We start from the raw sequence: 55,987 nt of genomic DNA, 5'->3' as shown, positions 1-55,987 counted from the left end.
TCTCCAGCACATCATTATCTTTACGATCAATCACATAGTCAGCACCCAATTCAGGCAGTCGTTTTAAGCGCTCGGCTCCGCTTGCCACGGCGATCACCGTCGCGCCTGCCTGAGCAGCAAGCTGAACCGCGGCAAGTCCCACACCGCCCGCTGCCGCCTGGATAAGCACGGTTTCTCCGGGCTGAAGCCTGCCGCGTGCGAACAGGCAGTGGTGCGCAGTGCCAAAAGCGATCGGTAACACCGCTGCTGCCTCCGCCTCCATGCCTGTGGGTACCCGCCATGTTCTGCTCGCCGGCACCGCCCAATACTCCGCATGCGATCCCCGCATGTCGAATGCAGCCACTCTGTCGCCAACCCTGCGGTGATGAACGTTTGAGCCGACCGCCACAATCGTGCCCGCGGCGGCATAACCAACGATCCAGCAGGGACGAGGCGGCGGGGTGGAGCGACGGTTAATCAGATCGCCCCCTTCAAGCGAAATCGCCTCGACAGAAATCAGCACCTCATCAGGTCCCGTGGCCGGAACGGGTAGATCGACATACTTCAGGACGCCGGGCGCGCCTTCAACGTCATAAACCGCAGCTTTCATTTTCTCTCCCGCATTGCTCAGACATGAGCATCTGTATTATCGCTTTCTGGTTCAGGTGTCATTGTTGGCCGTATGAGTCAGGTGCAAAGCAGCGCAGACAGACAGCCTGGGCGCTTTCTCCAGACAGTTATTCTCTCTCGTCTTCGGTTAACGATGCCCGCACGCGAGGCAGGCCCTGAGGATAGTTTTGCTGAATAAACTCGATCATCTTTTCCCGCACGTAGCAGCGTAAATCCCACGCGGTAGGGGAGTTCTGTGCGGTCATCAGCAACCTGATGGTCATGGTTTTTTCAGTGGTATCGGTAACCTGCAGCACCTGAGTTTCCCGATCCCAGAGTCGGGTTTCGCTGAGCACTTTTTCAAAGTGCTGACGCAGCGGCTCCAGGGGCATTGAATAATCGAGGTAGAGAAACACAGAGCCTAAAATCTGAGCGTTGTTGCGCGTCCAGTTCTGGAAGGGATTCTCAGTGAAATAGGTAATAGGTAATACCAGCCGGCGCAGATCCCAGAGGCGTACCACTACATAGGTCAGGTTTATCTCCTCAATCCAGCCCCACTCTTTTTCCACTACGACTGCATCATCAATTTTAATTGGTTGCGTAAAGGCTATCTGGATACCGGCAAATAAGTTAACGAGCGACTTTTGCAGCGCAAAGCCAATGATAATCCCGGCGACCCCGGCACCTGCCAGAATGGTGGTACCAAATCTGCGAACGCCAGGAAAACTGATAAGGATCAGCGACAGGCAGAGCGTTACCAGCACCACAATCGCCACTTTTCGGACATACATTATCTGCGTGCGTATTTTACGCGCGCGAAGATTATTGGAAATATTAATATCGTAGCGAATAAAGAGCATATCCTGTGCCACGTTGATTAATCTGATCAGAACGGAGCAAAAGGACAAGATAATAAATATATTGCATGTGGTGGTAATAAACCCAAGCGAGTGCGGTTCAATATTGACATAGTTAATCCCCAGATTGATGAGCAGTAAGGGGATAAAAAGAAACATCGATCCACGCAGATGCTTTTCAAGCGATTTAAACAGTTTTCTGTCCCGACCCTGCCAGTAGCGGATAAATTGCAGCAGGATAAAACGCGTCAGGAAACCCAGTGCGAGGGAGAGCGTGACGAGCAATACAGCAGGCACCCATGCTGGAGCGCCAGATAACTCACCAAATATCAACGGCATCATTTTCCCTTCTGTGTAGCGGACAACATCGTTGTCAGACAAGTCAGTTATCACTTTTCTCAGGCTATGACTTATCACCTGACCAAAACCAATGAGTATATGAAACCACAGAGAAAACGACCGATTCTGCGCATAAGAAATATCTGTTATTCAGGCACGACAGCGGGTGCACAGGCTGGCCGGATGAGGTTTGCAGCTTGCGGATTCTGGGCCTGTGAAAAAGAGAGGCGCGTGACAGTGAGTCGCTCGCCGCCTCCGGCTGAATTTTATTACCTTGTAAAGCAATGCCCAATCAGTAACTTAACCAGGCCGTGTGCGTCATGACCGCCATTTTCCGCGGATACGCCTCAAGCCCCCTCCATCCGTGCCGATAAATCAGACAGTTTCATCAGGTACGAAGCGGCTATGTTATCAATTAACACCAATCACTCCGCCGCACTGGCTAAGCAAGCGATGAATAACAGCGCATCAGTGCTGGGCGAGGTTATCGAACGTCTTTCGTCGGGTTCGCGGATTAACAGCGCAAAGGAGGATGCCGCAGGGCAAGCCATCTCCAATCGCATGACGGCGAACATCAATGCTGACAGCGTGGTCTCACGGGGGTTGAGCGACGCCATCAGCTATGCGCAGACCGCAGAAGGAAGCCTGGCTACCGTCAGCGATTTATTGATCCAGGCAAAAACGCTGTCGGTTCAGGCCGCTAACGGTACCCTGTCGGATGCTGACCGTGCCAGCGTTAACCAGGCGTATCAGCAGATCCTGGCGGGTATCCGCGATATTTCTGAACAAACAGAAATTTTCGGCCAGTATCCGCTGGCAACCGACGATCCTGATTTGCCGCCAGCGCGGTTAGGCAACGTGCAACCGATCAAAAACCGATTTCCGGTGGCAGGGCAATATTACACCTTTACCTCGGGTATTGTGCCGTTGGCCTATATTCCTGCGGGCGCAACCAATATCACTATTACCATCGACTCGTTGAGCCAGGATGATGACGTGCAGCTATTTACGCGCGATGGCAAACATCTGGCGGGAACACCGGTTGACGGCAGCGATCCCGATTATACCTGGGCCAGCAAGGGCATTACCGACGACGCCAGTGCGACGGCGCGCCTGCTGACCAGCGGCAACGGTTTTTCCACCGGTGCCACCTATGATGATTCTCAACTGCTTCAGGGCGGGGCAAGCTGGGCGCTGAGCGGCAGTGCGACAGAAACCTACAACGGTATGACCCTGGCCTACAGCGGCGACGGTGACCGATATGAAGACACCTCCACCGGGGACAACAACAACGGCACTATCCGGAATAATCCTCTTGAGCAGATTCATCTTGATAAGGTCACGGAGGATCTGATTGTGGTGGTGGTCGGTAACGGTTCCTTTACCAGCAAGCTGACCTGGGGCACGCTGCCTGAGCCAGAGGCCGCGCCAGCGGTGCCGCCGAAGCAGAGCCGGCCGTTTGACGTGGTGACCAGCGCCGACTTCGGGCAGCAGATGCAAACCGATACGCTGGCACCCACGCCCACCGATCTTAAAACGCTGGGCCTTAAAAATACGACGCTGTTAAACGATGGCGATGTCTCCGTCACCATGAAAGCCCTGGATGCGGCGCTTAACAAGGTCAGTGGCTATCGATCTCATTACGGATCAAAGATCAACCGTTATGAGTCGAATAAAGCGGTGCTGGCGCAGCAGAGCGTCGATACGCAGAGTGCACGGAGCCGCATTCAGGATGCGGATTACGCCCAGGAGGCAAGTCGCCTGGCCAGAACGCAGATCCTGCAACAGGGTCAGGGCGCCGTAATGAAAATTGCCAGTCAGTCACCAGAGGCGGTGCTGGCTCTGCTGCGCGGCTAACCTCGCTTTACTGCGTTTCAGCTGACCAGGGAGGGTTGCTCGCGGTCTGCTGCACCCTCCTTTTTTATTCTGCCGATCGCACCAGAGATCAGAGGGGAGAGGCCGACTCAACGCGGTGATGAAACACGTAAGGATCGGAAAGCAGCGCAAACTGTTCATCATCTTTATAGGTCACGGCAACCTGGTACGTCTCACCGGCAAAGGCTTTTATCGCCTCGAGATCGTCCCAGTAGGTCGCCAGAAAAAAGTGTTCCCATTCGTTTTGTGTCTCCCTGCGAACATATGCGCCCCGGTTTCCCGACGTTGACCTGGCATGATTAACACCCGTTTTCTGCAAGTGTTCAGAAAACCCTTCCGCATGTTTCACCGGTACGCAGCCATGCCATGTTCTGACTATCATTGTGCTTATCCTGCTAATAATTAATCGCTTTTACCCTAACATAAGCGCAATAAGAGCGGGTAGAGTAAAGGCAACATAATACTGCAAGGAGAGAATGATGTGGTTTGCCATCCGCTTTACTGATAATCCAGCCGCGTTTAGCGTAAGAGAAACGTATTTCGCGGCTCATCTTGAATGGCTGGCGCAACACCGGGCAAGGATTAAGGCGGCAGGCTCGCTACGTCAAAAGCCAGACGAGCGTCCTGCGGGTGCCCTGTGGATCGTGGAAGCGGAAAATGAAGAGCAGGCGCTCGCGCTGTTCGCGGAGGATCCTTTCTGGGTAGAGGGACTGAGAGCATCCGTAGAGATACACGCCTGGAGTCTGGCCTTTGACGATATGCTGACAGGGTGACGCGCGCCTGCTGTTCTGGCGTGAATACGCAGAATAAGCAACCATACCCGCGTTCGCGTTCACCGCAGGAAGTCAGCACCCGTCACAATGCAGCTGGCTTGTTGCGTGCTGCGCCTTTTTTCTGTCGCATCGGGTCCAGAGGGTGACTCACCCTCAACGCTCTGCGGTTGCGCCGGAAGCTCACTCAGCCAGGGATGATTTATCGCGCCCGGCTTTCCAGGGGTTAAAGGGCGCTTCCTGACGCGCAGCGACGCCTGGCGCAGCCAGCGAGTCGAGGTAAAGGGCTTCTACTTCTGCGCGAGCCCAGGGCGTGCGGCGCAAAAACTTCAGGCTCGATTTCACGCCTGGATTGTTTTTGAAACAGTTAATGTTGATCCGCTTACTCAGTTCGGCCCAGCCAAAACGCGTAACCAGCGCGTTAACCTGCATCTCAAGCGTAACGCCGTGCAGCGGGTCTTTTGCGTGGTGATGGGTCATAAGATGTCCTCGTTAAATGAACGGAGCAGGTTACAAGAAAGCCCTGAATGCAGCAATCAATGACGTTTAAGCGTACACTCACTGATGCAAACTTACTCAGAGTGACAAATAATGAGCGATAAAAAAATGATTTCCATCGATCAGTTTTCTGCCGAAGAACGTCTGGCGATCGAGGTGGCAATAAAAGGTCTGATCGAAAAATATCGCCAGCGTACGGGAAAAGCGCCCGACAGCAAAAAAGAGAAAGAATTTACCGCTGAGGCCAGACAGCAAGTGATGAGCATCAAACTGGCCAGGGAAAAATCGCTGGCCGATAAAGCAAAAAAAGCCCCCGCGCGCAGAAAGAAACCTGAATCGTTAAAAGCGAGCGAAGTCAGTGATTTCAGCTGGAAAGCATCAATAGTAAAAGGGCGTCGCCAGTGAGACGCTTAATGTAATGGGCATCTCAACGGCGTCCGCCCTCCATTCTGGATGACAGGTGATAACCGCTATTAAAAACATCAGGTGCAGCGCTTAACAATCCTGCTGCGGTCGGCCAGGACTTCTGGACCCATATTAAATGTTTTATAAAAACGTACCGCTGTACCTGAGCCTTGTTTATAAACATCAGCAAACATTGAATCCTCCCAGGTAAAAACAGTCAGGCGATTTTCTTCGTGCTCAATATGGGTTGTACTGTCTCTTTCAACGACTTGTGTTGTGGACCATCCCTGATAAATACATCGGGAGACCTGATCGACGCTTCTGCTGCTATGCTCACTCACCACGGCATTTTTCATGCGGGCTTCCTGCGGGGTCGCAGCCTGACAGCCGCACAAAAGAGAAAAAGTAACTAGCATCAGTGCACTGGATTTACGCATGGGATAGCTCCCCGTCAGGCCGGAATAATTTCCAGGCCGGGATTAAATAGCCAGCGGGTCGTTTTAATTTACTGCATGAAAAGAGTATATGAGATAGCCAGCTATTTACCACCTGTCAGCGCTATTCTTCGGGCCGTGATTATTTTAAATTCAACCTGTCATTATGCGCGAATAAATAAAAGCATATGTGTGGCTCTCCACATTTTTACGCTGTGACGGCAAGGCACTTTTCTGGCGGCTGGTAGCCTGAGTAGATTATTCTTCAGCCTGCTTCGCGAGCCCGGCGAAACGCTTTCGCTTCTACCCGGTGGAGTCGTTCAGGAGGCCTGCGCGGAGGAGAGGAACACTGCCCGCTATCACGGCTCCGTGCTGGCGCAGAACAAAGCGTATTCCGCTCAGGATCGCCCGGTCGGCGAAAACGGATAAACTGACTTTCTGGTGTGGCGACGTTTGGCTTTCTGAGCCTAAAATCGCCCCTGTTCGGAACAAGGATACCGATTTCATGCGCTCTCTCACCCTGGTTCCACTAATCAAAAAAACGGTGACAGTCGTGATTCTGCTGGCGCTTTGCTTCTTTATCGGCCGTATCTATCAGGCTGAGCAGGGCGCGCCGCTGCACCGCTGGCACAGCTGGCACGCCGATGAAATGTCGCCCGATGAGATTGACCATGCCAGCTTTGCAGATTACCTGTTGCGGGAAGAGGCCATTTTCCGCGACATGAAAATCAGTCTGAATGACAGGCTGGACGCAGCGGAAAAAACGGCAATGAACCGCTATAGTGCGCAAAGTCGGGTCTATCCGGCGCGTTTTACGCCGGACTGGAACCGCTCATTTATCCTGCGGCCTGACAAAAAACCGGTGGGCGTAGCGATATTGCTGCATGGACTGACAGACTCGCCCTACAGCCTGCGCGACTTTGCAGAAAATTACCGGCAGCAAGGCTTTATCGCTGTCGTGCCGCGCCTGCCCGGTCACGGCACCGCGCCTGGCTCACTGACTGCCATTAGCTGGCAAAGCTGGATGGCCACCACCCGGCTGGCGGTGCGCGAGGCAACGCAGCTGGCGGGGCGAACCCTGCCGCTGCATATGGTCGGCTACTCCAATGGGGGGGCGCTGGCGATAAAGTACGCGATGGACAGCCTGGAGGACAGCACGCTGACCCGGCCGCAGCAGATCGTTCTGCTCTCACCGATGATTGGCGTTAACGGCTATGCCCGTTTTGCCGGGTTAGCCGGCTGGCCAGCCTGGCTGCCTGCCTTTGCCCGAACAGCGTGGCTGACCGTGCTGCCAGAATATAATCCTTTCAAATATAACTCTTTTCCTGTTAATGCTGCGCGGCAGTCCTGGCAACTGACTCAGGCAGTACAGTCGCAAATCGATCAGCTGTCGCGCAGGAAAAAACTCGCCGCGCTGCCGCCCGTACTGACGTTTCAGTCAATTACGGATGCAACGGTCAGCACATCTGCGGTAGTGAATGCGCTCTATCACTATTTGCCGGTTAACGGCAGCAAACTGGTGCTTTTTGATATTAACCACGCAGTGACCATAAGCGCGCTGTTTCGCAACGCTCTGCCAGGTGCCGTTGACCGGTTACTGCCGCCCGCTCCCCGCCATTATGATACCGTCATCCTGTCCAACGAAACGCCAGGAACGCTACGCGTCGCAGCACGTGTGACCGCCGCAGGCGAGGTGAGCGAGAAAGTCCAGCCCCTGGCCCTGTCGTGGCCACAGAATATGTTCTCTCTGTCGCATATCGCTGTGCCTTTTCCCCTTAACGATTCCCTCTATGGGCTTTACCCCGCCGAAGCAGAGCGTTTTGGTATCTCACTGGGCGCGATGGGACTGCGCGGAGAGAGTGGCAGCCTTGACGCTGGCACAGAGGCTTTTATGCGTGCCACCTCAAATCCCTTTTTTGACGACATGATGGCGCGCGTTAACCAGCAAATCGCCTGTCGCGATCGGGCTGATTATGTGGCCTGCGTGAGAGCGCTACCCTGAACACAAAAAAAGCCCGCATGAAGCGGGCAACAGAGAGTGTCTTTAGATTTTAATCTCGTAGGCAACACGTTGCTGTGTGTTACCTGAATAGAGTAGCTCAGCCATGGGCATATACATTGTGAAGGGGACGATGTTTTGCGTTGAAGGACAGCGCGTTCGCCCGTCGTCAGGCATCCAGCTCATACTGTACTGAAAGCTGGCCTTTTTTTTCTTTCATTTTGATAAGACGGATGTCACCAATCTCGGCCGTATTGAGTACATGCGTGCCCCCGCAGGCATACGGCTTCAGCGTTCCCCATGTGACCAGCCGCTTGCCTTCAGCCTCGGTGATGATGCGCGATTCACTTCGCTGAACCAGCGCTCCGATCTCAGTCGCCAGCGCCTCTATCGTCATCGGTTCAGGCGTTGCTAAAGCGTCAAACACAATACGGCCATCACCAGGTTTGTGGTTGCCTTTTACCCCCAGCCAGCCAAATTTTTCACCGGCCAGGCCAATAATATGGCCCGCTGAGTGGTAGCGGGTGTGTAGATTGCGCACTTCTGCGTCCACCAGGAGATGGGCTTTACCCGGCTGCACGGGACCTTCCATAATATGAACCAGCGTATGGCCATCCTGTATCGCCTGAAGCAGAGGAACGCCATTGATAGTGCCTCTGTCAGAAGGCTGCCCGCCGCCCTGAGGATGAAACAGCGTGGCAGATAACACGACATGAAAACGGCCATCCTCCTGACGCGTGCAGCTCACAACGTCGGTTTCCATCTCCAGCGCGTCGCTGGTGTAATAAACGCGTTCAGTCACCTGTGGCTCCTTGAAGAATAAAGACTGCGCAGCAGCATAGCCGATTTTAGCGGGGGGATAACAGAGCAGGGCAGGCCCAGAACGAGCGATCCTTGCCCGTAATGACGTGAAAACAGATCAGATTGCGTCGCGGAGTTCAGGCCAGGCCACTGCCGCGCCCGTGCGGGTGAAGAGGCGGCCCTGGAAATTAATAACCCCTGCCGCTTCCAGCCACATCCACTCTTCGGGACGCTCAATGCCTGCAGCAATCACCGTAATCTCGAGGGCAGAACAGCATTTGATAATGGCCTGAACGACAGCCTGCCTGGGGCCGCTGCGATGTACGTCGCGAATAATACCGGCATCAATACGGATACGATCGGGCTGGATGCGGGTCAGCATCGAAAGCCCGGCCGAGCCGTCACCGAAGTTATCGATCGACAGGCTGATGCCCGCTTCTTTAAGCTGCCTGACCGCCGTGGAAAACGCCTCAAGCTGTGAAATGACCTCGGTTTCACTGACGCCGATAATCACCTGTTCAGGCACCAGATCGGCACGGTGGATCTCCTCAACAATAATGTTGACCGCATCCGGAATCACCACCAGCGTCATGGGCAGAATGCTGACATAAAGCGGCATGCCGTCCGGGCAGGCTCTTCCTGCCTGTGTAAATGCCTGGCAGACAGCTGCCAGACTCGCCTGGTATTTCTCCGTGCCTTCTGCGAGGGCGGCCAAATCAACGGTGGCGATTGCTTCGATTGCCGTTACCTGCCGACCAAGCGGATCGATCACAGGATGGAACGTGACATCAGGATGATTCTGCAAGGTTTCGGGTGTGCTGGTCTGATCGGCAATAAAGTCCCAGTACTCAACAGGGGGAACTTCAAAGTAGTTTTCTTTTTCGCGTGACTCGACAAAGGTGCGCAAAAATTGCAGTCCACGATCGTCATAGGTCAGCTGAAAACGTGACGTGCCCTTATCCAGCACGGCCTGCAGCACACTTGAACGGTCGTGATGACGCAGGTCAAACAGCTCCATACCCGCATTGCCAAACCGACGCGAGGGGGAATAGTCACGCATCAGTTCCACGACATTGTGATGGCGTTTATCAGCGCAAATATTGTTATAGATTTCAAGTACACCCGCTTCCGGTCCTTCCAGAATCTGGAAAAAGTGGGTGCCGTTGAACAGCAGTATGCCTGTTACCTGATGTGAAGCATTCAGCTTGCTGGCCTTATCCACCATGGCGGGAAGCGTTTTGATAGGCACGTCATCAGAAATATGACTGCGATATATTATTGTGGTAAGCATAAATGCTCCGTTTTTTCGTGATTGTCGCTACCAGTTTACCAGCTATAGCAGGGAATAAGCCAATTGAGGCACCCTGTTTATGCTTATTTAGGGTTAATCTAAAGCTATTGTTTTTCATGCGTGAAAGAACCGATGAAATCTATCTTTGCGCTGGTGAATTTTTACTGAAGATTTCTTCTCAAGTCTATGTTATTTAAACAATTTTATTGTCGCCTTCGATGCTGTCCTTCGCTGAGTAAACCGCTATATCACTTTGTAAATTTTGCCTGATATTTACGGCATCCTCTTTTTGCCATCCCTACTCTTTACAAAAATAAAATCTGAACCAGGTATCAACCACTAATATGAGAAGTGAGGTTATCGTTAATTCGAAAATGGAGGAGGTTACGTGTTATTTCACAACGATGAGAAAGGCCATGCCGTTATCGGTGAAGCAGTTGTCAGCCTGGCTCTCGGTGAGAAGGAAGTAAGCGTTGAAACGCTCATTGCTGAGCTGAACCTGATGGCGGAAACTGAAACGCGTGCCGATAAGCTGGCTGAAATTTCCGAGGCCAGACGCTGGCTTCAGAGATACCAACACTACGACACGCGAACGCAGTCCCAACTACACTGGCTGACAGTGGCGGGCCAGGACGATGATGGAAGACACAGCGAGGACGTAGTCCGGCTCCGGCCGGAAAACGACGATGAAAGGTAACCTCATTATCGGGCGCGTGATAAACGCGTTCCGGCCGGAGATCAGCGTCAGGGATGACTCTCTCTCTTCTCTTTAACGTCAGCCCTTCCTGCACATTTTTCTACAAAGTTGTACAACTTTACCTTTCCCCTCCTGGACTGTGAAAGCCCGGCTGAAAGGCCTCTTCGAAGGATATAGCACTTTTTGCACAAAAAAAATTGTTGTACAGCCACAGAATACCTGTACAAATTTACGCGGATTGTATAACTTTATCTCAGCCAGTACTGATCACAATTCCATCACTTGTAAACGATAAGGATTGACTATGCGCCAGAACACCGTTATTGCGGATACCGGACGCTTTACCAGCAATACCGCTCAGCCATCACAGCAGGAAACGCTTGGTCAGGTTGTTACGGAAATTCTGCGTGCAGGCCATAACCTGAATCGTAAAGCCATTTGCTCCCGGCTCATTCGTCGACTGGAACTGGCGACGGGTCCGGAAGAGGAGCAGCAGCTCCATCTGCTTATTGGCATGTTATTCAGCCGGTAATCCTTAGCACAGGGCGTACATTTTATTGAGGTTGTCAGGATCTTATCGGCTTCACCTGGCAATAATTTTTTTCCATCAGTGCTGCGCGTATGACTCGCGAGCCCACATACAAGAACAGATTATGCCAACTAATTCAAACGCGCAGCGCATCACTTCTACCGAAGCCGATATTATTCACCATTTTCGCGGAGCAGGTGACCGTCTGGAGGCGGAAACACGCGTACTGGATGCGGCTATTCGCGACATTGTTATTCGCGGCAACAGAGTGACCAGCAAGGCAATTATTATTTATCTTATCGCAGAGCTGGAAAGCACCACGGATATTGTACAGCTTGACGTGCTGCGCCACTGCCTGGAGATCGTTGTAGGCCGCACGCCGGACGATACAGGGATTTAATCAGTGATTTGCCGCTTCGCTGGTATGCGCTGGCGCGGCAAGCTCAAACTGGCCCTGTGATGCCATAACGGAGCAGCTCAGAGCGGCCACAAGTGATAGGGCAATCCAGATTTTCATGATTCTCTCCTGTTCAAATTCCACATGAAAACCAATCCTGGCACATCCGCGCACCAGTGAAAGCCTTCAGGAACAGAAGAAGAATATTCTGAGAGAGGGGCATCCGTGCAGAGTAACGCCATCAGTGCAGTAGCCTTTCAGCAGGAGGATAGCTCAGTAGCTGTTCGGGTATACGGTGAGCACGGAGTTCATTTCGCATTTTAATAATGGCGCGCTGCATCGCCTCTGCGCGTTCGCTGTCCTGTTCCGTTTCCAGCTGATGCTGTATCCTGCGCGTTACGGCGCTCCATGAGATGTCAGCGCCCATACTGACTAACTGCATAACGGCCTCGCCTATAACAATATCGGTAATCCTTTCGTCTGACATGTTCTCTGTTTCCCCTCGTCTCACCGGTAACGTGAAAAAGCTTAGCACAGGAAAGACAGCCTGAAGATTATTCCTGCGGTCATCGCCCCTTAACGTCTGAGACGGTAAAGGTCAGCGAAATAGAGATACCCTTTCTTCACATACAGATTCTTCAGACGCACTTTCTCTTCTTCGCTTAGCACACTGCCTGACAGCAGAGAGGTGATAAAGGCTTCACGCACGTGAATCTCTCTGTACCAGTCGCCGGTATAGCAGTTTTTCAGCGCACCTTTATCAATATCTTTAACTCTGTAGGAGGGGTTGATATGAAAAAAGAAAAAGAAATTACAGACAGCAAATATCGCGCAGCAGACGATATATTCAATGGTGCCAAACAGTGAAGAACCGAGCAGCACGCCCATCGTAATGACAAACAGGAAACACATCAGACCGTAAAGACCAGGATATTGCTTAATAAAGGAGACATCAAAATAAGGGCGGTCGTTGCGGTTTTCGGCAAGGTTTATCTGATCCAGCTCTTGCTGTAACAGGTTTTCAAATGGATCCGGCATCTCTCTCTTTCCTGATAACAATATCGGCAAAAGTATAGATGAACAGGCTTGCGATAAACATCGCTTTTTAAGCGAACGGGCAGGCGCCGTGCACCGCAAATAAAAGCGAAACGCCAGTCAGCTTTTTTATCTGACCGGCGATAATGTGTGAGCATGAATGGGATGAAAATTATCAGGGTTGAGTGTGCGCATTGCCTCTCACGCACTATGGCTACCGCCAGACAAAGCCGGAACGCAAAAGAAGGGACTTTGTCAGCGTGCAGGCAGGCTGCGATAACACCCGCCAGAAGGGTAGCTGACACAGGTTCAACACCTGCTGGCAAGCCAGAGTAGCGTAACCTCAGGCACGAGACGAGAAGATGAAATGGGTAGCCGTCTCACTGATAAGAAACAGATTTTTTGCTTCGCCGCTAGGCGAGACAAAAACCAGCGCCTGACCAATGCTCAGCGGTTTGAACACCTCGACTGGCTGATTCTCCTTCTGAATCTCAAGCAGCATGCGCGACTCAAACGCGCGATCGGCGACGCTGTCCAGATGGTAGTCGCAGGTGAAGGAGAACTCTGGTTTGTCAAGGATATAGAACTGTGCGGAAGGCATAGGCTTGACCTCACTGATTAGGTGCAACAGCAAAAAATCGCTGTTGATTGACTTAGTGTAGCTACTATTGCAGTAATCACAGAGGGGGAAAAGGAGGGGGAGAGCAGGGAACTGCGCCTCAGTTAGCAGGCTAATAATACCATTAGCAGGAAAAGGTAAAGGCGAAAGGCTGTTTTATGAGACTATTCTTAAGCCCCTTCAAGAGCTAAGCCACTGCGAGTGCCGGAGATAAGCGCCGGGTGGGGCACGCCTGTTTTGTCGGGTCGCCTCAGGGCGGCCTTTTTTATTTCGTCCCGGTTGCAAAAGTGCCGGTCCATGGCGAACCACCTCCTGAGGCAGCCTTATTCAGAATTACCTGGTGGACGTCGACTGATTTTGCCGCCTTTCCGTCCCGCTTCCCTGGCTCTTTCAGGATCCTTCCTGAAGTTGCCTGCGCTGGCTTTGCCTCCTGCACTGCCCGCTTCTTTAGCGCGCTGCGGATCGTTAGCAAAATTACCGGCACCACCTCTGTATTTCTGTTGTGTCATAGTTAGTACTCCTGTCTGCAATCCATGAGATAAAAGGACTAGCTAGCCACGTTCTAAGCGTAGTCCGCCATGCCCCGCATGCAAAGGGCTGGCGGCACGGAAATGTAAGGCTTATCTGCGGGTTATATCGTGACAGAGCGATATGCCGCTGCGTGCAGCGGCATAAAGAGAGCGGTAAAATGCCACAGGTTTCAGGCAACAGGTGCGTTGTTTTCACGTGATGTCTGGGCGCGATCGCGCGATAAACGCCAGAAATCAGCGCCAGACGGATGCTGATAAATACGCAGAGAAAAGTAGTCAGCCACTGCATAAATATATTCAAAAATTGATGACTGCGAGTTTTCATAATCTGCCCACAGCGTTGATGAGGTGAAGCAGTAAACCTCAATCGGCAGACCATCGGGTGAGGATTTTAAAGCGCGCACCACGATGTACATATCCTTGCGAATATCGTCACGCTGCGACAGCCAGGCCGTCAGATAGTGACGAAACACGGTCAGATTCGTCATGCCGTTTTCGACAAACCAGCGATCGCCCACCGCACTGAGATCGCGACCGTCGAGCAGCGCCGTAAGCGGTTCACTGACCCCACGCAGCTGGGTCATGGATTGCAACATTTCCTGATTCACAAAGGTGACGGAATCCAGATCGAGATAAAAGCTGCGCATAATACGTCGCGCGCCGGAGGAGAACATCGCCTGCCAGTTGGTATAGGTTTCAGTTAAGAAATTTTTGGTCGGGATGCGAGAAATCGTATTGTCCCAGTTGCGAATCGTGATGGTGTGCAGCGCAATATCGGTAACTTCCCCGCTGAGATTTTTGTCCGGCATCTCAATCCAGTCACCCAGTTGCAGCACGTCGTTGGATGAAACCTGAATATTCGCCACCAGCGACAGCAGGGTATGTTGAAATACCAGCATCAACACCGCCGCCGCTGCACCCAGGCTGGAAATAATAATCACCGGTGATTTATTCGACATGATCGCCAGGATCATAATCGCTGAAATAATGTGCACCAGTATTTTACCGATCTGAATATAGCCCTTAATCGAGTGATTTTTGCGCTTTGACTTTTTCGAATAGGAGTTATTGATAATCTCCAGCACTTCATTGAAGAACAGCGACAAATAGACAAAGAAGAGAATGCCACACAGGGTTTTGATAGCGATCTGCAAATGCTCGGGCAGTTCCGGCATAAACTGCAACAGATAATAAACGGTGATGACCGGAATAAAGTTCGAGAGCTTCTCCGAAATCCTGACATCTTTGTCCAGCGGGACATCTTTTTTGTGGGCGCTGAAAAATACCTTCCTGACCACCTTGACGACAAAAAACTTGCAGATCAAATGAGCAATCATGCCCGCGAAGATCAGCACAATCACATTGAAGGTGGCAGAAAGCGCGACGTTGCCCTCAATAAAGCCCATTAATTCATTAAAATAGTGCATTTTTATCACATACAGGAAAATGTAGAGCAGAAGTTAAGCACAAAACGGAAGAGGATGATAAGCGACGAATGCGCCCGTCAGACCACGCGCAAACGGCTAACGCCCAGACAGTGCCGGGCGAAAGTAACGTCAGACAGGCGAGTCAAGAGCAGTCAGCCATTCTACGCGTCTGTCTCCGGTGAGCAGCTCAGAGCAGGGAGTCGGGGTTGGCTTTCGCTGCTTTTTTCTCATCTTCAACGGCCTGCACAGGATCGGCAGCGCTCAGCCAGCGGTCAAATTTCTGATACGTTTCAATGAATGACTTGAAATAGACGGTAATGCCAGTGACGTTCTCTTTTCGCTCCATGTAGGCGACTGCCAGTTTAAATGCATCCTGATTTTCAAATTTCACGGGCTTAACTCTCCTGAATGATAGGTTTATTCAGCGTAGCCTGGCGTTGAAACCGGTGCCTGTGCTTCAGTCTGCTTTTTTCTTCGCCAGAACACAGTCGCGGCTCACCACGCAGGGTTCCCCTGCGCTCGCATCATAACGCTACGTGCTGTGCTTTTCATCTGGATAAATGGCGATTTTCAGGCGCGCCGATAAAGGCCTGCCTGCGCGTTGCTCAACAGGCGCAGAGGGCCAGTAAGGCCCCGCCAGCGTGAGCGACAGAAAGTAAACAGGCGCGCCGTAGCAGGCAGGGAGCAGAGGGAGAGTTAACGGCTAACTGGCAGGATGGTCATCTCTTTTTTGTTCATCACTACCGAGTTATCAGGCACATCCTTGTTGATAAACGTCATCGCGCCAATCAACACATTATTACCGATAGTGATGTCGTCGCCGATAATGCAGCTATTGGCGCCCACCTCAACTTTATTACCAATGTGGATATGACCAGACTGGTTAATATGCCGAACGCCAATAGTAACATTCTGTTTGATGTGGAAATTTTCACCGATAATACAGCGGTGGGAAATGACAATGCCCACGAAATGAGAGATACGCAGACCCACCCCAATTTGTGTACCGGGATGAATATCACAGGCATATTTATTGCGCAGCTTGCGGGCCATGCGAATCGCGATTTTGCGGTTTCGCTTACTCAGATAGAGGTAATTGGCAATACGCCACCAGAAATAGTAGCGTCTGCCCGGGCATTTAAACGCTTTATGGATGGTTTTGACCCACGAGAACGTCCCCGAAGAAACCATCACTTCTTTTTTCAGGCAGCGTTTTAAATGTTCTAAATGAGGGTCGATATTTGCCATTGAATTAATCAGTTACATTACAATAGCGGCGCATTATACCTGGACGGATATGCCAGGAAAAGTCTTACGTCAATCTCGTGCGAGATGACTAAAACGCCTGAACAGCGCTGATAAAAAGATTTTTAGTGACGGTCAGTCACTACAAAGAATTTTCACCCGGGGCAAAAGGGTCGCGCACGCTGACCACGCGCGACCAGAATGGGATCAGAAATCGTACGTCAGACCCGCATAATAGGCCCGGCCCGGTTCATTGTAGGTAGAGGCCCCCTCATTTGCGCGATAGAGGCGTTTATCCAGCACATTATTAACCCCTGCATTCGCGTGTAAATTTTTAGTCAGCGCATAATTGAAATTAAGGCCCAGCACGGAGTACGCCCCTGTCTCGCGCGTGGACATCCCACGCGCCTCCAGTCGCGTCTCTGAAAACTCACGCGGTTTTTGTCGACCATACATCGTCCAGTTAATATTGCCAGACAGATTGCGCGTCATTTGCCACTCAAGCTGCGAGTTAATGGTGTATTTCGGAATAACAGAGAGCGGATTGCCCGTTTCTTTATCTTCCGACTTCAGCATATAGGTCGCATTGCTGCGCCATTCCAGCGTATCGGCAATGAGGGGGAGGGTCAGGTTGCCTTCCAGTCCTTCCACCACCGCTTTGCCCGCATTCTCCCAGCGCAGGATATCGTTTCCATTCGACGCGATGCCCGCTACCGCGCGGCCAGAGACGATCTTATTTCTGTAGTCGTTACGGAACCAGGTGATGCCCGCGACGTAGCCCTCATGCGTGTATTCCAGGCCCAGCTCTTTATTAATGCTCACTTCGGGATCGAGATCGCTGTTGCCCGTCAGATAGCAGCTGCTGGAGAGATTTTTGGGACAGCCGTTGCCGCGTGATGAAAGCAGATAACCTTCTGTCGACTGATAAAGGTTAGGTGCTTTGAACGCACGTGCGATACCGGCCTTCAGCGTGACGTCATCGCCCAGCATTTGCGAGAGATTCAGGCTCGGGCTCCAGTTCGCGCCAAAGCGATTGTGATAGTCAAAACGGATGCCGGGGATCACCTCGGTGGTGTCGGTTGCGGCGATATTGTCTTCGAGGTAGAGCGAACTCAACGTCGCGCTGTTGGTGCTGCTGCGATCCGCCGCATTGCCGCTGATATCGCCAATGGTGACGCCGCTCTGGTTTGAGGCCTGCATGGAGGCAGGGTCGTTAAGCTTGTCGTGATTCCACTCCGCACCCAGCGTCACCGTCTGTTCACGCAGCCAGTCGAGCGGGAAATTTATCTCCGCGTTGCTGCGATAGCTTTGCAGGCGGCTGGTGGCATAGTCCTCGCTGTTAATCATCCCTTCAACACTGCCCGCCGAGCCCTCTTTCAGGCGCGTATTGTTGGTTTTTTCATAGTTAAACGTGAGCTTTGACAGGCCCCAGTCCCAGATGCCGTTGTGTGCGAGACCATAAGACTGACGATAGAGACGGTTGGTTTCGCTGCCCACCAGCGACTCGACCAGCCCGTTAGCACTGTTGTTGCCGTTGCTGTTTTGCGTATCGCCCGCGTAAATATTGCCCTGGCGGCTATAGCCATAGGAAAAATCGAGGATCTGTTCGGGATTGATCTTCCATGAGAGCACGCCATTTACATCTCTATTGCGCACGCCTTCACGCCCGGCGGCATAGGAACCGTTTTGCGCGGTATTAATATCCCAGGCATCGGCATCGGTTTTGTTGATATTGCCGTAGAGCCGCATGGTCAGCGCTTCACCTGCCAGTGGCCCGCTCAGGCTGAAGTTAGCGCGCCGGGTGGCCCCCTCTTTATCATCTTCTGGCTGGTTGGTGAACAGTGACAGTGAGCCGTGCCAGTCGTTGGTGGGACGTTTGGTAATAATATTGATCACGCCGCCGGCTGCGCCAGAACCATAGCGCGCCGCCGCCGGGCCGCGAATAACTTCAATACGTTCCACCATTTCAGGCGGTACCCAGTTGGTATCGCCGCGTGAATCGCGCTCGCCGCGCCAGCTGTAGCGCACCGCGTTGCGTGAGGAGGCGGGAACGCCATCGATTAAAATCAGCGTGTTCTCAGGGCCCATGCCGCGAATATCGATCTGGCGATTGTTGCCGCGGCTGCCGCTGGCCCCGTTGCCGGTCAGGTTCACGCCGGGCATTTTACGGATAATATCGGCGAGGTCATTTACCGGCGGGCTTTTTTCAATATCTTTTGCCGTAATGGTAGAGACACCCGGCTGCTGCTTCAGGATCTGCTCGGCAGTTACCAGCATGGTTTCATCATCTGCCAGCTTCTCGATCTCTTCTGCGGCACTGACGCCTGAGGCCCCCAGCAGTCCAGCCATCAGCAGCGCGCATGGGTGTTTTCTGAAATAAGGCGTTACATTCACTTAAACCTTCTCCCTGTGGTGTTAATGTTTGTAAGTAAATGCGTATGATAGTGATAATGATTATCATTGTATAGTTACGGTCGGCAGATTTACATTTCTGTCTTCTGAGGTGAAAAGGCCACAGTGCCGGGCACTAAAAAGAGAAGCAGAAAGAAACCTGCCTCGGGCTGAACAGGGAGCCAGGCGGGGATCGAGGCCCCTGCGGAGGCTCAGCTGCGCGAGCCGGGTGCTGAAAATGTCGTCTGTTTTAAGACGGAAGCAGAATAAGTTATATCCTCACTTTGTCAGCTTCTGGCAAATCGACTGCCGCCTTTTTTGCCAGTACCTGCCCCGTCATGCACATTCAGCCTGCACGGTCGTGCCTAATGCCAGATTTCAACAATGGATAGTGTTTTTTCGCATTTGTTAAGGCTGCATATCCTCACTGAGAATGAAGCCGTCCAGCCGTATGGAGGGTAATTCCGCGCTGAAAATAACCCGTTAGGTCTGCGAAGCGCTATTCGGGCTGCACATTTACCCGCAAGGGGTTTATCAAATCAGGAGAAAGGTTCCAGTGAAACTCACGCATGGCATTACCCTTATCGCTCTCGCTCTGGCTGCCCAGAGCACTTTCGCCGCTGAAAATTCGGTGCCTACCGACAGCTCATTACACGTCGCAGCCGATCCTGCACTCAAGAACCTGCTGCCGGCTGATATTCTCCAGCGTGGATATATTGTTGCTGGCACTAACCCGAATACCCCACCGACGACCTTCTATAAAGAAGACAATAAAACTCTGGCGGGCCGCGAGATTGACGTAATGAATGCCGTGGGAGAACGGCTCGGTGTGGCGGTGCAGTGGCGAGACACCGGCGGTTTCGACAACATCATTCCAGGCCTGAAAACAGGCCGTTATGACGTGGCGCTGTCAAACATCAACGCCACGCCAGCACGCCTGAAGCAGGTGGATTTTGTCGGCTACTACAACGCCAGTCGGCTGGGCATTATCTCGCTGAAATCGGCCAACATTGCGCCGTTTACCACCTTCGACGCCGTCTGCGGCAAAGAGGTTGGCGCCGGGGCTGGCACCACGCAGATTACCCGTCTGGAAGAGGCGAGCAAAGCCTGTACAGGTGCGGGTAAACCGCCGATCAAAATTGCCGTTTTCCCGGATCGCCCGGCCGGCGTGCAGGCGGTCGTCAGCGGTCGCGTGCCGATGTTCTTTGGGCCTTATGAAGGTCTGACCTGGCAGGCGAAGCTGATTAAGCCGCTCACCCTGAGCGGTGAAATCAGCGTGAACGACGCACCGGTTTCCGTTGCTTTTCCAAAAGAATCGCCACTGGCGCCCGCGGTGCAGGCCGCGCTGAACTCGCTGATCAAAGATGGCAGCTACCAGAAGATCCTCGATCGCTGGAGTATCGGATTTGGCGCGGTGAAAGAGGCAAAACGTAATCAGGATATCTTTCAATGAATTATACCCCAGACCCGCGTGACGAACTGCGTATCGTTGGCAAACGCTACTATGGCCGCTGGCTGAGCGCACTGCTGGTGCTGCTGTGCGTGGTCGCCATGGCGCATTCAATGATCAACAATCCGCGCTTTGAATGGGGGGTGATTGCCGAAAATTTTACAGAGGCCTCTATCCTGCAGGGGGTGTTAATGACGCTCCAGCTGACGGCCATCTCCGTGGTGCTGGGGTTCGCGTTTGGCACAGTGCTGGCGCTGATGCGCCTCTCCTCTAACCCGGTGCTGGTGGCGGTGAGCTGGGCCTATACCTGGTTCTTTCGCGGCGTGCCGATGCTGGTCCAGCTGTTTCTCTGGTACAACATCGCTGCGCTCTATCCCACGCTCTCCCTCTCTTTACCGGGCACAGGCGAACTCTGGAGCGCCCAGTCCAACGCGCTGATCAGTCCGTTCAGCGCCGCCGTGATTGCACTGGTGATGCACCAGTCTGCCTACGCCGCTGAAATCGTACGAGCCGGGATCCAGAGCGTAGGCAATGGCCAGCTTGAGGCGGCGCGCGCGCTTGGCTACCGTCCGGCCCAGATCTTTCGCTTTACCATTCTGCCGCAGGCGATGCGCGCGATCCTGCCTCCGGCAGGGAATGAGGTGATCGGCCAGCTAAAAACCACGGCGGTCGTCTCGGTTATCTCGCTGCAGGATGTGCTTTTTTCCGCGCAGATTATCTACCAGCGCACCTATGAAGTGATCCCGCTGCTGCTGGTGGCAACGCTCTGGTATCTGTTAATGACCTCAGTGCTCTCGGTTGGGCAGTTCTATATCGAACGTTATTTCTCACGCGGCGTCGCGCGCGGCCCTGAGCGCACGCTACTGCGCACGCTGCTAAACAGCGTTACGCCGACGCGTAGCGAAAGGAGGATCACCCATGGCTGAGGCCATTGCTCTGCGCAACGTGACGAAACGTTTCTCCGGCGTGACGATTCTGGATGAGGTAAACCTTGATTTACCGGCCGGCTCGGTCACGGTGATCCTCGGCCCGTCCGGCTCCGGCAAATCGACGCTGCTGCGCTGTATCAATCACCTGGAGAAGCTGGACGGCGGCACTATTCGCATCGGCGGCGAGTTGGTCGGCTACCGGCAAAAAGGGCAGGCGCTGCACGAGCTAAGCAGCCGCGAGGTGGCGCGCCAGCGTCGCGATGTCGGCATGGTGTTTCAACAGTTTAACCTCTTCCCTCATCGCACCGTGTTACAGAACATCGCTGACGCGCCGATTCGCGTGAAGAAAGCGCCGCGGCAGCAGGCGATGGAAAAAGCGCGCGCGCTGTTGCAGCAGGTCGGTCTGGCGGGCCGTGAAGAGGAGTGGCCGCAAAACCTCTCTGGCGGCCAGCAGCAGCGCGTGGCGATTGCCCGCGCGCTGGCGATGGATCCCGGCGTGCTGCTGTTCGATGAACCGACCTCAGCGCTTGATCCGGAGCTGGTGGGCGAGGTGTTACAGGTGATCAAACAGCTGGCGCATTCCGGCATCACGATGGTGATCGTGACCCATGAAATTGGCTTTGCGCGTGAAGTAGCCGACAACATCGTATTTATGGAGAGCGGCAAAATTGTCGCGGCCGGACCCACACAACAGGTGCTCGACGATCCCAGTAACGGTCGCGTGCGTAACTTTATCGCAACGGTGCTCTGAGCATCGGCTGCTATTCTGCAGGTAACCCATGACCGATGTGATGCACAGCTCACACTGGGGCGCATTTCGCGCGCGCCGTGACGGAGAGTCATTAGAGATTGCACCTTTCAGCGCCGATCCCGATCCCAGCCCGCTGCTGGGAAACTTGCCCAACGCGCTGAACCATCCGGCGCGCGTGGCACGTCCGATGGTGCGGCGCGGCTGGCTGGAAAACGGGCCGGGCGCAGACGCTCGTCGCGGGCTGGACAGCTATGTCGCGGTCAGCTGGGAAGAGGCCTGCACCCTGGTCGCAAAGGAGCTGCGCCGCGTGGGAGAGGCGTATGGCCCGGCGGGAATTTTCGGTGGATCTTACGGCTGGTCGAGCGCTGGCCGTTTTCACCATGCGCAAAGTCAGGTGCACCGCTTTCTTAATACCGTTATGGGCGGCTATGTGCGCTCGGTTAACAGCTACAGCTCTGGCGCGGCCTCGGTGCTGTTGCCGCATATCGTTGGTGATATGAATGAAATTGCGCGGCGCGGCGTCAGCTGGGAGTCGATTGCGCAGCACAGCGACGTGGTGCTGGCGTTTGGTGGGCTGGCGTTGAAAAACGCACAGGTGGCCAGCGGCGGGCTGAGCGAACACACTGAGCGCGGCTTTATGCTGCGCGCTGCCCGACGCGGCACACGCTTTATCTCAGTGAGTCCACTGGAGAGCGATCTCCCCAGTGAGGCGGGGGGTGAATGGCTGCCGATTACGCCGGGTACCGATGCCGCGCTGATCCTTGGGCTGTTGCATGAGCTGACGGTGCAAAAGCTGACCGACGACGCTTTCCTGGCGCGCTACACTCACGGCTGGCCGCAGATGAAAGACTATCTGCTGGGCGAAGAAGATGGTGTCGTGCGTGATGCTGGCTGGGCCGCGGCGATCTGCGGCGTGCCGGTAGAACAGATCCGCACGCTGGCTCAGGCGCTGCACGGCAGGCGAGTGCTGATCACTGTGGCGCACGCCTTGCAGCGCGCTGAGCACGGCGAACAGCCGGTATGGCTCGGTCTGGTGCTGGCGGCCGCGCTCGGCCAGCCGGGATTGCCCGGCGGCGGGTTTACCTATGCGCTTGGTGCGTTGGGGCACTACGGTAAGCATCATAATCTGGTGAGCTTTCCGGCGCTGCCGCAGGGCAAGAATGGTATCGATCGCTTTATTCCGGTCGCGCGCATTGTGGATATGCTACTCAATCCCGGTGAACGCTTTCACTATAATGGTCGCCATCTCACCTATCCCGATATCAGGCTGGCCTACTGGGCAGGCGGAAACCCGTTCCATCATCATCAGGATCTGGCGCGGCTGCGTCAGGCCTTTTGCCGTCTTGATACGCTGATTGTCCATGAAAACGCCTGGACCGCCACGGCGCGGCATGCGGATATTGTTCTGCCCGCCACCATGACGCTGGAGCGCGAGGATATCGGTGGTGCACCCACCGATCGCCATCTGATCGCGATGCAGCCGGTGGCCGCACCCTATGGTGAGGCACGAGACGATTATCAGATCTTCAGCGAGCTGGCGCGACGTCTGGGACGCGAAGCCGCCTTCACTGAGGGGCGGGACGCGCGCGGCTGGCTCGTGCACCTCTATGGTCAGCTTCAGGAAAAACTGGCGGCACATCGGGTAACGCTGCCCGACTTCAGCACCTTCTGGCAGCAGGGAGTGATCGAACTGCCGCAGCTGCATGACGGTGGTCGCATGATGAAGGCGTTCCGCGCCGATCCTGACGCGCATCCGTTGCCGACCCCAGCGGGCAAAATTCAGATCTACTCTGAGGCCATTGCCCGTTTTGGCTATGTAGACTGTCCCGGTCATCCGGTATGGCGCGCCCCGCGCGAGCAGCCTTCAACGCGCTATCCCTTCTGGCTGATCGCTAACCAGCCGGAAACACGGCTGCACAGCCAGCTCGATTTCGGCGATTACAGCCGCAGCGGCAAACGCAACGGGCGTGAAATATGCAGCCTTAACCCGCAGGATGCGCAGCGGCTCGGCATTGCCGATGAGGATGTGATTGAGCTGTACAATGCGCGAGGGCACGTGCTGGCGAGTGCCCGGCTGACGGTAACCGTCAAACCTGGCGTAGTGCGTTTGCCAACGGGGGCCTGGTACGATCCTGTCGATCCGGCTGCGGCGCGTCCGCTCTGCCGTCACGGAAACCCTAACGTGCTGACGCAGGACATTGGTACTTCATCGCTGGCGCAGGGCTGCACCGGGCAGATAACCGTGGTCAACGTCAGGCTTTTTGCTGGCGAGGTGCCGCCGGTCGCCGCTTTTGTCCCACCGGCCAGTGCATAACGCCGCGCTATAGCGCGGCAGTCAGTTTTTCAACCATGCCACGCAGGTCGTGCTCCCCGGCGAGCTGGCTGTGACGATGCAGTTTACTGTCATCAGCCAGCGCTGCCTGTAGCTTACCTGCGACATCCACCGGCGTCGCCAGCGACTGCCGTCGCGTACGGCGCTCACGCAGGGTTTCGCCGCTTTTGAGAAACAGCGTGACCTCATGAAAGCGCAGTGAAGGATCATGTGCGTCAGGGGGCGCATTCTCGTCAGGCTGGCGACTGACTTTTGCTGCCAGCGCCATAATCTGCGGATTCACCTCACCTTCCGCAACGTCCGCCATTCGTACATCGCCGTAAATCAGCATGGCGGCGATAACATATTCAAGGCTGAAACGCGCTTCAATGCCGTTATGCGGCTGCCGCACCGACGCGGCAATATCACCACCGGGTGGAAAAGCCACCGTAATGCGATCGATGGCGCACAGTAACGCATCAGGCGAATCGGGCCAGCGCTCGCGGATCGCGCGCGCGGCCTCAGCGGCGCTGTGGGTCCCGGCGCAGGTGGCGAAAGGCTTAAATTCCAGACCTGGCTCAACGATGCGCCACGGTGCTCCCCAGCTTTCGCTGAGTTTTTCCGGCTGCGCCTCATCTGCACTACCGATCGCGAGAAAGCTCTCCAGCACGCCGTCGGCCTGTCCGCGAAATCCTGCCAGCGCCAGCTGGGTGGCTCGCACCGCGCGCTCGGCGGCAAAGCCCGCATGCAGCGGCTTGACCGCAGAGCCAAACTGGGCGCGCAACCCGCTGGCCTCAGTGGCAGCGATACCCAGCAGCACCGATGTCTGATGTGCGTCAGCCTGGGTAAAGCGCGCCAGGGCCGCGGCGGCGGCCAGCGTCCCGAGTGAGGCGGTATTGTGATAGCCCAGGGTGTAATGGCGCTGCGTCATTGCCAGCCCCAGCCGTCCCGCCATCTCGACCCCAACCGCGTAAGCGTCCAGAAAGCGCGTGACATCAAACGCGCCGGTGTCTGCCACCCACGCCAGTAGCGCGGGCAGAATCACCACACTGGGGTGACCGCGAAAATCGGCATGAAAGTCATCGTAATCCAGCGCGTGTCCGGCATAGCCGAGCAGCAGCGCCCGTGACGCAGGCCCACCGTCGCGGTAGTGAGTCCGTAGCAGCGGCAGGCCGCTGTCCGGAACCTGGCGGTTAAGCACTGGCCAGCTGACGGCGAGAAAATCTTGCACGCCTTCGCGGGCGCGCTGGCGCGCAGCGTGATCCGGATGTAAGTGGTGGATAAGCTCGCTGAGCTGGGTGGTCAGGCTCACGGCGTCACCGCCAGAAAACGGGTAGGGCGCATCGGCATCTCCGTAATAAAACAAACAGAGTCAGCAGAGTAGCAATAAAAGCCGCGGCCGCTATATCTGAAATGTAGCTAAGCTAATGCAAATTTGTGAAGAAAGATGGTGGGTTTTTACATTGCTTAAATTGGCGTTTATCGTACTATGCCCTACAGACATCGCGCGAAAATTAACTTCACTATCCCTCTGTTTGCGCAGCATTTTCAGGTGCAATCGGATTAACCGCAGGACACACCGTGTTAGCCATTAAATCGCCGCAAGCCTATCTTCAGCAGGCCGGGATCCGCGCGCAGGCCGGGGAGCATATCCGTCCGCTAGCCACCCATCTGCGTATTCTGACATCACCGCGTGCCTGGCAGGCGGTCAACCCTGAACTGATGCACAGTCTGGAAAGCCAGGGAATTCGCTGGCAGCTGGAGTATCTCGCCGGCGAATGTACTGACGAGGCGATCGACCAGCTTCAGGCCAATACGCTTGCGCAGGGGGCGGAGGCAATTCTTGCCGTTGGCGGGGGACGCGTGCTGGACTGCGCAAAAGCCGCAGGCGACAGGCTGGATACGATCCCGGTCATTAACTTCGCGACCGTTGCCGCCACCTGCGCCGCCTGGTCACCGATTGCGATTATCTATGACGCGCAGGGCGGTCACCAGCGCAGCCAGCCGCTGCGTAATATGCCAGCGCTGGTTCTGGTGGACAGCGAAGTCATTGCACGGAGCGACGTGCGATATCTGAAGGCAGGCATCGTCGATGCGCTGGCAAAATGGTATGAATTTCGTCCCTATCAGCGGCACAATCCCGACAGCCTGGCGCTGGATCTGAAGGTTATGGCCGCGCAGCGCGCGGTTGATGCCTACCAGCAGTGGGGAGACGCGGCCGTTGAGGCCAACCAGCAGCAGCAGGTGACCTTCGCGCTTGAGCGCATTATCGACGCAAATATCGTGCTGGCTGGGCTGGCGAACAGCATGCGCGATACGCTACCGACGCCTGGCTTCGCCCATGCGATCCATAACCGACTGACGCACCTCCCTGCACTGCACCCCTGGCTGCACGGCGAGAAAGTCGGTTTTAGCCTGCTGGTTCAGTCCTTTATGGAGCAGCCGGAGGGCGAGCCTGACGCGGTGCTGGTCGCGCTGCTGCGGCGCTTTGATGCGCCGCTGCGGCTGCCTGCACTGCCGGGCGATCGCGCGGCAGCGCTGCACCAGCTGGCCGGGGAGATTCGTTTTCCGGCAGCCAGCGCCGCACGCCTGCCGTTTGAGGTTTCACCCGCGGCGCTGGAAAAAGCGTTGACCGCCACCGATCACTTTTCATAGCCGCCCAAAGACGGCTCTTATCATCATCAGGGAATCAATATGGACAGCTCATCAGCAAAAACGCGTCTGCGTCTGGGTCTTTTCGTTCAGCCGGTAGGACATCACGTCAGCGGCTGGCGCCTGACCGAAGAGCTGGGCGCACCGACCGACATCGACTGGCTGATCCGCCTCGCACAGAAAGCAGAAGCTGGACGGTTCGATCTCTTTTTCGTTGGCGACGCGCTGGCAACCAGCATGTACCGCCTGCCGTCCACCATGGCGCGCCTGGAGCCGCTGACCATGCTGTCGGCGGTTGCCGTGAATACCCGACGTATTGGCCTGGCGGCTACCGCGTCTACTACCTTTAGCGATCCTTTTACCATGGCGCGCACCTTCTCCTCGCTTGACCACATCAGCCGTGGTCGTGCCGCCTGGAACGTCGTGACCTCTTTCTCAACTGACGTAGCAAAAAATTTCAGCCGCAGCGATATGCCGAATCACGCTGAACGCTATGCGCGTGCGCGGGAATTTCTGGAGGTGACCAGTAAGCTGTGGGAAGGCTGGCAGGAGGGGGCGGTTCAGCCGGACGCTGCGTCAGGTCAGTATTTCATTAACGATAAAATTAACCCCATCCATCACGCTGGCGAACATTTTCAGGTGCAGGGCCCGCTGAATATCACGCGCTCACCGCAGGGCCGTCCGGTGATCATCGAAGCAGGATCGTCTGCCGATGGCCAGAAACTTGCCGCTGAAACCGCCGAAGTCGTCTTTACCGCTGCGGCAAGTCTGGAAGAGGCGCAGACGTTCTATCAGTCACAGAAAGCGCAGGTTAAAGCCGCCGGTCGTCACCCCGATCACGTTGTGATTATGCCGGGCGTTATGCCGATTGTGGGCCGCACGCGTGAGGAAGCAAAGGCGTTGTGGAAAGAGCTGAATACGCTGGTCGACATCGACAACGGCATCAAACAGCTTTCGCTGCGCTTTGGCATGGATATGTCCGCCTTTCCGCTGGATGGTCCGGTACCGGACGTGCCGCTGGGCGAGGGTAACCAGAGCCGCGTGAAGCTGATGACCGATATGGCGAAGCGTGAAAACCTGACGCTGCGCGAGCTGGCAGCTATTGCCGCGGGATCGCGTGGACATCGCGTGATCGTCGGCACGGCGGAAGATATTGTCGATGACTTTCAGCTATGGCTGGAGCAGGGCGGTGCTGACGGCTTTAACATCATGCCCGCCATTATGCCGGACCAGCTCGATCTGTTTGTTGAGCTGGTGATCCCGGAGCTGCGCCGTCGCGGTCTGTTCCCGGCGGAGTATGCACACGCTACGCTGCGTGAAAACCTCGGTTTGCCTGCCGTCTGATCGCGTCCAGCTTCTCTTCAGGCGGCCTCTGGCCGCCTTCTGCTGTTCCTGCCTCTCTGTGAGGCCTGACCGCCTGCACTGTTATCGCCGGCCTGTCGAGGCGGCGGGCAAAGCGCTGAAGAAAGACATAAAAAAGGCGCTGAGTGTCAGCGCCTTATCGTTAAATCAGAAATTCATCCAGAGAACCACCTGCATCCAGCACCTTTTTAATCGGTGATGGCGTGCGGCCCTGGCCCGTCCAGAATTTGGTTTCACCGGTTTCATCGGTAAATTTATATTTGGCTGGACGCGGCGCACGTTTCGATTTTGGTTTTTTTTCGCTCTGTGTCAGCTCTGCCAGGTCAGAAATATCGATGCCGTCTTTCATCAGCATCTCTTTATACAACGCCAGCTTCTCTGCTTTTTCTTTTTGTGCGGCTTGCTCAGCATTCACTTCTTCACGGCGCTCAGCCACCACAACAGAGAATTTTTCCAGCATCTCTGTTAATACGTCGAGTTCAACCTCTCGTGCCTGAACGCGCAGCGTACGAAGATTATTCAATGCTTTTAGCGCATCACTCATGGATATAGCCCTTAACGAATCTAAATATGTAAAGCGCGCAGTTTACGGTAAAAAATAGATAAATGAAATAAGCCAGATTGCAGAAGAACCTTATTTATTACGTTAAAAAATAAACTCCAGCGCCGCCAGCGGCCGTGGTGCAACTTTCGGCTGAAATAGAACAGGATTTTTCTGGCTGGCGTAAATAATAGCACGACTGCGCCAGAAAGCCCGGACGGCGCGGCTTTGCATCGCGACGGGGAAAGCCGGGTCTGACTGGAGAGACGAGTAACTGTACTAATTGTCTGAAAGTTATTATTAATTGTTCTCCCTGCACGCCAGCACCGGCGCTATTTAAAACAGCGCCTGTCACTGAATAGATGTGGTGCATGCTTCGTTGCAATATTGCACACTTTCTCAATGTCATCATTTCAGCATGGTATATATAACGTTGGTATTTACGCAGCGGGAATATCATTCCTGTGGTGTAATAACGCACGTAACAATAACCCTGATTCACCGTGTTGTATAGCGGCAGCAAAGTGTCAGATCAGACTATTTTCCTGAGTTTTAGGGATGGGTGTTATTATTTTGTTAAAACTAGTGGCGCGCCGCTAATAATAAGCGTTATACCCGGCACTTATCTCACAGCAAGGCCTGCCCCTCATGCAGGGCTGTGGTGCTGTTGCCTGGTCCGTTCGAGCCTGACAATTCTTCGCTGAACCTGACTGTTTTCAGGTAAGCCTGACCAGTTCACTTTCTGAAAATCCTTCATTCCACCATCATCATTAGGCAAAAATCTCATCTATCCACGCGTTTTCAATGGCTTAAGGTTTTGTCAGCCTGCGCTTCATTTTGCATTATTTGTTAACAATTACTTGCAATGATAATGGCAATGCGTATATTTCTCATTTGCTTTATTACATCAAGATGTAAAACCGCCCATTACAGTCTGACAGCCGTGTGCGTCGGCAAGCAGTGGCAATAACAAAAATGAAAATGAGGAAGAGTGATGTCTTTTGATGTTCAGCGCACTGGGCGAAGGTGTCCAGTTGAACCTGCCACTCGTGCTAATTATCCTTTACAACGCTCACTGCTGGCTCTGTTGATCGCTGCCAGCGTTGCGCAGAGCGTCCGGGCGGCAGAGACACCAGCCAGTGACCAGACGCTGATCGTCGACGGCAATACCGGCTCTGATGACGCAGCACAGCAGGCTGCACAGGACTACAGCGTGCCGATCACGCGCGCCGGGACCAAAATGGCGCTGACCGCGCGTGATATTCCGCAGTCGGTCACCGTGGTCAGCAAGCAACGTATGGAAGACCAGCAGCTCCAGTCCCTGAATGACGTGCTGCATAACACCTTGGGCATTACGGGCGTCAGTAGCGACATGGATCGTACCACCTACTATTCCCGTGGGTTTCCAATCGACAACTTTATGGTTGACGGTATCCCGACCACCTTTGCCTCACGCTGGAATCTCGGCGATGCCCAGTCCGACACGGCACTTTATGAACGTATTGAAGTGGTACGAGGCGCAACCGGGCTGATGACCGGGCCGGGCAATCCGTCCGCCGCCATCAACATGGTGCGCAAACACGCGGACAGCAAAGTGTTTACCGGCAACGTCTCGGCCAGCTACGGTAGCTGGGGTAAACAGCGCTACGTGGCCGATTTGTCTACGCCGCTCAACAGTGACGGCAGCGTGCGCGGTCGTCTGGTGGCCGGCTATGACGACAGAAACAGTTTTATTGAACGCTACGGCGCAAATAAGCAGTTTGTCTACGGCGTCATTGATGCCGATCTGACCGACGCGACCACGGTTTCTGTCGGCTATGAGTTCTCACAGGTCGATACCGATTCGCCTATGTGGAGTGGAACACCGCGCTGGTACACCGACGGCACGCAGATCCATTCACGTCGCGGCTACAATACCGCGCCAGAGTGGGCCTATAACGACAAAGAAAATAAAAAACTCTTTGTGAATCTGAAGCAGAACTTCGACAACGGCTGGAACATCACGCTGAACGGCACCCACAATGAGATGTTCCTCGACAGCAAGCAGATCTATCTCGACGGCTACTTCGATAAAACCAGCGGCCTGGGCGTCTCGCAGTATGCTAACTATCCCGTGGTCGGCGGCACCGGCTACAACAGCGGCAAGCGTAAAGTGGATGCGGTTGATGCGTTTGCCAGCGGTCCCTATACGCTGCTGGGCCGTCAGCATGAGCTGATGGCAGGCGTAAGCTACAGCCGTCAGGACAACAAATATTACAGTTCATGGACGAATATCTCGGCAGAAGAGCTGGGCAACTACAACCGCTTCAACGGCGACTATCCAGAAAGTGACTGGGGCCCGCGTGAGCTGACCGCTGACAGCACCACGGTTCGCCAGAAATCTGTCTATCTGGCGACGCGCATTACGCTGGCCGATCCGCTGCACCTGATCCTGGGAGCACGCTACACCAACTGGAACCGCCAGACCCAGCTGACCGGAGAGGAGCTGGAGAAGAACAACACTACGCCTTATGGTGGTCTGATCTATGACTTTGCTGACAACTGGTCTGCCTACGCCAGCTACACCTCCGTGTTCCAGCCGCAGGATTATCGTGACAGCACCGGCGCGTTTCTCTCACCGGTTATCGGCAAAAACTATGAGGTGGGGGTTAAATCTGACTGGTTTGACAGCCGTCTGACCACCACGCTGTCGCTGTTCCGTACCGAACTGGATAATGTCGGCGAAGACACCGGCCAGATCATTCCGGGATCGCAGTCCACTGCCTACGTGGCAAAAGATGGCGTGGTCAGCCGTGGCGTCGAATTTGAGATCAATGGCGCGCTCAGCGATAACTGGCAGATGAGCGTTGGCGGCACAACCTATCTGGCGCAGGATCGCGATGGTAATGCCTATAATTCCCAGCTGCCGCGCACCTCGTTCAACCTGTTTACCCGCTATCGCCTGCCGATGCTGGAGCAACTGACAGTGGGCGGCGGCGCGAAGTGGCAGTCGCACGTCTGGCAGGATGTTGGCGCGCCGGAAGGCAATGGCACCTGGCATGCCAGTCAGGGCAGCTATACGCTGGTAGACCTGTTCGCACGCTATGAGGTCAACAAAAATCTGTCGGTGCAGGCGAACCTCAATAATCTCTTTGATAAAGAGTATGACACCTGGGTGGGCGCCTATAACGTCTATGGTGCACCGCGTAACGTCTCGCTGTCAGCGACCTATCGCTTCTGACGGTAAGAGAGGGCGGTTGCAATAAGCCACGGCGACGCAGGGTAACCGGCGTCGCCGTTATTGTTTGCCGTGCGGGGCGAATGTCAGATCGGTGGGGTTCAGGCGGCTGACACCTGCAAGGCTTTGTCCGCCGCATACGCCGCCACGCGCTGGCGAATGTTCGGCAGCCGCCGCCGTCCGTAACCCGCCGCATCACGCAGCTGGTCAAAGCCGCAAAACAGAAAGGTGGTGATGCCGAGCTTGTAATATTCCAGCGCGGCTTCGGCAACGGTCTCTGGCGAGCCGACCAGCGATGTCGAGTTACCTGCCGCGCCTGAGAGCGCCGCCATACCGGTCCACAAACCGCGGTCATAAACGTTGCGTGCCGTCGCCAGTTCATACAGGCGCTGCGAGCCGGTATTGCTCTCTGGCTGGATCGGCTGGCTACCGATATTGGCCTGCGCCTGCGCCAGCAGGCGATCGGCGCGCTGACAGGCTTCTTCGTCGGTGGGATCCAGCACCGGGCGCAGTGACAGGCTAAAGCGAATGTGCTCCTCACGGCCGAACCGTTTCGCCGCAGCACGCACCTGCGCGATGCACGCTTCTACCTGCTCCAGCGGCTCGCCCCACATCATATAGACGTCCGCATGCTGCGCGGCAATCTCTACCGCCGCCTCTGACGCGCCGGAAAAATAGACGGGCACGTGAGGCTGCTGATACGGTTTCACCTCGGTGAAGTTATCCTGCACCTGATAAAAATCACCGGCAAAGCTGAACGGCTGCTGCGCTTCCCATACTTGCTTCATGATCTGCAGATACTCATGGGTGCGCGTGTAGCGCGTCGCTTTGTCGAGAAAGTTACCGTCGCGTTGCAAATCGCCGCTGTCACCGCCGGTGAGCACATTGATTGCCGCACGACCCTGGCTGAGCCGATCGAGCGTGGCGAACTGGCGCGCGGCAAAGATAGGGGCCTGGAAACCGGGGCGGTGTGCCACCAGCAGGCCGAGCTTATCGGTCAGCGCTGCAACATAGCTGGCGAGGATCATGGAATCAGGCGATCGGGTGTTAACCGCCAGCAGCACTTTGTCAAAGCCCGCATACTCCTGCGTTTGCGTAAAGGCTTTAATAAAGGGCAGGTCAAGAACCTGGCCCCGCATCGGATTCGCTCGCTTCATGCGCGCCCACCAGACCAATCCATTCCAGCGTCATGCTCTCCTCCTGTCAGACTGAAGAACCGCTTTACCGGCAGCGGTGAAAATAACATCGTCCTGCGGCGTGTGAATGCGGCGGCAGAGCACGTTGCGTAAATGACGTTCAAAGGGATTTTCGCCCGCCCGGCGCAGGTGCAGGATGTGATCGAGGTGAAACAGGCCTGTCCGCGTCGTCGCGATGACCCTGAACTGGTGGCGCTGCGTCGCCGCGTGCTGGGCCTGCTCGGCAACGATCAGGCTGCCGCCTGACCCGCTAACCGCGTCGCCATTTTCAGCGCATGCGTGAAGATGGCTTCTGCAATGGCGGGAGGGATGCTGGCGGGCAGCGCATTTCTGACGCGCGCGACCGCATCCGGTACTGCCCCGGCAAAAAAGGTGAGGATCTGCGCCATGCGCTCCACCGGAAAGCGCACGCTCTCTGCGGTCGCCAGGAAATGGCGCGGAAAGATCTGATTGATCTCCACCTTTTTTCCCTTCGATGCGCTCAGCCCCATGGCCAGCTTCAGGTCACGGATATTCAGGCCATTCCCGCCCAGCACCGGATAAGCGGAGAGGATGTCGTAGAACGGCGTCAGTCGATAGCTACCGCCACGCTCAATGTAGAGTGAAAAGTTCTTCGCATGACCGTCGGTTGCGCCGATCAGCCACTGGAACACCTGAAACTTCATAAACGCGTCACGATCCGCCAGCGCGTTGCTGGACCCCATCAGCAGCCTCATGATCGCCTCGATGCCCGGTCCGCCGTCAGACTCATATTTCGTTGCCGAAGCGAGGCCGAGGCTCTGGCAAATATCCTCCTGCGGCAGGCGCAACAGCCGGGTTGCGTCAGCCTGCCAGCGCCGATCAAAACGTTCCACTGCCAGCGCCCGCATCCGACCCGCGGTAATAATATGGGCATCCGGCACATTGAAGCCCAGCTCACGCGCCAGTGCCAGACAGACATATTCGTTTTCTACGCTGTCGCGCATATCGAGCGTGGCGAAAGGCTGTTTGATCTCGCCAATGGGCAGCTTAATGATGTGTGACGTAGGCGTCGGGCCGTGGGGAACCGCCCAGCCCTGCGGGGTATGCAGCAGCGCGGTCTTCTCCTGCGCACCCGCCACCGAGATGCGAAAATCCTGCTCCTCCTGGATCATCCCAAGGGGAATATCACTCTGGTAGGCCGACAGGATCTTCTCCAGCCCTGGCGTATCCAGCACTTCATAGCGAATGGCGAGATCGGGCACATCGGCGTCAGCGGGCAGCAACATTAACGCGCCGACGCTGTCGCGACCCACTTCCCGCAGCAGATCAAACGGCTGCATCGATTTTGCCCGATAGCGGTTCAGAATGCGTTCCCTGACGCGCGGGTTGTCAGGCAGCAGGTTATCAAAAAAGTTTATGACGCTGGCCGAACTGAGGGCGGGGTACTGCAACGGCAGCGAAAGCGACAGCGGTCTTGCCAGCGGACTGGTCAGCCAGCTGGCGTGATACTGAAAAATATGCGCGCCATTTTTATGGCGCGCCAGCGTGCCGACGCGTTCGCCGTTCATCCAGGCACTGAGCTGATCCATTACCAGTCAGACTCCCTGTTTTGCGACGTTGACTTGCCCTGAATCACCAGCTCCTGCTCAAGTGACTGCAAAATTTTGAACAGCGTGGTCAGGGTGGTTTTATCGGGGTTGTTTTCAAAGTTTGACACCGTTGCCTGCTTGATACCGACCCGACGCGCCAGGTCGCTCTGCGTCCAGCCGCGCTTTTGTCGTTCAAGTCTGACAAGGGAGGCAAGCTGTTTTGGGTTGTAGATCATTGCGGCTCCGGCTGTTATGGCGAAGATCCTGTTATCCTCGCCCGGGGATAACAGGAAAATTATACCCTGTAGAGGATAAAGTAAAGTTTATCCTCGCCTCGGGATAAATCAGCCGCCCCAGCGGCTTTGCAGGTAGTCGACCGCCTGCTGGGTCTGAGGCTGATCCAGGTAATCCGCCCGAAACAGAATGGTTCCGTCAATGCCGGATGTCGCCTCATTAAGATCGAGCTGCCTCTTCAGCTCCGGCACGCCGCTCTGCACCGTCCAGTCTGGTTCAGTCCGCGACGGCTCGCCGACTTTGTAGAGCGCAATGCCGATATAGAGGTGGGTATGGGTTGGTTTCACTACGTCCGCCCACCAGTGCGCCAGCACATCATAGCGGGCGGCCTGGCGAGCGAAAGGCCAGTAGAGCTGTGGGGCAATATAGTCGAGTAACCCCTGCTGCACCCAAAGGCGCGTATCCGCAAAGGCTTCATCATAGGCGGCTGCGCCGCGCGTATCAGAACCTGCCGCATCGTGCGACAGGTTACGCCAGACCCCTGCCGGACTGACGCCGAATGCCACCTGCGGTTTGATCTGCTTAATGGTGCGCGATACCTGCTCAATCAGAAGCTGCGTATTGTGTCGCCGCCAGTCGGCTTTTGAGGCGAATCCCTGACCGTAAGTGCGCCAGGTCTGCGCATCGTCAAGCGGTGAGTCGGCGGTCTCGGCATAAAAGTAGTCATCGAACTGCACCCCGTCGACAGGATAGCGGGTGACCACTTCCGCCACGATGCTGCTAATCCAGTCACGCGCATCCGGGATTCCAGGATCGACCACCAGGCGATTGCCTGCCGTGCGGATCCAGTCGCGGTGCAGCACATAGACGCTGGCCGGATGCAGCGACAGCGTGCGGTTAAGCGCCGCGAGCGTGGCGGGCCGGGTATTGACCGCCACGCGATAGGGGTTGAGCCAGGCGTGGACTTTCATGCCGCGCTTGTGCGCCTGCTCCAGCATAAAGGCCAGCGGATCGTAGCCCGGATCGCTGCCGATGGTGCCGGTCAGCATATCGGACCAGGGCAGGATATCAGATCGCCAGAGCGCCGTTCCGTCAGGTTTGACCTGAAAAAAAACCGTGTTGATGCCGAGGCGTTTCAGCTGGTGGAGCCGGGTGATTAACGCCTGCTGTTGCAGGCGGATGCGCTGAGCCGGGCTGCTCAGATTAACTGAATTCACCGGGGGCCAGTCGAGACGCGACACCGTCGCCAGCCAGACACCGCGCACCGGTTGCTGAAGCGTGGCACCGGCGGGCTTCTGTGGTGACGGTGTCACGGCTGGAAGCGGGGTGACCAGCGACTTAGGTGGCTCAGAGGCGCAGCCCGCCAGCAGCAACGCAGCGATAAGCAGCAACTTTCTTCGTGCGGTGCTGAAAAATAACGTGGAATGGCTAATGGTAAAGCTCCCTTTCATGTCGCTGACGATCCGGAGAGCAGTATTCTCAGGCTATCTGTTCGTAAGTCAACCACTTATCCTGCCGCCTGAGTAGTGGAAAACCGGATGGCAAGCACCGCAGGGGATCGCCTTGTGGTCGCATCAGCAGCAACCGCGCGGGCGGCGCAGGAAAGAAGCGGGAGCGGCTGCGCTCCCGCGCTGCATCAGCACGTTACCCAGACTGCACCCGCATCGGCCGAGCGAACGCAGTGTTCAACCCAGCGCACGCCAGCCAGCCCCGCGTGCACATCCGGATACCATAACTGACTGAGAGAGGCGGTGTCGCGGCGATCGGTAGCATCCATTGCCAGCGCAAAGCGCCGGTAAAGGTTTGACCAGGCTTCAAACAGCCCTTCAGGGTGGCCGCCTCCGATGCGATCTTCCTCCCGTGCGCGCGCACTGAGGTAATCCATGCCACGCTCAAGGATGCGCACGGGTTCACCCTGAACTTCATAACGCAGCTGATTGGGCTGCTCATCCCACCACTCCAGGCTTGCCCGCGAGCCGACGATACGGATTTTTTGGCCGTGCATTGAGCCGCAATTGACCGCAGAAGCCCACATGGTGCCCACTGCGCCGTTATCAAACTCCATCAGGACGTAAGCGTTATCCTCCAGCGGTGCCCTGCTGGCGACAAAGCTCTGACGCGTACAGAGCAGGCGTGAGACCCTGAGCCCCGGCACCATGGTTTCGGCAATAAACAGAGGGTGCGTCGCCAGATCGCCCAGTACATAGCTGGGACCGACAAAGCGAGGATCAACGCGCCAGCGTGTGCTGGGGTTTTGCTGCTCAACCGCCTCATGGTGAAAACCGTGAGCAAACTGCATATTGATAATGCGAATGTCGCCCAGCTCACCGGCCTCAATCATTTCACGCGCCTGATGGATCAACTGATGACCGGCATAGCCGTAGGTCACGCCAATAATTTTATTTTTTTCTTTGCTGAGACGTTCCAGCTCATCCGCTTCCTGCGTGGTAAAGCAGAGCGGCTTTTCGCAGATAACGTGCAGCCCCGCCAGCAGCGCCGCGCGGCAGATGGTGAAGTGCGTGTTATTCGGCGTCGCCACAGAGACGGCCTGAATGCCATCATCGCGAGCCGCTTCGGCTGCAAACAGGCTTTCATAGTCGGGGTAACAGCGCGCCGGGTGCACCCCAAGCGCGGTGCCAAACGCCTGACCGCGTGCGGCGTCAATATCAAATGCGCCCGCGACGAGCGTAAAGGTGTTATCACGCAGCGCGGCAGAGCGGTGAATATAACCAATCTGGCTGGTTCCGCCGCCGCCCACCATACCCCAGCGCAGCGAGTGTTCAAGCGGTTTGATGCCGTTAATCATTGTCTTCTCCTCAGAAACCCACCGACTGTAAATAGTGCAGGCTTGCGGTGACATCGCGCAGGCTGGTTTCCGCGTTGCGCGGGTCCCGCTCCTGCTCAATCGTGATCCAGCCCTGGTAGTGACGCTGCTGTAAAAACTGGTGTATCCGTGGGTAGTCAATCACTCCGCTCCCCAGCGGGCACATCACACCGCGGGCGCAGGCGGAAAAGAAATCGACCTGTTCTGCGATGACCGTCTGCCAGACCGAAGGGTTGATATCTTTAAAATGAAGATAATCGATGCGCGCCCAGTACTGATCGAGCAGGGTGACAGGATCCATGCCCGAATAGTAAAGGTGTCCCGTGTCCAGGCAGAGGCCTGCAACCGTGTGGGGAATAGCCTGCACCAGCTGCGCCAGCTCATCTTCGTATTCAATGCAGCCTCCGGCATGGGGATGGATCACCGGGCGCACGCCATACTCTTTCCAGGCGATGTCACTGAGCGTCACGATGTGCTGCATCAGGGTTTGCCAGTCGGCAGAGGAGAGGCGCGGAGCCTTTGCGGGCTGACCCGCCAGCGCAGCGCGTTGCGGATTGCCAAAATCGATGATCACCAGATAGGGCGGCTGAGCGTTAGCACCCTCGGTTTTCTCTGCCTGAGGCGCGGCTTTCAGGTTACGGCAGATGTCATGCGTCAGCCTGACCATTGCCGGAAAGTTGGATTCGCTTACCAGGTCGCTGAAAATGGTGCCCGCCACGAGCGAGAGCTGATGCTGGCTCAGCGCCGCCGCCAGCTCCTCTTGCTGAGTGGGCAGATAGCCCCAGGGGCCCAGCTCGATGCTTTTATAGCCTGCCAGCGCGGCTTCGTGCAGCACCTTTTGCCAGGCGGGTAGCCACGGATTTTTCGGGTCATCTACGCCCCAGCTACAGGGTGCATTCGCAATCAGAGTTTTCATGAGGCTGTCTCATCAGGTTGGATGTCTGGGACGTGGATGATGTCCGGCGACCAGGCAGCCCGCCCACGCGCCACGGGTGACAGGGGAGGCCGTCTGACCAGGCGGCATAAGCTGAAAAGGCATACTCTCTACCTGCCACGTCATCTGCAGGCACTATTGAACAGAAGTTCCACCTGGGGCAAGGGTGGAACTTTCATTTTTAGATATCGATCATGATTTTAAATCATCATAAAATGATAAAAAACTATCATTGAGCGTGAGTAAGCGGAGAGTGTCTTCAGTAACTAAATGTTTTCTGGAGTAATAATGTCAAAAGGAAGGGTAATATGTACCGGACTGTTATCAGGCTGGCGCATCTGGCGCGAAAATTCGCTGATCACGCTGTGTGCAATGGCATCCAGGCGGTGTCGCAGCATCACCTCAATTCTTCCCTCGATCAGCGACAGGTCACCGTCAGCGATCGGGCCGTGACAGAGCAGCTTGATGGTGTTTCTGCCACTCTCTTTCAGTGCCTGTATCACCCCCTCAATCCCCCCGCAGGGAGCGTAGATCATCGCCAGGTTTTCATGCTGGCTGAGCAGCTGTCGGGTGGCTGCATAGCCTCCCTGCTGGCTTTCGTGCGTTTTCAGCGGCTCCAGCACTATGAAGCCGCTCCTGTTTTCACGCAGGGCAGAGCGAAAGCTGATTTCGCAGCTCTCCTGGCAGGTAAAACGGTGATCGCCGAGCAGAATAGCAATCACCGCGTTTTTCTCCAGCAGTCGTCCGGCGAACCAGCCCGCGGTACGCCCGGCCTTTTGGTTATCCAGTCCGATATAGCCTGAATGGCCGCAGGGGGAGAGATCGGAGAAGAGCGCGTAGACACGGACCCCCGTGGCGGTAATTTTTTGAATCGTATGGCGGATCAACGGATGATCAAGGGTGACGACACCAAGGATGTCAACCCGCTCTGCCAGCGCATAGAGCGAAGCGACCATGCCTTCTGTATCGTCTATATCGAGCCAGACAAACTCAGGCTCGACCTGCAGGCTCTGACGGGCAGCGTGTGTCAGCTGTTCAGCAAAGGAGGCGTAAAACGAGTGGTCTTTTGCCAGCAGAATAAAACCGGTGCGCGCGGTAACAGGATTCGGGGTTGTTTCTGATGAGATCGCCTGCAACAGCGCAGCGCGGTACCCCAGCTGCTCTGCCGTCTTCAGCACTTTTTGCCGGGTTTCCGCGCGAACCGGCGCCCGTCCATTTAATACGCGATCGACGGTGGCGACGCCGACACCGGCTTCACGGGCAATATCAGACATTGAGATTTTTTTCATCAGGCCCTCTGTAAATGATAATTTTCTATCACTCTATCTGAAGCCAGCACCGTTGTGAAACGGCAAAGGGCATATCGGCAGGATGAGTGCAAAGGGAGCAGCAGGGCAGTAAGCCTGCCTGAACCGCAGTGACAGGGGTTTTACCAGGCGGGTCTGTTCAGACTGGGGGCGTGAGGGCATGGCGTCATTTCGTTGCTCAGGAAACGGGGGCTGATACGCAGGACGCGATCGGCCCCCGGCGCTGGCCAGTCAAACCGGGTGACGCGTGTGGTTACCGACTCTTTTCGACATACTGTTGCATATTCTCTTTGGTCACCAGCTCAAAAGGGATCCAGACGTGTGAATCGACCTTTTCTCCTTTGATCATTTTCTGCGCCACCGCCACAGCGGCTTTACCCTGACCAATCGCATCCTGAAAAACGGTGACCTGTATTTTATTTTGCGCCAGAGCTTTCAGGCCGTCCGGCGTGGCATCAATGCCGCCTACCAGCACCTTCTTGCTGCTTTTTGCCAGCGCCATAGCGGCCCCGATGGCCATTTCATCATTGTTGGCAGCGACAATATCGATCGCTTCACCGTTGCCGAGCCAGTTCATCATCAGATCCATGCCTTCGTTACGCGCATAATTAGCCGGCTGCTTTTGCACCACCTTCATACCGGGGTATTTCGCCACTACCTGCTCCACGTCACGGGTACGTTGCAGCGCGCCAGCATCCGACAGGTTGCCGATCATGATGGCAACATTGCCTTTATAGTTGGCCAGTCTGGCCAGCGCTTCCATCTGTAACGTGCCCGATTCGCGCTCGTCAGAACCCACGAAGACAACTCCTGGCGGCAGCGTTTTATCACCCGGGGTGCGGTTGACATAGACCAGGGGAATGTGAGCCTGCTGAGCCAGTCGGGTGAGCTGAGGCGTGCTGGCAGAGTCCACCGGATCGACGATGATGGCGTCGACGCCGGCACTGATAAAACTCTGAACCTGATCGGTCTGGCGACCAACGTCGCCTCGTGCGTCCTCAAACTGCACGTCGAGCCCGCGCGCTTTGGCCTCTTTATCAATGGACTGACGGATGATGGTTAAAAAGTTTTGATCGAAGTAAGCCATCGATACGCCGATCTTCTCTGCCCAGGCGGTGGCTGCGCTGGCGAGCAGGCTGAGTAACAATACCGCTTTGACTATGTTCATCACAGGCTCCGGGAAATGTTTTGTCTGGAATGGTTTTTTCGTTTTGATCTTAAATGGCTTATTAAAATCATTTTCAGCCTACGAGGTCATTAAGATACTGACAATTGGCACAGCGGAAATTTGCTGTCGGGCGCACGCTTTGTCTGGCAAAGGGAAGACCGGGCAGGGCAAGGGATGGAATGTGCAGTCCCTGTCAGACTCATGACAGAAAAGAGCAGGGCTGGGTTAACCGTAAGCGCGCGGAATCCGTGTGGGAGTCTGGCCGCCCGTGCAGATGGCCGGGGGGATTCAGATTGTTTCCCGCTTCTGGCTGGACTCACTCAGTGAGGCGCAGACGATTATCATTCCCGGCTGGCGCGAGGGTGATGAGAGGCCGCCGCAGGCATTGCTGGACGCATCACGCGAGGCGCACCAGCGCGGCGCGCGCCTGCTATCAATCTGCTCCGGAGTATTTTTTATTGCAGCCACGGGCTTGCTGGGCGGAGAGCGGGCAACCCCCCCTAGCGACAGGCCGACGATCTGGCGATGCGCTATCCGGCAATTTCCGTGTACCCCAACCTACGCTGCGTCGACAGCGGCCAAATCATCACCTCAGCGGGCAGCGCAGCGGGTATTGATTGATGCCTGATTGCAGCTGATCCAGCACGATTACGGGACGCATATTGCCAGTCTCGTGGTGAGAAGACGGGTCATGGCTCCTCAGCGCGCTGGTGGACAGAGTCAGCTTATCCTGTCTCCGGTGGCGCTAACGCCGCGAGATGAGATTGCAGCAGTGCTGGCGTGGGCGAGGTAAAATTTGCCTGCCTGCCTGCCTGTCGGTCGGGCAAATGGCGCAACGGGTTCTTATTCTGAAAAACCCGCTGTTTCCAGTACGCTCTGGCCGTATGCCGAGAGGCGATAAAGGCGGGTGTGGGTAAAAGGTTGTTCAGAATTCACGGGGCATGCCCTGCTAAACAACCTCAACCGAACTGCGGGCAGACTCAGCTACATCGACATTGCCTGGGCATCTTTCAGGTGTTGCTCCACCACCGGGGTGTGCGCATCGGCCAGCGCCTTCACGTCGGGATCTTTAATCTTTTTGGCGTCGCTTTGCAGCTTTGACAGCACCATCTTATGGTCTTTTGTGCCGGCGTTTTCCATATACATCTTGTCAAACGCGTCGCCGCTCTGTTTTTCAAGGGTCGCGGCCATCGCCTGGTGTTCAGCATCTGGCGCTGAAGGCAGCCTGACGCCCTTTTGCCGGGCAACGGTCTCTACGTTAGTCAGCGCAGCGCTATGGTCATCAACCATCTTCTGCGCAAACGCCTTAACTTCGCTGCTCTGGGCTTTGGTCAGCGCCAGCCTGCCTGCGGCAACCTCATTGATATTGGCCTGTGCCATATCTTTCAGGGCTTTTTCGTCACCGGCAGTGAGTTTAGCGTTCGACCCGTGCTGGCCTGCGCTGTTACTCTGTGTGCTGCTCGCGGGCGTCTGAGCCTGCACGCCCGCGCTGACAGACAGGGCAAGCAGCGCTGACAGAGCCAGCAAATTTTTCAGGGTGTGTTTCTTTTGCATACTGTTCTCCAGAAATCAGGGGGGCCAGCGTCAGGTTATAAACCTGCGTAGCCTTGATATGGAAATGACAAGTGCAAAGATGAGTATAGTCAGCCAGCGCGATAAGAGCGCATTTTACATGCGGTTGCGTTGCGTCAGAGAAATATTTTAAGCGGACTGTTCGCCCGCGCTGAAATACTGGCTTTATGCTCTACCTGATGAACGCGTCAATAATGCGGCCTTAAAATAATAACTTTTTAGTTATTGATTATTAATGGTTTATTTTTATTTTCTCTTGCGGGAAAGGGAGGCGGTAAAATACGGCAGCGCACTCGCTTCGCTTGTTTTATTTGCGACACGGAAAATTGTAGCGGGGCTTTAATTGGCAGAGGCGATCAGGCGTTGTGGCGTCAGTTATTAAGGCGGTTGTACTGCTTAAATAAAGTAAACATAAAGGCGTCATAATCAGGGCTGTCGCAGGCAATAGTATGACACTGGGTAACTCGGGATACAGACAGAGAAAAAAACAGACGCGCGCTCATTTTTCTTTACTGCGGATGTGAGGTTAAGCTGACCCGCAGCGGGATATGACGGGTTGAAAAAGAAAAGTCGAGCCCGCCGGTATCGACACGACTGCAACGGGGTCCGCAATGAAAACAGCCAGTCTGGAAGAGATCTATTGTTCTGCCAGTAAGAATACGGTCGCGATGTGGGCGAAGAACGCTGGCATGGGTAAGCTGCGCGAAGCCTGCCGTTACCCGGCGGATAAACTCGCTCTTGCAACCGGCATACAGCCGCCCATGACCCAGCCTGTTCTGCATCTGACAGCTGAACTGCATCGGCTGACGCAGGATGATCCGCTTGCTGATGTTCAGCCAGCAAGCGGATTACACGTTACCTTCTTACCCCTGACGCAGCCCCTTTATCACTCTGAAGATGAACTGCCCGCAAATGTGGACCAGCTGGTGCACATCTGGCGGGCATTTCAGGCGAAAACGCTGGTGATTAGGCATCTGCGGCTTGTGGCCTTGCCCAGTCAGCTGCTGCTGGCGGGTATTCCTGAGCCTTCTGCTATCGCCATGCGCCACGCCTTTTGCGAAAAGGTGCTGGCTTCGCCATGGAGAGAGGCGCTGCTGGAGCGTCACAGCAACAGTCCGTTACCGGCACCGTTCTGGCACAGCACGCTGCTGCGCTATGGCGCGGATTTTCTCCCTGCCTACCTGCGTCAGTTCTTTTTTGACCGGCAAGACGTTGATTTCGGCGACGTTGCAGGCGACCTGACGTTTGCAAAGGTCAACTATAACTGGACAACCTGTTATCCATTCACGACGTGGTAGCGAATCCGATGATGCCCGGCCGCATACGGGCATCACCACCTGCCAGCCCTGTGAGCCACAGCGGTTGGCGTTTTACGCAGAGAGGTCGTGGCGCTTGCGTGAGGCAGGCAGCCATGCATAACAGAACGCAGACGGGTAAAGGCACCAGAGGGGCAGGGCGGCTGTAGTTATCCCTCTGCCTTAGCAGGACCCAGGATGGCCAGTTTACAATCGCCCTTTGAACCTGTCGTTACCGCCTTCATGCCGGTCAAGACCTCGCCTGAATGGCTCGGGTTCCCCGTCGATCGCCGCTTAAAGCTTCTGGCAGAGCATTTCACTCCGATCCTCAGGACGCTCGTGGCGAACGTCTCGCCAAATCCTTTTGCAGGCTGACTGTTCAGTGTCGTCTGCAGAGTAATAGCCAGACCTGCTGCAAAAGCTGTCACGTAATACATCGCGCTCATGCTGTTCGTCTCTGTCAGTTTGCCTGGGCCAGCGGCAGGAATTTTTCCGCAAAGATGTCGGGCTCATACCCTGCCGCTGCGAAAAGGTGTTTGCGTGATTCATCAATGGCGGCGCGAAGGTGTTCGCTGTCCACACCCAGCACTTTGCCGTTCTGCTTGACGATGCGCCCGCCGATCATCACGGTATCAATGTTGCTGCGTTCAGCAGCGTGCACCACCGTGCCAAACGCATTCCCGTCTGGATAGAGGTTGAGGTCAGCCACGTTGATCAGGATCAGATCAGCCTGTTTGCCTGGCGTCAGGCTGCCTGTTTTATCCTCCAGCCCGGCACAGGCCGCGCCATCCACGGTGGCCGATTTAAGCAGCTGCGCGGCAGAAAGGGTGGTCAGCGCATGCTCAGCATCACAGCACGGCGGCTGTTGCATACCCATCACGCGCTGCAGATAAAAGGCTACGCGCATCTCCATAAACATGTCGGTGCTGTAGGACGTTTCATTGTCCACGCTCAAACCGGGGTTGATGCCATGACGCTGCGCGGCCTCAAGGGCAAACATCCCGCTCTCAATACCGTAGTGGGCATCTGAGCGCGGGCAGACGTTTACCCGGACACCGGCTTCGCGCAGGATCTCCCAGCCTTTATCAGGCAGTGCCGTGCAGTGGTTAAAGATATTGTCCGGGCCCAGCAGACCCTGCTGATGCAGCGATTCAAGCTCGGAGGCCATTTCAGCACCAAAGAACTCGGTCACGATCGGCAGCCCCAGCCTGCGCGCTTCGGCCCACAATTCCGGCGCTGGCTGAGCCATGACGCCCAGAGTCACCAGACTCTCAGGATTATTTCGGAAATATTTTTCCTGCAGACGCTGCCAGTTGCCAGGCCAGTGCGCCTTATCCCATTCACCGGCCACCGGCGCGCCGGAAGCATGGATAGCGCGAATGCCGCTATCAAGCAGTGCCTCAACGGCGGCATCGGCGTGCGCTGCGGTACGGCTGTTGTGCGAGTTATCAATCATCATAGTGATGCCCGCGTCAATCGCGCCCAGCGCTGTCAGCAGATTACCAACATAGATATCTTTCGGGCGGTAATATCTGGCAAACGAAAAGTGCGTGGCGTTGCTGTAGTCGTTCAGACAGGTAGCGTTGGGGTTGAGGCGGCGCAGCTGACCTTCCCAGGCGTGACGATGAGAATCGACCATCCCCGGCATGGCAATCATATTTGTGGCATCAATGATGTGAGCGCCTGGCGCGTCAAGGTTCTGACCCACGGCGGTAATGGTTGAGCCGTTGATGAGAATGTCACCGCGCTCAATGTTACCGATGCTTTCGTCCATACTCAGCAGGGTTGCGCCGCGAATCAGCGTCACCTGTGGAATTTCTGTCTGATTGTTAACAATATTTCTGTTGTAATCGGCCATGGTAATCGTCTCTTTGAGGGTCAGAAGGGAAACCATACGCCTCATGATTAAGGTGAAAAAGATGACTAACGCGTTTTCATAATTCACAATTCCCGAATAATGATGGTTACAACGTCACACGATATTCAGGAGGGCAGTCAGGTGGATCGCATTCAGGCTATGCAGGTTTTTTTAAGGGTGGCTGAGGCCGGAAGCTTTGTCCGGGCTGCGGAAACACTGTCGCTGCCCTCCTCGACGGTAACCAGCACCATTAAAAACCTGGAGAAATATCTGCAGGTGCGTCTGCTCAACCGCACCACAAGGCGGGTCAGCCTGACTCCTGAAGGCCTGCAGTATCTGGCGCAGTGCAGGGAAATTCTGGCCTTAATTGAACATACTGAAGCCAGTCTGGCCGATGCGAACAGCTTGCCCCGGGGCCGTTTACGCGTTGACATGCCCGGCGGTATAGCGCACTTCATCGTGATGCCCAGGCTGAAACAGTTCTATAGCCGGTATCCTGATATTTACCTGATGACTGGCGTCAGCGACCGGCAGGTTGATCTGGTTCAGGAGGGTGTGGATTGCGTGATCAGAACCGGAGAGCTGCTGAGTTCCACGCTTGTTGCCCGTCCGCTGGGGAAGTTTCGCTGGATCACCTGCGCCTCTCCCGACTATCTCAGGCAGTTCGGTATGCCGCAGTCACCTGAAGATTTATCTCATCACCGGGCTATTCATTATTTTTCCGGGCAAAGCCGGCGCACAGACGAATTGCGTTTTGTGCAGGGAACAGAAACGCTGTCCGTATCCGTCAGGGGGCCGGTAGCCGTAAACGAGACGGGACTCTATATAAAAATGTGCCTCGAAGGGTTCGGACTGGCGCAGCTTGCTGAAAATGTTGTAGCAGAACACCTGCAAAAAGGAACGCTGGTTGAAGTCCTGGCCGACTGGCAGCCGCCACCTGTACCTGTCACGCTGCTTTATCCCCATCAGCGTTTTCTTTCACCCGCCGTACGTGCATTTGCAGACTGGATAGCTGAAATCTTTAGTTGATATAGCGGTTAAAGCCACCCGTTGCACATTAAAGGCAGCAGTCAGGAAGCCTGACAGCTACCGTGTTAAGTTCCGTGCTTATCGCTGAAAGTTACGTTTAACCCCCCCCTAAGCGTCAGCAGCAAGCTGCCGCCGCCAAGGCCCCAGAAATCACGCCCTTTACGTCGCAAGCGCCGTAAAGCCCGCTCACCGGGGTTGAAAGGGGTTACATACACTTCTTCATCGCTGAAAGTTGGTTTGGGCTAATCAGGGCAGGGGATGGATTCGTAGTATATATCAGTCAGAAACCGGCTACGCCGGGCTTACGGCGCCGATTGGCTTCTTAGCCATAAGTTACATTATCTGGCGCCTCCATGCCGCTCACGCGGCATTCAGGGGCAGGCTGCGCACTGCTCGCCCGCCTGAGTCGCGTCAAGTAGGTATTACATGATGTCCGCTGTGTGCCAGATATAGTCATTCGAACCCTGAGGGTTACACTTTTAAGTGATTCAGGGTATGCGCTTACTGGTTACGAATATTGTGCCAGAATCATGTGATCTGATGATTGCCGCTTTGCTTTCGAGCCAGTAAGTGCTCCACGTTCGCTAACGAATACTCAGGGCATGCAGATAAACTGCTGGCTATATTTCATTCGAAGGGCGTGAAGCGGACATATAAAAAGCGATTAAAAAAGTATGATTGAAGGCTGATTCAGCTAATGCCTTTTAAAATTTCAGGCGTTCAGAAAATTAAATTTCCTGTCGATGCACCGCCATCTACATACAGTGTCTGGCCCGTCATAAAGGCCGCATCATCTGACATCAGGAAAGCAATAGTAGCCGCGATTTCGTCTGGCTTGCCAAATCGCTTCATTGGCACCCCCCTGAGATACCGCTCTTCACCAGCGCTGCCTGGCGGGTTGTTCGCCCGAAACAGCTCCGTTTCGGTCGGCCCCGGCGCCACCGCGTTCACCGTAATACCTGTCTGAGCGAGTTCCAGTGCCCAGTTACGGGTGAAGCTGATCAGAGACGCTTTTGCAGCGGCATAAGCTGTCCGTTCTACACTGCCAAGCACCGTCAGGCTGGAAATATTAACAATTCTCCCCCAGCCCCGGTCTTTCATGCCGGCGAGAATAGCCTGTGTCCCCTGTACAGCGGGATAGAGATTAACACGTATAACTTCTTCAAAAGTTGCTAAATCTATGTCGCCAAGACGCTGTGGTTTAACCAGGCCCACATTGTTGACGATCCCGTCAAATGCGAATCGCTGAGTTAACTCCTCAAAGGTCTGTTGTGTTTGCCGGGCGCTGGAGAGATCTGCGCTGATTAAGGTGCCGGGGAAATCGTCCCGGGTACCTCGTGCTATACCTACCACCTCATGACCTACTGCGGCGAGACGGTGGGCAAGCGCCAGGCCGATGCCTTTACTGGCGCCTGTGATTAAAAATGTTCTCTTCATTTCTGACTCCGGTTAATGAGCTCTGCCATTTTTTGCAAGAGGTCACGATGAATTCACATACTACGGATGCGACGCAGCGAGGGCAGCATCTCTTCCGGCTCTGGCCGACGCGTGTAGTCGGGATTCACTTCAGCATAAATAATCGTGCCTCCCTGATCGATGACATAGCGGGCAGGCATAGGAAGCGTCCAGCTCTCGTCTCCGTTGAAAAGAGGCAGGTCGTTCTTCAGCTCTTTGTACAGTTCAACCAGATAATCCGGCAGGTTAAAACGCAGCCCAAAGGCGGCTGCCACGCTGTTGTGTGAATCAGACAGAATCGGAAAGCTGAGGTTATTCTGACGCACGGATTTACGGCTGTTAGCCGTCGTCTGTGGAGATATGGCGACAAGCGCTGCGCCCAGCGCCTGAAATGCAGGGAGTGCTTCCTCGAGCGACTGCAGTTCCATATTGCAATAAGGGCACCAGACGCCACGGTAAAAACTCAGCACAAGTGGACCTTTTAACAGCAATTCAGCAGAGGAAACAGCATGGCCCTGCGGATCGTTTAACGTGAACAGCGGCGCCTTATCTCCCGCTTTCAGCGCATGCGTAGCGGCGCCGGACTGAATCAGTTCATCGGTAGCGCGGCGCATGGTTTCGATCACCGAATGAGGGATTTTATAGGGGGGCTTACCTGCCTCAAAATCCGCCTTAAAAGCGTCAAGCTTTGCCTGCAGCATCATGATGTTTTCCTTCTGATGTTATTGGGGTGAATCTCTCAATGGCTAATGGTGGCCTTGCGGGATCCCCTTACTGGGGGACAAGCGCGTTTATGCGTTTAATGGCGCGCTGTACGGCTGGCCGTTTAACCATTTCATCAAACCAGCGAGCCACATTTGGCGTATTTTCAAGGCTCACCCCGGCGAACTCCCGACGCCACAGCCAGCCGAAGTGCGCAATATCAGCAATGCTGTATTCCTTTCCGGCAACAAACTGGCGGTCAGCCAGAAGGGTATCCAGCACCTTGAGGGTGCGGTCTGCTTCAGTAGTGAAACGCTGAATTGCCAGCGGCTGTGGTTCGGATGCCTGACGCTGGAAAAAACCTGCCTGACCGAATGCCGGTCCCAGCCCTGAAGCATGAAAGAACAGCTGCTCAAACACCCGTGACCTGGCCGGGCCTGAAGCCGGTAAAAGCTTCCCCGTTTTTTCAGCAAGATAGATAAGGATGGCGGCCGACTCCGTCAGTACCAGCGGCTCAGATAAGGCGTCAGTATCAACAAGCACAGGGACTTTGCCGTTGGGGTTTAAGGTAAGAAATTCAGCTGACTTCTGTTCCCCTTTACGGACGTTCACCGGGTGTAAAACATATTCAAGATCGAGTTCTTCGAGCGCGACAGGCACCTTGATGCTGTTGGGCGTGGCGAAAGCATAAATATCAATCATGGTCATCTCCTTGCTGAGAGGTTTGCCGGGCCAGCCCCGACAAGCTGAAAAGGATAATGGCTGGCACAACGCAGGAATGGTAGATATGCTCGCGGGATAATATCTATTCTTCGGAGGAATAAAATGGATCGCTTTCAGGCAATGGCCACTTTCATTCGGGTCGTGGATACAGGATCTTTCTCTGCTGCCGCCAGGCAGCTGAACGTGGGCCAGCCCGCGGTCTCTAAAATCGTTGCGCAGCTGGAGGCCCGGTTACAGACCCGTTTGCTGACCCGGTCGACCCACGGCCTGACCCCAACCGAGGCCGGGCAGCGCTTTTATGAGCGGGCGCAGGCCGCACTGCAGGAAGCCGAAGAGGCTGAACTGGCCGCCCGGGGAGCAGGAAAAGGGCTGTCCGGAAAGCTGCGGATTTCAGCCGCAACAACTTTCGCCCGGCTGCATATCATTCCCCGCCTCCCGGCATTCCTTGATGAGCATCCGGAACTGGATGTGGACGTGATCCTTGACGACAGGGTGATCGACCTGATTGCTGAAGGTATAGATGTCTCACTGCGCATGGGAAATTTGCCCGACTCGGGTGTCGTCGCCCGTAAGCTGGCGACGGGACCCCGTTCAGTGATTGCCACGCCGGGTTATCTCTCTAAAAGAGGTGAGCCGAAAACCCCGGCTGAGCTCGCAGAACATCAGGCAATCCTCTATAACCCACAGCCCAACCTCTGGTCATTCACCCGGCAAGGCGCGGTTGTGTCCACCGCCGTAAGCGGTCGCATTCGCGTCAGCGCTGCTGAAGGGCAGCGTGCGGCCGTGCTGAGTCATATGGGGTTGTGTATTGCCTCCGACTGGATGTTTGCAGAGGAATTAAGAAACGGAACGGTCCAAAAGGTGCTGACGTCCTGGCAGCTGCCTTCCATCGACCTGTGGGCCGTTTTCCCCAACGGCCGTCAGGCGAGCGCCAAGGCCCGGCAGTTTGCTGGTTTTGTCGAATCCGTCATGGCGGGAGAGTAAAACCCATCATTCTAAAAAGGAATAGCCGTTATCTGATTGAGAGGCGATCCCAATTCAACAGGAATGGAATATTGTTGTTTCACGGCCAGCCACTCTGGACTGGTATCAACAAGGATCGCCACCATGTCAATGTTTGAAACTTATCGTAACGCCTTTCCCAATGCCCGCCTGACCCGCAAAGCAAATGGCGTACTGGAGGTTAAATTTCACACCGCCGGTGAAAAACTGGTTTTCGATGGCTATACCCACGAGCAGTTCGTTGAGCTGTTCCATGCCATCGGCGAAGACCGTGAAAACCGCGCGGTGATCCTGACCGGTTCAGGTGACGCCTTTATGGACGCGATCAGTCCGGAAGGATTTGATTTCTTCAGCCCGGCAGGTTTTGACAAAATTCTGCGTGAAGGTAGAAAGGTGCTGAACAACATTCTGGATATCGAAGTTCCGATGATTACCGCGCTGAACGGCCCGGTACTGCTTCACAGCGAATATGCCCTGCTGACTGATACCATTCTGGCTACCCCGGAAACCGTTTTTCAGGACAAACCACATTTCGAATTCGGGATTGTCCCCGGTGACGGCGTTCACATTCTGTGGCCAGAAGTCATTGGCTCGATCCGCGGCCGCCACTTTTTGCTGACCCGTCAGGTGCTTGATGCGGAAACGGCGAAAGACTGGGGCGTGGTTAACGAAATTGTGCCCGCTGACAAGCTTCTGGCCCGCGCCCATGAAATAGCCGACGGGATTGCTGCTCTTCCGCCACTGACCTCGCGCTACACCCGGATTGCACTGACTCAGCGTCTGAAGCGTCTGGTAGATGAAGGGCTGGGTTATGGTCTGGCGCTGGAAGGCATCAGTGCTGCTCAGGTTGCCCACACCATGGGCCGGCAGTAAGACTATCGGATATTCATTCAGAATATTCAGCATCACGAATTCATTTTGATATTGCGCCAGAGCCTCCTGATGCGTGCTCTGGCTCACCGTGGGGAACATATGATGAAGACGTTATTATCACCCGTTACAGCAGGAAAACTGCAGCTGAACCACCGCGTCGTCATGGCGCCTACCACGCGCATGAGAACCAAGCAGGGCGGAGTTCCTGGCGACCTGATGACTGAATATTACCGCCAGCGAGCGAATCAAGGAGGGCTCCTTATCGCTGAAGCCACGGCAGTTTCGCCCTTTGCGAATGCTTATGAAGATGCACCGGGCATCTTTACTGACGAGCAACAGGCGGGATGGCAGCGCCTGGTGGAGGCCGTGCACGCTCGCGGCAGTCAGATCGTGCTGCAGCTCTGGCACCCGGGCCGTCAGTCATTGCCTGAACTGTCAGCAGGACATCAGCCCATCGCGCCTTCAGCACTCGTCGCCAGAGAGACCTATGGCGTGGTCAAAAACGAGCAAGGAGTCTATGAAGGCAGGCTTTTTCCCGTTCCTCGTGCTCTGGAACTGGATGAAATTCAGGGGCTCATGAAGGAATTGCGGCAGGCGGCCATTCGGGCCAGAGCCGCAGGATTCGATGGCGTAGAGCTCCATGCGGCCAACGGTTACTTACCCGAACAGTTTCTGCTGGATGGCAGCAATCAGCGCACCGACAGCTATGGCGGCTCCCTTGAAAACCGGGCGCGCTTTCTGCTTGAGTCCGTTGGCGTCCTGACTGATATCTGGGGCCCGGGACGCGTTGCTGTGCGCATTTCTCCGAGCGGTATATATGGTGATATGCATGACAGCGATCCGACAGCCACTTTCCGTTATCTGGTCGGACAGCTGAACCAGTTTGAACTGGCCTATCTGCATATTATCGAACCCCGCATCGTGGGACCGGAAGACAGGGAGGCGGGTTATTATGCGGAGCCGGTAGCCAGCCGCGATTTGCGCGCTTTTTATCAGGGGAAAATTATTGCGGCGGGCGGCTTCAAGCCAGAGGACGCCGAGAGTACGCTGCAAAAAGGCGAGGCCGATCTGATTGCTTTTGGTCGTCTGTTTACCTCAAACCCGGACCTTCCAGAGCGTATTCGAAACGCATTTCCTCTCGCTGCGTACAACCGTGACGCTTTCTTTGGCGGAGATGAGCGGGGTTACAGTGATTTTCCTGCTTACTCGCCGCTAGTCCCTAAAGACCTGCTGGTCTGAGTATACCACCTTCAAAAGTTAACTAAAATTCGGTATCCCCATGGAATGCCGAATTTCATATGAATGCTCTTCAGTTCAAATGTGCGTCCTTTCATACTCTGAATTGCTTCCGCTTTTCGCTCACAGCGGACATGTAACTCGCTTGTCTATAGTTCATATCTGCATTTTTGAGGCATTAGCTGGATACTACGGCTCAGAACTGCCGCAATTAGAAATTTACTGTTCACCTTAGTGCCATTGGGTATAAGGCGCAGGTTGTTTTGTGAACAATGCTTCAGTTACAAATTTAAATTCTTACGTAGCCGGCAAATTTTCAAAAGCTTTGCCGGAATGAAGCACGCCATAGCACCAGTGGATCAACTTCCGCATAACAGCCCCGATTGCCACCATTTTAGGTTTGCCACGCAGGCACAATTCTTCATAAAAGTTACGCATTCGCGTATTACATTGTCTGGCACAGAGCGCGGACATATACAGCTTCGCACGCAGCTGCGGAGGTCCAATTTTAGACATCTTAGATTTACCGCGAACGGAAGTGCCCGATCGTTTTTCCACGGGTACCACGCCAAAAAATGCGGCAGCCTGACTGGCAGACTCAAAATCATGACTACGCAGCACAACCAGCATGTTCATGCCCAATTGTGGGCCGACTGCAGGTATAGACGTCAGAAGATCATAATCAAGTTGCAGCGCTGCATGCGCTTTTATGTGAGTCTTTATTAACTGTTCCGTGACTTTTACTTCCTCCCGGAGAATTTTCACCATACGCAGGCAGGAGCTGATCACGTCAGAAGGCGTCTGCGTGCTCTGGTATTTTTCCAGCCGGTTTTCCTCACGCACGGCGTCGCTCAGCAATGCGTCACGCCTGCGGATAAGCGCACTGAGATGCCTGATTTCAGCAGAAGGCGGGAGCCAGCGGTGTGGCTTTTTCAGCAGCGCGTAGCAGGCCAGCATGTAGGCATCTACCTTGTCCGTTTTAGTCAGAATTCCCATACCTCTGGCAAAATCGCGGCTGCGGTGAGGATTTGCGAGAGAAACGTATGCGTCAGCTTCATGCAGCGAAAGAGCTAACCGTTCGTGATAAACGCCGGTTGCTTCCATAATAAGGTGAACGTCTTCCAGGCCACAGTGCTGCATTCGAAGCCAGCGGATGATATTAGCTGCTGCACTGCTGTCATTTTTTATCTTTTTGGTTCGTATACGACCCTTTATGCCATCATAGAGGATGCAAAGGTCGAGCGAGTCTTTACTTACGTCTATACCTACAGGAAACATTTTATTCTCCTCTCACATTGACCGTCACGCCTGTTCGCCTTGTACATTCGGAGTCATGCTCCCGGTAACCGTTCAACAAAATGTGCTGGCGTGAAAGGTGAAACGGAGGGCTGCAAGCTGTCAGGCAGGATCAGTAATTCAGACTGTCCTCAGGGAGGGGCCCGGCTCACTCCGCTTCGTGTGATGGTAGCTAATCACCACATAATGTTAGATACAAGGGAGAGGGGCTTTGTTTCGCGGATACGTGTATTCCGGAGCAGTGGCTTCCTGGAGAAAATGGCTGTACCCAACAATTCACCTCTCCGGTTGACAGGGGGGACGGCTAAGAGCGCCAGCCGCATCCCGGCACGCTTTTAACAGAAGAGCCTGAGTAAACTCTTTTCCAGGAGGTGAAAAACGGTCCTGATGCGCCATGGCAGAAGGGGCTGACAGGGCCGATAACGATAAGGCTGCCGGTCTAAAACTTTTTAAAAATTAACGTCGGCTTTTCGCTCATCGCGGACGTTACGTGATGCTGTTGTCTGCCATGTGCCAAGAGCGGAAGTCGCTAACAACAGTGGGTGTCAATTGTCGGGAGCAGGTCATGCTCACCAGGCGCTTTCCCTCGCGGTACCGGCACTCTGGTTCAGGGAAACGTTTCCTCTGCTCATGCTCTCAATAATGCAATGCCAGGCTGAGATTGAAGCCATGCTCGACTGAGGCTACAGATCTTTTCTCAGGAGGCCTTTAAGCATATCTACCAAGGTAATCTGTTCAGCATTGGGCAGTTTCTCCAGGAAATACGCATCAACCTTATCTGCCACAGGTTGAGCAGATTTAAGCATCTGTTCACCTTTGGCCGTAAGCGTGATAAACCGGCGGCGTTTGTCATTTTCCCCCTCTTTCCTCACGACGTATTCTTTGCTTTCCATTCTGACCAACAGTTCGGCCAAAGTTGCTTTGGTGCTTAGCGCAGCATCCATCAGCTCTATCTGTTCAATACCTGGCCTGGCATAAACTGCACAAAGAACGGCGTATTGTTGCTTGGTCAAATCAGGCAGCTCTTTTTGCCAGAGAGCCGTGTGCTCCTGCAGTAATTGCCTGAGTAAATGAAAAAAGATATTTCCCAGCTCCTTATTCATACTAATTCTCTGCCGTCCGTTACGTCCTCATAGATTTTGAATGATGGTAAACCATCGCCCACTCAACGCAACAGCGCATTTGATACCCCCGGTAAATAGTTATCAGGGTTATAGTCACGCAATAAATCATTTGTGCATTACAGTCGAAAGATGTAGCGTAAATATCGTTCGTATACGAACATATATTGGAGGGGTTGAATGAGATTAGTTGTGGGTATGACGGGAGCGACGGGTGCTCCATTAGGAGTGGCACTCCTCAACGTGCTTCGAACGATCCCGGATGTGGAAACACACCTGGTTATGAGCAAGTGGGCAAAAACAACTATTGAGCTTGAGACTCCCTATACCGTCCGTGAAGTTTTAGAACTGGCCGATGTCGTACACAGCCCTGCCGATCAGGCAGCAACTATCTCATCAGGCTCTTTTCACACGGACGGAATGATTGTTATTCCCTGCAGCATGAAAACACTGGCGGGGATCAAGTCTGGCTATGCAGACGGACTGATAGGGCGTGCAGCAGACGTCATTCTCAAAGAAGGTCGCAAGTTGGTTCTTGTGCCGAGAGAAACGCCTCTCAGCACCATTCATCTTGAAAATATGTTGGCGCTTTCGCGCCTCGGCGTGGCGATGGTTCCCCCTATGCCGGCTTTTTATAACCACCCAGCAGTTATTGATGACGTCATCAATCAC

Annotated in this window: 56 protein-coding genes and 2 pseudogenes (2 of these 58 cut by a window edge); 23 read left to right on the top strand and 35 right to left on the bottom strand. The window is 55.0% G+C overall.

What is annotated here, in order from left to right; all coding sequences use genetic code 11:
• Window positions 1-589 carry the 5' portion of a zinc-binding alcohol dehydrogenase family protein gene (locus tag HP564_RS03500; RefSeq protein ID WP_371240213.1) on the bottom strand. It extends 371 nt beyond the left edge of the window, so the window shows 589 of its 960 coding nt (coding positions 1-589); its start codon is at window positions 587-589; its stop codon lies off the left edge, out of view.
• A gap of 127 nt (window positions 590-716) precedes the next feature.
• Complete coding sequence (locus HP564_RS03495) at window positions 717-1,784, bottom strand: mechanosensitive ion channel family protein (protein WP_371240668.1); 1,068 nt, start codon at window positions 1,782-1,784, stop codon at window positions 717-719.
• A gap of 405 nt (window positions 1,785-2,189) precedes the next feature.
• Here HP564_RS03495 and HP564_RS03490 point away from each other — a divergent pair, with 405 nt between their 5' ends.
• A complete protein-coding gene (locus HP564_RS03490) occupies window positions 2,190-3,641 on the top strand; it encodes a flagellin (protein WP_371240211.1) in 1,452 nt (483 codons plus the stop codon).
• An 88-nt stretch (window positions 3,642-3,729) separates the two neighbouring features.
• On the opposite strand, the gene HP564_RS03485 is transcribed toward HP564_RS03490, so the two are convergent.
• Window positions 3,730-4,041 (bottom strand): hypothetical protein, encoded by a 312-nt coding sequence (locus HP564_RS03485; protein ID WP_371240209.1) that lies wholly within the window; start codon window positions 4,039-4,041, stop codon window positions 3,730-3,732.
• A 94-nt stretch (window positions 4,042-4,135) separates the two neighbouring features.
• Between HP564_RS03485 and HP564_RS03480 the strand changes: the two genes are divergently transcribed.
• Complete coding sequence (locus tag HP564_RS03480; RefSeq protein WP_371240207.1) at window positions 4,136-4,432, top strand: YciI family protein; 297 nt, start codon at window positions 4,136-4,138, stop codon at window positions 4,430-4,432.
• A gap of 180 nt (window positions 4,433-4,612) precedes the next feature.
• On the opposite strand, the gene HP564_RS03475 is transcribed toward HP564_RS03480, so the two are convergent.
• The gene (locus HP564_RS03475; RefSeq protein ID WP_371240205.1) at window positions 4,613-4,909 is read right to left on the bottom strand and encodes a VF530 family DNA-binding protein; all 297 of its coding nucleotides are present in this window, start codon (window positions 4,907-4,909) and stop codon (window positions 4,613-4,615) included.
• Between the two features lie 111 nt (window positions 4,910-5,020).
• Between HP564_RS03475 and HP564_RS03470 the strand changes: the two genes are divergently transcribed.
• Window positions 5,021-5,332: a hypothetical protein gene (locus HP564_RS03470; protein WP_371240203.1), complete on the top strand. Its 312-nt coding sequence runs from the start codon at window positions 5,021-5,023 to the stop codon at window positions 5,330-5,332.
• Window positions 5,333-5,409: 77 nt separating this feature from the next.
• On the opposite strand, the gene HP564_RS03465 is transcribed toward HP564_RS03470, so the two are convergent.
• Window positions 5,410-5,769 (bottom strand): hypothetical protein, encoded by a 360-nt coding sequence (locus HP564_RS03465; protein ID WP_371240201.1) that lies wholly within the window; start codon window positions 5,767-5,769, stop codon window positions 5,410-5,412.
• A gap of 502 nt (window positions 5,770-6,271) precedes the next feature.
• Between HP564_RS03465 and HP564_RS03460 the strand changes: the two genes are divergently transcribed.
• Window positions 6,272-7,768, top strand: coding sequence for an alpha/beta hydrolase (locus tag HP564_RS03460; protein WP_371240199.1), 1,497 nt, complete (start codon window positions 6,272-6,274; stop codon window positions 7,766-7,768).
• 166 nt (window positions 7,769-7,934) lie between these two features.
• Here the strand turns inward: HP564_RS03460 and HP564_RS03455 are convergent, their stop codons facing one another.
• Both HP564_RS03455 and HP564_RS03450 read right to left on the bottom strand, forming a co-directional pair.
• Window positions 7,935-8,567 carry an alanyl-tRNA editing protein gene (locus HP564_RS03455; RefSeq protein ID WP_371240197.1) on the bottom strand — a complete coding sequence of 211 codons (633 nt, stop codon included), beginning with the start codon at window positions 8,565-8,567 and terminating at the stop codon, window positions 7,935-7,937.
• A 117-nt stretch (window positions 8,568-8,684) separates the two neighbouring features.
• Window positions 8,685-9,857, bottom strand: a complete 1,173-nt coding sequence (locus tag HP564_RS03450) for a diguanylate phosphodiesterase (RefSeq protein ID WP_371240195.1) — start codon at window positions 9,855-9,857, stop codon at window positions 8,685-8,687.
• Window positions 9,858-10,245: 388 nt separating this feature from the next.
• Here HP564_RS03450 and HP564_RS03445 point away from each other — a divergent pair, with 388 nt between their 5' ends.
• The 3 genes from HP564_RS03445 (at window position 10,246) to HP564_RS03435 (ending at window position 11,483) form a co-directional block, all read left to right on the top strand.
• On the top strand, window positions 10,246-10,554 hold the full coding sequence (locus HP564_RS03445) for a hypothetical protein (protein WP_371240193.1): 309 nt from the start codon (window positions 10,246-10,248) through the stop codon (window positions 10,552-10,554).
• Window positions 10,555-10,858: 304 nt separating this feature from the next.
• A complete protein-coding gene (ycgZ, locus tag HP564_RS03440) occupies window positions 10,859-11,086 on the top strand; it encodes a regulatory protein YcgZ (RefSeq protein WP_371240191.1) in 228 nt (75 codons plus the stop codon).
• Window positions 11,087-11,207: 121 nt separating this feature from the next.
• The gene (locus HP564_RS03435; protein ID WP_371240189.1) at window positions 11,208-11,483 is read left to right on the top strand and encodes a biofilm development regulator YmgB/AriR family protein; all 276 of its coding nucleotides are present in this window, start codon (window positions 11,208-11,210) and stop codon (window positions 11,481-11,483) included.
• Window positions 11,484-11,721: 238 nt separating this feature from the next.
• On the opposite strand, the gene HP564_RS03430 is transcribed toward HP564_RS03435, so the two are convergent.
• The 8 genes from HP564_RS03430 to HP564_RS03395 form a co-directional block, all read right to left on the bottom strand.
• On the bottom strand, window positions 11,722-11,967 hold the full coding sequence (locus HP564_RS03430) for a hypothetical protein (RefSeq protein WP_371240187.1): 246 nt from the start codon (window positions 11,965-11,967) through the stop codon (window positions 11,722-11,724).
• A gap of 89 nt (window positions 11,968-12,056) precedes the next feature.
• Window positions 12,057-12,518 carry a YlaC family protein gene (locus HP564_RS03425; protein WP_371240185.1) on the bottom strand — a complete coding sequence of 154 codons (462 nt, stop codon included), beginning with the start codon at window positions 12,516-12,518 and terminating at the stop codon, window positions 12,057-12,059.
• A gap of 340 nt (window positions 12,519-12,858) precedes the next feature.
• On the bottom strand, window positions 12,859-13,116 hold the full coding sequence (locus HP564_RS03420; RefSeq protein ID WP_371240183.1) for a hypothetical protein: 258 nt from the start codon (window positions 13,114-13,116) through the stop codon (window positions 12,859-12,861).
• Between the two features lie 341 nt (window positions 13,117-13,457).
• A complete protein-coding gene (locus HP564_RS03415; protein ID WP_371240181.1) occupies window positions 13,458-13,643 on the bottom strand; it encodes a general stress protein in 186 nt (61 codons plus the stop codon).
• 191 nt (window positions 13,644-13,834) lie between these two features.
• Window positions 13,835-15,091: a mechanosensitive ion channel family protein gene (locus HP564_RS03410; protein ID WP_371240179.1), complete on the bottom strand. Its 1,257-nt coding sequence runs from the start codon at window positions 15,089-15,091 to the stop codon at window positions 13,835-13,837.
• Between the two features lie 187 nt (window positions 15,092-15,278).
• Window positions 15,279-15,482, bottom strand: coding sequence for a hypothetical protein (locus HP564_RS03405; RefSeq protein ID WP_371240178.1), 204 nt, complete (start codon window positions 15,480-15,482; stop codon window positions 15,279-15,281).
• Between the two features lie 305 nt (window positions 15,483-15,787).
• Window positions 15,788-16,282, bottom strand: coding sequence for a serine O-acetyltransferase (locus HP564_RS03400; RefSeq protein ID WP_371240666.1), 495 nt, complete (start codon window positions 16,280-16,282; stop codon window positions 15,788-15,790).
• Between the two features lie 261 nt (window positions 16,283-16,543).
• Window positions 16,544-18,685, bottom strand: a complete 2,142-nt coding sequence (locus HP564_RS03395; RefSeq protein WP_371240176.1) for a TonB-dependent siderophore receptor — start codon at window positions 18,683-18,685, stop codon at window positions 16,544-16,546.
• A gap of 598 nt (window positions 18,686-19,283) precedes the next feature.
• Here HP564_RS03395 and HP564_RS03390 point away from each other — a divergent pair.
• From HP564_RS03390 to HP564_RS03375, 4 genes are read left to right on the top strand one after another with little or no spacing between them, the layout of a single operon-like run.
• Entirely contained in the window at window positions 19,284-20,180 is an 897-nt protein-coding gene (locus tag HP564_RS03390; protein WP_371240174.1) for an ABC transporter substrate-binding protein, read from the top strand.
• Window positions 20,177-21,103 carry an amino acid ABC transporter permease gene (locus tag HP564_RS03385; RefSeq protein ID WP_371240172.1) on the top strand — a complete coding sequence of 309 codons (927 nt, stop codon included), beginning with the start codon at window positions 20,177-20,179 and terminating at the stop codon, window positions 21,101-21,103. The genes HP564_RS03390 and HP564_RS03385 overlap by 4 nt, the downstream gene beginning before the upstream one ends.
• Entirely contained in the window at window positions 21,096-21,857 is a 762-nt protein-coding gene (locus tag HP564_RS03380) for an amino acid ABC transporter ATP-binding protein (protein ID WP_371240170.1), read from the top strand. Before HP564_RS03385 ends, HP564_RS03380 begins: the two co-directional genes overlap by 8 nt.
• 28 nt (window positions 21,858-21,885) lie before the next feature.
• A complete protein-coding gene (locus HP564_RS03375; protein WP_371240168.1) occupies window positions 21,886-24,171 on the top strand; it encodes a molybdopterin-dependent oxidoreductase in 2,286 nt (761 codons plus the stop codon).
• Window positions 24,172-24,178: 7 nt separating this feature from the next.
• On the opposite strand, the gene HP564_RS03370 is transcribed toward HP564_RS03375, so the two are convergent.
• A complete protein-coding gene (locus HP564_RS03370) occupies window positions 24,179-25,480 on the bottom strand; it encodes an MmgE/PrpD family protein (RefSeq protein ID WP_371240664.1) in 1,302 nt (433 codons plus the stop codon).
• A gap of 269 nt (window positions 25,481-25,749) precedes the next feature.
• Between HP564_RS03370 and HP564_RS03365 the strand changes: the two genes are divergently transcribed.
• A complete protein-coding gene (locus HP564_RS03365) occupies window positions 25,750-26,823 on the top strand; it encodes an iron-containing alcohol dehydrogenase family protein (RefSeq protein WP_371240166.1) in 1,074 nt (357 codons plus the stop codon).
• A gap of 39 nt (window positions 26,824-26,862) precedes the next feature.
• Window positions 26,863-28,164, top strand: a complete 1,302-nt coding sequence (locus HP564_RS03360; protein WP_371240164.1) for an LLM class flavin-dependent oxidoreductase — start codon at window positions 26,863-26,865, stop codon at window positions 28,162-28,164.
• 160 nt (window positions 28,165-28,324) lie between these two features.
• On the opposite strand, the gene HP564_RS03355 is transcribed toward HP564_RS03360, so the two are convergent.
• Together HP564_RS03355 and HP564_RS03350 are read right to left on the bottom strand one after the other, a co-directional pair.
• Window positions 28,325-28,726, bottom strand: coding sequence for an H-NS family nucleoid-associated regulatory protein (locus HP564_RS03355; protein ID WP_371240162.1), 402 nt, complete (start codon window positions 28,724-28,726; stop codon window positions 28,325-28,327).
• Between the two features lie 97 nt (window positions 28,727-28,823).
• Window positions 28,824-29,204, bottom strand: coding sequence for a hypothetical protein (locus tag HP564_RS03350; RefSeq protein ID WP_371240160.1), 381 nt, complete (start codon window positions 29,202-29,204; stop codon window positions 28,824-28,826).
• 513 nt (window positions 29,205-29,717) lie between these two features.
• Here HP564_RS03350 and fhuE point away from each other — a divergent pair.
• Window positions 29,718-31,943 carry a ferric-rhodotorulic acid/ferric-coprogen receptor FhuE gene (gene fhuE, locus HP564_RS03345; RefSeq protein WP_371240158.1) on the top strand — a complete coding sequence of 742 codons (2,226 nt, stop codon included), beginning with the start codon at window positions 29,718-29,720 and terminating at the stop codon, window positions 31,941-31,943.
• A gap of 98 nt (window positions 31,944-32,041) precedes the next feature.
• On the opposite strand, the gene HP564_RS03340 is transcribed toward fhuE, so the two are convergent.
• Both HP564_RS03340 and HP564_RS03335 read right to left on the bottom strand, forming a co-directional pair.
• The gene (locus HP564_RS03340; protein WP_371240156.1) at window positions 32,042-33,097 is read right to left on the bottom strand and encodes an LLM class flavin-dependent oxidoreductase; all 1,056 of its coding nucleotides are present in this window, start codon (window positions 33,095-33,097) and stop codon (window positions 32,042-32,044) included.
• A gap of 30 nt (window positions 33,098-33,127) precedes the next feature.
• Window positions 33,128-33,250: pseudogene (locus tag HP564_RS03335) on the bottom strand (hypothetical protein); the annotation flags it as partial.
• Here HP564_RS03335 and HP564_RS03330 point away from each other — a divergent pair.
• Complete coding sequence (locus HP564_RS03330; protein WP_371240154.1) at window positions 33,230-33,382, top strand: hypothetical protein; 153 nt, start codon at window positions 33,230-33,232, stop codon at window positions 33,380-33,382. The pseudogene HP564_RS03335 and the gene HP564_RS03330 overlap by 21 nt on opposite strands.
• Here the strand turns inward: HP564_RS03330 and HP564_RS03325 are convergent.
• From HP564_RS03325 to HP564_RS03295, 7 genes are all read right to left on the bottom strand, one after another.
• Complete coding sequence (locus tag HP564_RS03325) at window positions 33,367-34,686, bottom strand: type II toxin-antitoxin system HipA family toxin (RefSeq protein ID WP_371240152.1); 1,320 nt, start codon at window positions 34,684-34,686, stop codon at window positions 33,367-33,369. The two genes, HP564_RS03330 and HP564_RS03325, sit on opposite strands and share 16 nt — an antisense overlap.
• A complete protein-coding gene (gene hipB / locus HP564_RS03320) occupies window positions 34,686-34,922 on the bottom strand; it encodes a type II toxin-antitoxin system antitoxin HipB (protein ID WP_371240150.1) in 237 nt (78 codons plus the stop codon). Before hipB ends, HP564_RS03325 begins: the two co-directional genes overlap by 1 nt.
• Before the next feature lie 108 nt (window positions 34,923-35,030).
• The gene (locus HP564_RS03315) at window positions 35,031-36,371 is read right to left on the bottom strand and encodes a glycoside hydrolase family 10 protein (RefSeq protein WP_371240148.1); all 1,341 of its coding nucleotides are present in this window, start codon (window positions 36,369-36,371) and stop codon (window positions 35,031-35,033) included.
• Window positions 36,372-36,556: 185 nt separating this feature from the next.
• The gene (locus HP564_RS03310; protein ID WP_371240146.1) at window positions 36,557-37,726 is read right to left on the bottom strand and encodes a Gfo/Idh/MocA family protein; all 1,170 of its coding nucleotides are present in this window, start codon (window positions 37,724-37,726) and stop codon (window positions 36,557-36,559) included.
• Between the two features lie 10 nt (window positions 37,727-37,736).
• Window positions 37,737-38,660 carry a TIM barrel protein gene (locus HP564_RS03305; protein WP_371240144.1) on the bottom strand — a complete coding sequence of 308 codons (924 nt, stop codon included), beginning with the start codon at window positions 38,658-38,660 and terminating at the stop codon, window positions 37,737-37,739.
• Between the two features lie 284 nt (window positions 38,661-38,944).
• Window positions 38,945-39,967 (bottom strand): LacI family DNA-binding transcriptional regulator, encoded by a 1,023-nt coding sequence (locus HP564_RS03300; protein ID WP_371240142.1) that lies wholly within the window; start codon window positions 39,965-39,967, stop codon window positions 38,945-38,947.
• Window positions 39,968-40,238: 271 nt separating this feature from the next.
• Window positions 40,239-41,153 carry a sugar ABC transporter substrate-binding protein gene (locus HP564_RS03295; protein ID WP_371240140.1) on the bottom strand — a complete coding sequence of 305 codons (915 nt, stop codon included), beginning with the start codon at window positions 41,151-41,153 and terminating at the stop codon, window positions 40,239-40,241.
• Between the two features lie 274 nt (window positions 41,154-41,427).
• Between HP564_RS03295 and HP564_RS03290 the strand changes: the two genes are divergently transcribed.
• Window positions 41,428-41,781: a DJ-1/PfpI family protein gene (locus HP564_RS03290; RefSeq protein ID WP_371240662.1), complete on the top strand. Its 354-nt coding sequence runs from the start codon at window positions 41,428-41,430 to the stop codon at window positions 41,779-41,781.
• Between the two features lie 356 nt (window positions 41,782-42,137).
• On the opposite strand, the gene HP564_RS03285 is transcribed toward HP564_RS03290, so the two are convergent.
• On the bottom strand, window positions 42,138-42,707 hold the full coding sequence (locus tag HP564_RS03285) for a DUF4142 domain-containing protein (protein WP_371240138.1): 570 nt from the start codon (window positions 42,705-42,707) through the stop codon (window positions 42,138-42,140).
• A 629-nt stretch (window positions 42,708-43,336) separates the two neighbouring features.
• On the opposite strand from HP564_RS03285, the gene HP564_RS03280 reads away from it, so the two are divergent.
• Both HP564_RS03280 and HP564_RS03275 read left to right on the top strand, forming a co-directional pair.
• Complete coding sequence (locus HP564_RS03280; RefSeq protein WP_371240136.1) at window positions 43,337-44,023, top strand: hypothetical protein; 687 nt, start codon at window positions 43,337-43,339, stop codon at window positions 44,021-44,023.
• Window positions 44,024-44,218: 195 nt separating this feature from the next.
• Complete coding sequence (locus HP564_RS03275) at window positions 44,219-44,395, top strand: darcynin family protein (RefSeq protein WP_371240134.1); 177 nt, start codon at window positions 44,219-44,221, stop codon at window positions 44,393-44,395.
• On the opposite strand, the pseudogene HP564_RS03270 reads toward HP564_RS03275, so the two are convergent.
• Both HP564_RS03270 and HP564_RS03265 read right to left on the bottom strand, forming a co-directional pair.
• Window positions 44,350-44,466, bottom strand: a pseudogene (locus HP564_RS03270) (EamA-like transporter family protein); the annotation flags it as partial. The gene HP564_RS03275 and the pseudogene HP564_RS03270 sit on opposite strands and share 46 nt — an antisense overlap.
• 14 nt (window positions 44,467-44,480) lie before the next feature.
• Complete coding sequence (locus HP564_RS03265; protein ID WP_371240660.1) at window positions 44,481-45,878, bottom strand: amidohydrolase family protein; 1,398 nt, start codon at window positions 45,876-45,878, stop codon at window positions 44,481-44,483.
• Between the two features lie 141 nt (window positions 45,879-46,019).
• On the opposite strand from HP564_RS03265, the gene HP564_RS03260 reads away from it, so the two are divergent.
• The gene (locus tag HP564_RS03260; protein WP_371240658.1) at window positions 46,020-46,907 is read left to right on the top strand and encodes a LysR family transcriptional regulator; all 888 of its coding nucleotides are present in this window, start codon (window positions 46,020-46,022) and stop codon (window positions 46,905-46,907) included.
• 720 nt (window positions 46,908-47,627) lie between these two features.
• Here the strand turns inward: HP564_RS03260 and HP564_RS03255 are convergent.
• The 3 genes from HP564_RS03255 to HP564_RS03245 form a co-directional block, all read right to left on the bottom strand.
• On the bottom strand, window positions 47,628-48,344 hold the full coding sequence (locus tag HP564_RS03255; protein WP_371240132.1) for an SDR family oxidoreductase: 717 nt from the start codon (window positions 48,342-48,344) through the stop codon (window positions 47,628-47,630).
• 53 nt (window positions 48,345-48,397) lie between these two features.
• Window positions 48,398-49,066: a peroxiredoxin-like family protein gene (locus HP564_RS03250; RefSeq protein ID WP_371240130.1), complete on the bottom strand. Its 669-nt coding sequence runs from the start codon at window positions 49,064-49,066 to the stop codon at window positions 48,398-48,400.
• A gap of 67 nt (window positions 49,067-49,133) precedes the next feature.
• Window positions 49,134-49,766 (bottom strand): glutathione S-transferase family protein, encoded by a 633-nt coding sequence (locus HP564_RS03245; RefSeq protein ID WP_371240128.1) that lies wholly within the window; start codon window positions 49,764-49,766, stop codon window positions 49,134-49,136.
• Window positions 49,767-49,889: 123 nt separating this feature from the next.
• Between HP564_RS03245 and HP564_RS03240 the strand changes: the two genes are divergently transcribed.
• From HP564_RS03240 to HP564_RS03230, 3 genes are all read left to right on the top strand, one after another.
• Window positions 49,890-50,771 carry a LysR family transcriptional regulator gene (locus HP564_RS03240; RefSeq protein WP_371240126.1) on the top strand — a complete coding sequence of 294 codons (882 nt, stop codon included), beginning with the start codon at window positions 49,890-49,892 and terminating at the stop codon, window positions 50,769-50,771.
• 123 nt (window positions 50,772-50,894) lie between these two features.
• Window positions 50,895-51,662 (top strand): enoyl-CoA hydratase/isomerase family protein, encoded by a 768-nt coding sequence (locus HP564_RS03235; RefSeq protein WP_371240124.1) that lies wholly within the window; start codon window positions 50,895-50,897, stop codon window positions 51,660-51,662.
• Window positions 51,663-51,707: 45 nt separating this feature from the next.
• Window positions 51,708-52,901 (top strand): alkene reductase, encoded by a 1,194-nt coding sequence (locus HP564_RS03230; protein ID WP_371240122.1) that lies wholly within the window; start codon window positions 51,708-51,710, stop codon window positions 52,899-52,901.
• A 294-nt stretch (window positions 52,902-53,195) separates the two neighbouring features.
• Here HP564_RS03230 and HP564_RS03225 read toward each other — a convergent pair whose 3' ends face one another.
• Together HP564_RS03225 and HP564_RS03220 are read right to left on the bottom strand one after the other, a co-directional pair.
• Window positions 53,196-54,176: an IS110 family transposase gene (locus HP564_RS03225; protein WP_371240120.1), complete on the bottom strand. Its 981-nt coding sequence runs from the start codon at window positions 54,174-54,176 to the stop codon at window positions 53,196-53,198.
• Between the two features lie 701 nt (window positions 54,177-54,877).
• Window positions 54,878-55,297, bottom strand: coding sequence for a MarR family winged helix-turn-helix transcriptional regulator (locus tag HP564_RS03220; RefSeq protein ID WP_371240118.1), 420 nt, complete (start codon window positions 55,295-55,297; stop codon window positions 54,878-54,880).
• A gap of 198 nt (window positions 55,298-55,495) precedes the next feature.
• On the opposite strand from HP564_RS03220, the gene HP564_RS03215 reads away from it, so the two are divergent.
• Window positions 55,496-55,987, top strand: the 5' portion of a protein-coding gene (locus HP564_RS03215; protein WP_371240116.1) for a non-oxidative hydroxyarylic acid decarboxylases subunit B. 93 nt of this gene lie beyond the right edge of the window; 492 of the gene's 585 nt are visible here — the first part of the coding sequence; its start codon is at window positions 55,496-55,498; its stop codon lies beyond the right edge, outside the window.

It is taken from the genome of Pantoea sp. KPR_PJ, assembly GCF_041386365.1.
GTDB lineage: Bacteria > Pseudomonadota > Gammaproteobacteria > Enterobacterales > Enterobacteriaceae > Pantoea.
The sequence above is the reverse complement of the archived record's forward strand: the minus strand, read 5'-3'. Positions and strand labels throughout refer to the sequence as shown.

What these genes read in the sequence shown, in the direction of transcription:
- HP564_RS03495 (WP_371240668.1), bottom strand. Translation starts at nt 1,784, where the DNA reads ATGCCGTTGATATTTGGTGAGTTATCTGGCGCTCCAGCATGGGTGCCT.
- HP564_RS03490 (WP_371240211.1), top strand. Translation starts at nt 2,190, where the DNA reads ATGTTATCAATTAACACCAATCACTCCGCCGCACTGGCTAAGCAAGCG.
- HP564_RS03485 (WP_371240209.1), bottom strand. Translation starts at nt 4,041, where the DNA reads ATGATAGTCAGAACATGGCATGGCTGCGTACCGGTGAAACATGCGGAA.
- HP564_RS03480 (WP_371240207.1), top strand. Translation starts at nt 4,136, where the DNA reads ATGATGTGGTTTGCCATCCGCTTTACTGATAATCCAGCCGCGTTTAGC.
- HP564_RS03475 (WP_371240205.1), bottom strand. Translation starts at nt 4,909, where the DNA reads ATGACCCATCACCACGCAAAAGACCCGCTGCACGGCGTTACGCTTGAG.
- HP564_RS03470 (WP_371240203.1), top strand. Translation starts at nt 5,021, where the DNA reads ATGAGCGATAAAAAAATGATTTCCATCGATCAGTTTTCTGCCGAAGAA.
- HP564_RS03465 (WP_371240201.1), bottom strand. Translation starts at nt 5,769, where the DNA reads ATGCGTAAATCCAGTGCACTGATGCTAGTTACTTTTTCTCTTTTGTGC.
- HP564_RS03460 (WP_371240199.1), top strand. Translation starts at nt 6,272, where the DNA reads ATGCGCTCTCTCACCCTGGTTCCACTAATCAAAAAAACGGTGACAGTC.
- HP564_RS03450 (WP_371240195.1), bottom strand. Translation starts at nt 9,857, where the DNA reads ATGCTTACCACAATAATATATCGCAGTCATATTTCTGATGACGTGCCT.
- ycgZ (WP_371240191.1), top strand. Translation starts at nt 10,859, where the DNA reads ATGCGCCAGAACACCGTTATTGCGGATACCGGACGCTTTACCAGCAAT.
- HP564_RS03435 (WP_371240189.1), top strand. Translation starts at nt 11,208, where the DNA reads ATGCCAACTAATTCAAACGCGCAGCGCATCACTTCTACCGAAGCCGAT.
- HP564_RS03430 (WP_371240187.1), bottom strand. Translation starts at nt 11,967, where the DNA reads ATGTCAGACGAAAGGATTACCGATATTGTTATAGGCGAGGCCGTTATG.
- HP564_RS03425 (WP_371240185.1), bottom strand. Translation starts at nt 12,518, where the DNA reads ATGCCGGATCCATTTGAAAACCTGTTACAGCAAGAGCTGGATCAGATA.
- HP564_RS03420 (WP_371240183.1), bottom strand. Translation starts at nt 13,116, where the DNA reads ATGCCTTCCGCACAGTTCTATATCCTTGACAAACCAGAGTTCTCCTTC.
- HP564_RS03415 (WP_371240181.1), bottom strand. Translation starts at nt 13,643, where the DNA reads ATGACACAACAGAAATACAGAGGTGGTGCCGGTAATTTTGCTAACGAT.
- HP564_RS03410 (WP_371240179.1), bottom strand. Translation starts at nt 15,091, where the DNA reads ATGCACTATTTTAATGAATTAATGGGCTTTATTGAGGGCAACGTCGCG.
- HP564_RS03400 (WP_371240666.1), bottom strand. Translation starts at nt 16,282, where the DNA reads ATGGTTTCTTCGGGGACGTTCTCGTGGGTCAAAACCATCCATAAAGCG.
- HP564_RS03395 (WP_371240176.1), bottom strand. Translation starts at nt 18,685, where the DNA reads ATGGCTGGACTGCTGGGGGCCTCAGGCGTCAGTGCCGCAGAAGAGATC.
- HP564_RS03385 (WP_371240172.1), top strand. Translation starts at nt 20,177, where the DNA reads ATGAATTATACCCCAGACCCGCGTGACGAACTGCGTATCGTTGGCAAA.
- HP564_RS03380 (WP_371240170.1), top strand. Translation starts at nt 21,096, where the DNA reads ATGGCTGAGGCCATTGCTCTGCGCAACGTGACGAAACGTTTCTCCGGC.
- HP564_RS03375 (WP_371240168.1), top strand. Translation starts at nt 21,886, where the DNA reads ATGACCGATGTGATGCACAGCTCACACTGGGGCGCATTTCGCGCGCGC.
- HP564_RS03360 (WP_371240164.1), top strand. Translation starts at nt 26,863, where the DNA reads ATGGACAGCTCATCAGCAAAAACGCGTCTGCGTCTGGGTCTTTTCGTT.
- HP564_RS03355 (WP_371240162.1), bottom strand. Translation starts at nt 28,726, where the DNA reads ATGAGTGATGCGCTAAAAGCATTGAATAATCTTCGTACGCTGCGCGTT.
- fhuE (WP_371240158.1), top strand. Translation starts at nt 29,718, where the DNA reads ATGTCTTTTGATGTTCAGCGCACTGGGCGAAGGTGTCCAGTTGAACCT.
- HP564_RS03340 (WP_371240156.1), bottom strand. Translation starts at nt 33,097, where the DNA reads ATGAAGCGAGCGAATCCGATGCGGGGCCAGGTTCTTGACCTGCCCTTT.
- HP564_RS03330 (WP_371240154.1), top strand. Translation starts at nt 33,230, where the DNA reads ATGACGTTCAAAGGGATTTTCGCCCGCCCGGCGCAGGTGCAGGATGTG.
- HP564_RS03325 (WP_371240152.1), bottom strand. Translation starts at nt 34,686, where the DNA reads ATGGATCAGCTCAGTGCCTGGATGAACGGCGAACGCGTCGGCACGCTG.
- hipB (WP_371240150.1), bottom strand. Translation starts at nt 34,922, where the DNA reads ATGATCTACAACCCAAAACAGCTTGCCTCCCTTGTCAGACTTGAACGA.
- HP564_RS03315 (WP_371240148.1), bottom strand. Translation starts at nt 36,371, where the DNA reads ATGAAAGGGAGCTTTACCATTAGCCATTCCACGTTATTTTTCAGCACC.
- HP564_RS03310 (WP_371240146.1), bottom strand. Translation starts at nt 37,726, where the DNA reads ATGATTAACGGCATCAAACCGCTTGAACACTCGCTGCGCTGGGGTATG.
- HP564_RS03305 (WP_371240144.1), bottom strand. Translation starts at nt 38,660, where the DNA reads ATGAAAACTCTGATTGCGAATGCACCCTGTAGCTGGGGCGTAGATGAC.
- HP564_RS03300 (WP_371240142.1), bottom strand. Translation starts at nt 39,967, where the DNA reads ATGAAAAAAATCTCAATGTCTGATATTGCCCGTGAAGCCGGTGTCGGC.
- HP564_RS03295 (WP_371240140.1), bottom strand. Translation starts at nt 41,153, where the DNA reads ATGAACATAGTCAAAGCGGTATTGTTACTCAGCCTGCTCGCCAGCGCA.
- HP564_RS03290 (WP_371240662.1), top strand. Translation starts at nt 41,428, where the DNA reads ATGGCCGGGGGGATTCAGATTGTTTCCCGCTTCTGGCTGGACTCACTC.
- HP564_RS03285 (WP_371240138.1), bottom strand. Translation starts at nt 42,707, where the DNA reads ATGCAAAAGAAACACACCCTGAAAAATTTGCTGGCTCTGTCAGCGCTG.
- HP564_RS03280 (WP_371240136.1), top strand. Translation starts at nt 43,337, where the DNA reads ATGAAAACAGCCAGTCTGGAAGAGATCTATTGTTCTGCCAGTAAGAAT.
- HP564_RS03275 (WP_371240134.1), top strand. Translation starts at nt 44,219, where the DNA reads ATGGCCAGTTTACAATCGCCCTTTGAACCTGTCGTTACCGCCTTCATG.
- HP564_RS03265 (WP_371240660.1), bottom strand. Translation starts at nt 45,878, where the DNA reads ATGGCCGATTACAACAGAAATATTGTTAACAATCAGACAGAAATTCCA.
- HP564_RS03255 (WP_371240132.1), bottom strand. Translation starts at nt 48,344, where the DNA reads ATGAAGAGAACATTTTTAATCACAGGCGCCAGTAAAGGCATCGGCCTG.
- HP564_RS03250 (WP_371240130.1), bottom strand. Translation starts at nt 49,066, where the DNA reads ATGATGCTGCAGGCAAAGCTTGACGCTTTTAAGGCGGATTTTGAGGCA.
- HP564_RS03245 (WP_371240128.1), bottom strand. Translation starts at nt 49,766, where the DNA reads ATGATTGATATTTATGCTTTCGCCACGCCCAACAGCATCAAGGTGCCT.
- HP564_RS03240 (WP_371240126.1), top strand. Translation starts at nt 49,890, where the DNA reads ATGGATCGCTTTCAGGCAATGGCCACTTTCATTCGGGTCGTGGATACA.
- HP564_RS03235 (WP_371240124.1), top strand. Translation starts at nt 50,895, where the DNA reads ATGTCAATGTTTGAAACTTATCGTAACGCCTTTCCCAATGCCCGCCTG.
- HP564_RS03225 (WP_371240120.1), bottom strand. Translation starts at nt 54,176, where the DNA reads ATGTTTCCTGTAGGTATAGACGTAAGTAAAGACTCGCTCGACCTTTGC.
- HP564_RS03220 (WP_371240118.1), bottom strand. Translation starts at nt 55,297, where the DNA reads ATGAATAAGGAGCTGGGAAATATCTTTTTTCATTTACTCAGGCAATTA.